General features: G+C 70.8%; 35 protein-coding genes and 1 pseudogene (1 of these 36 cut by a window edge). 15 read left to right on the top strand and 21 right to left on the bottom strand.

Going from position 1 to position 41,747, the window contains the following annotated elements; translation table 11 throughout:
* Positions 1-457: pseudogene (locus tag N1032_RS11305) on the top strand (hypothetical protein); the annotation flags it as partial.
* A gap of 238 nt (positions 458-695) precedes the next feature.
* On the opposite strand, the gene N1032_RS11300 reads toward N1032_RS11305, so the two are convergent.
* From N1032_RS11300 to N1032_RS11255, 10 genes are all read right to left on the bottom strand, one after another.
* On the bottom strand, positions 696-1,652 hold the full coding sequence (locus tag N1032_RS11300) for a formylglycine-generating enzyme family protein (protein WP_259539195.1): 957 nt from the start codon (positions 1,650-1,652) through the stop codon (positions 696-698).
* A 511-nt stretch (positions 1,653-2,163) separates the two neighbouring features.
* Positions 2,164-2,787, bottom strand: coding sequence for a pentapeptide repeat-containing protein (locus tag N1032_RS11295; protein WP_259539164.1), 624 nt, complete (start codon positions 2,785-2,787; stop codon positions 2,164-2,166).
* 94 nt (positions 2,788-2,881) lie between these two features.
* Positions 2,882-3,523 carry a pyridoxine/pyridoxamine 5'-phosphate oxidase gene (locus N1032_RS11290; RefSeq protein WP_259539163.1) on the bottom strand — a complete coding sequence of 214 codons (642 nt, stop codon included), beginning with the start codon at positions 3,521-3,523 and terminating at the stop codon, positions 2,882-2,884.
* The gene (locus N1032_RS11285; RefSeq protein ID WP_259539161.1) at positions 3,520-4,443 is read right to left on the bottom strand and encodes a creatininase family protein; all 924 of its coding nucleotides are present in this window, start codon (positions 4,441-4,443) and stop codon (positions 3,520-3,522) included. The genes N1032_RS11290 and N1032_RS11285 overlap by 4 nt, the downstream gene beginning before the upstream one ends.
* On the bottom strand, positions 4,440-5,789 hold the full coding sequence (locus tag N1032_RS11280; RefSeq protein WP_259539160.1) for an FAD-binding oxidoreductase: 1,350 nt from the start codon (positions 5,787-5,789) through the stop codon (positions 4,440-4,442). Before N1032_RS11280 ends, N1032_RS11285 begins: the two co-directional genes overlap by 4 nt.
* A 67-nt stretch (positions 5,790-5,856) precedes the next feature.
* Entirely contained in the window at positions 5,857-6,630 is a 774-nt protein-coding gene (locus N1032_RS11275) for an SDR family NAD(P)-dependent oxidoreductase (protein WP_259539159.1), read from the bottom strand.
* 101 nt (positions 6,631-6,731) lie between these two features.
* On the bottom strand, positions 6,732-7,904 hold the full coding sequence (locus tag N1032_RS11270; RefSeq protein ID WP_259539158.1) for an ABC transporter substrate-binding protein: 1,173 nt from the start codon (positions 7,902-7,904) through the stop codon (positions 6,732-6,734).
* 97 nt (positions 7,905-8,001) lie between these two features.
* Positions 8,002-8,850 (bottom strand): ABC transporter permease, encoded by an 849-nt coding sequence (locus N1032_RS11265; protein ID WP_259539157.1) that lies wholly within the window; start codon positions 8,848-8,850, stop codon positions 8,002-8,004.
* Complete coding sequence (locus N1032_RS11260) at positions 8,850-9,620, bottom strand: ABC transporter ATP-binding protein (RefSeq protein WP_259539156.1); 771 nt, start codon at positions 9,618-9,620, stop codon at positions 8,850-8,852. The genes N1032_RS11265 and N1032_RS11260 overlap by 1 nt, the downstream gene beginning before the upstream one ends.
* 8 nt (positions 9,621-9,628) lie before the next feature.
* Positions 9,629-10,936: an amidohydrolase family protein gene (locus N1032_RS11255; protein WP_259539154.1), complete on the bottom strand. Its 1,308-nt coding sequence runs from the start codon at positions 10,934-10,936 to the stop codon at positions 9,629-9,631.
* 192 nt (positions 10,937-11,128) lie between these two features.
* On the opposite strand from N1032_RS11255, the gene N1032_RS11250 reads away from it, so the two are divergent.
* Both N1032_RS11250 and N1032_RS11245 read left to right on the top strand, forming a co-directional pair.
* Positions 11,129-11,815 carry a helix-turn-helix domain-containing protein gene (locus N1032_RS11250; RefSeq protein WP_259539153.1) on the top strand — a complete coding sequence of 229 codons (687 nt, stop codon included), beginning with the start codon at positions 11,129-11,131 and terminating at the stop codon, positions 11,813-11,815.
* On the top strand, positions 11,812-12,903 hold the full coding sequence (locus N1032_RS11245) for a PDR/VanB family oxidoreductase (protein ID WP_259539152.1): 1,092 nt from the start codon (positions 11,812-11,814) through the stop codon (positions 12,901-12,903). The genes N1032_RS11250 and N1032_RS11245 overlap by 4 nt, the downstream gene beginning before the upstream one ends.
* A 1,145-nt stretch (positions 12,904-14,048) precedes the next feature.
* Here the strand turns inward: N1032_RS11245 and N1032_RS11240 are convergent.
* Positions 14,049-15,431, bottom strand: coding sequence for an amidohydrolase family protein (locus tag N1032_RS11240; protein ID WP_259539151.1), 1,383 nt, complete (start codon positions 15,429-15,431; stop codon positions 14,049-14,051).
* 91 nt (positions 15,432-15,522) lie between these two features.
* Between N1032_RS11240 and N1032_RS11235 the strand changes: the two genes are divergently transcribed.
* From N1032_RS11235 to N1032_RS11225, 3 genes are all read left to right on the top strand, one after another.
* Positions 15,523-16,914, top strand: a complete 1,392-nt coding sequence (locus N1032_RS11235) for an XdhC family protein (RefSeq protein ID WP_259539150.1) — start codon at positions 15,523-15,525, stop codon at positions 16,912-16,914.
* A gap of 2 nt (positions 16,915-16,916) precedes the next feature.
* On the top strand, positions 16,917-18,383 hold the full coding sequence (locus tag N1032_RS11230; protein WP_259539149.1) for an 8-oxoguanine deaminase: 1,467 nt from the start codon (positions 16,917-16,919) through the stop codon (positions 18,381-18,383).
* A gap of 94 nt (positions 18,384-18,477) precedes the next feature.
* Positions 18,478-18,834 carry a hypothetical protein gene (locus N1032_RS11225; protein ID WP_259539147.1) on the top strand — a complete coding sequence of 119 codons (357 nt, stop codon included), beginning with the start codon at positions 18,478-18,480 and terminating at the stop codon, positions 18,832-18,834.
* An 89-nt stretch (positions 18,835-18,923) separates the two neighbouring features.
* Here the strand turns inward: N1032_RS11225 and N1032_RS11220 are convergent, their stop codons facing one another.
* The gene (locus N1032_RS11220; RefSeq protein WP_259539145.1) at positions 18,924-19,559 is read right to left on the bottom strand and encodes a LysE/ArgO family amino acid transporter; all 636 of its coding nucleotides are present in this window, start codon (positions 19,557-19,559) and stop codon (positions 18,924-18,926) included.
* A 69-nt stretch (positions 19,560-19,628) separates the two neighbouring features.
* Between N1032_RS11220 and N1032_RS11215 the strand changes: the two genes are divergently transcribed.
* A complete protein-coding gene (locus tag N1032_RS11215) occupies positions 19,629-20,717 on the top strand; it encodes a LysR family transcriptional regulator ArgP (protein ID WP_259539144.1) in 1,089 nt (362 codons plus the stop codon).
* Between the two features lie 26 nt (positions 20,718-20,743).
* Here the strand turns inward: N1032_RS11215 and N1032_RS11210 are convergent, their stop codons facing one another.
* The 7 genes from N1032_RS11210 to N1032_RS11180 all read right to left on the bottom strand — a co-directional run bounded on the left by N1032_RS11210 (position 20,744) and on the right by N1032_RS11180 (position 28,007).
* Entirely contained in the window at positions 20,744-23,710 is a 2,967-nt protein-coding gene (locus tag N1032_RS11210) for a molybdopterin-dependent oxidoreductase (protein ID WP_259539142.1), read from the bottom strand.
* The gene (locus N1032_RS11205; RefSeq protein WP_259539141.1) at positions 23,707-24,618 is read right to left on the bottom strand and encodes an FAD binding domain-containing protein; all 912 of its coding nucleotides are present in this window, start codon (positions 24,616-24,618) and stop codon (positions 23,707-23,709) included. The genes N1032_RS11210 and N1032_RS11205 overlap by 4 nt, the downstream gene beginning before the upstream one ends.
* Before the next feature lie 139 nt (positions 24,619-24,757).
* Positions 24,758-25,216, bottom strand: a complete 459-nt coding sequence (locus tag N1032_RS11200) for a molybdenum cofactor biosynthesis protein MoaE (RefSeq protein ID WP_259539140.1) — start codon at positions 25,214-25,216, stop codon at positions 24,758-24,760.
* On the bottom strand, positions 25,200-25,682 hold the full coding sequence (locus tag N1032_RS11195) for a MogA/MoaB family molybdenum cofactor biosynthesis protein (protein WP_259539139.1): 483 nt from the start codon (positions 25,680-25,682) through the stop codon (positions 25,200-25,202). Before N1032_RS11195 ends, N1032_RS11200 begins: the two co-directional genes overlap by 17 nt.
* Positions 25,679-26,158 carry a cyclic pyranopterin monophosphate synthase MoaC gene (moaC, locus tag N1032_RS11190; RefSeq protein WP_259539138.1) on the bottom strand — a complete coding sequence of 160 codons (480 nt, stop codon included), beginning with the start codon at positions 26,156-26,158 and terminating at the stop codon, positions 25,679-25,681. Before moaC ends, N1032_RS11195 begins: the two co-directional genes overlap by 4 nt.
* Positions 26,151-27,467, bottom strand: a complete 1,317-nt coding sequence (locus N1032_RS11185) for a molybdopterin molybdotransferase MoeA (RefSeq protein ID WP_259539137.1) — start codon at positions 27,465-27,467, stop codon at positions 26,151-26,153. The genes moaC and N1032_RS11185 overlap by 8 nt, the downstream gene beginning before the upstream one ends.
* 12 nt (positions 27,468-27,479) lie before the next feature.
* Positions 27,480-28,007, bottom strand: a complete 528-nt coding sequence (locus tag N1032_RS11180; protein ID WP_259539136.1) for a hypothetical protein — start codon at positions 28,005-28,007, stop codon at positions 27,480-27,482.
* Between the two features lie 229 nt (positions 28,008-28,236).
* Here N1032_RS11180 and moaA point away from each other — a divergent pair, with 229 nt between their 5' ends.
* Entirely contained in the window at positions 28,237-29,400 is a 1,164-nt protein-coding gene (gene moaA / locus N1032_RS11175) for a GTP 3',8-cyclase MoaA (protein ID WP_407933028.1), read from the top strand.
* Complete coding sequence (locus N1032_RS11170) at positions 29,400-29,681, top strand: MoaD/ThiS family protein (protein WP_259539135.1); 282 nt, start codon at positions 29,400-29,402, stop codon at positions 29,679-29,681. Before moaA ends, N1032_RS11170 begins: the two co-directional genes overlap by 1 nt.
* Before the next feature lie 79 nt (positions 29,682-29,760).
* On the opposite strand, the gene moeB is transcribed toward N1032_RS11170, so the two are convergent.
* Positions 29,761-30,972, bottom strand: a complete 1,212-nt coding sequence (moeB, locus tag N1032_RS11165) for a molybdopterin-synthase adenylyltransferase MoeB (RefSeq protein ID WP_259539134.1) — start codon at positions 30,970-30,972, stop codon at positions 29,761-29,763.
* A 56-nt stretch (positions 30,973-31,028) separates the two neighbouring features.
* On the opposite strand from moeB, the gene N1032_RS11160 reads away from it, so the two are divergent.
* The 3 genes from N1032_RS11160 (at position 31,029) to N1032_RS11150 (ending at position 36,484) form a co-directional block, all read left to right on the top strand.
* Positions 31,029-31,415, top strand: a complete 387-nt coding sequence (locus tag N1032_RS11160) for a VOC family protein (RefSeq protein ID WP_259539133.1) — start codon at positions 31,029-31,031, stop codon at positions 31,413-31,415.
* A 131-nt stretch (positions 31,416-31,546) separates the two neighbouring features.
* Positions 31,547-35,218, top strand: a complete 3,672-nt coding sequence (gene smc / locus N1032_RS11155; protein ID WP_259539132.1) for a chromosome segregation protein SMC — start codon at positions 31,547-31,549, stop codon at positions 35,216-35,218.
* Between the two features lie 243 nt (positions 35,219-35,461).
* Complete coding sequence (locus N1032_RS11150; RefSeq protein ID WP_259539131.1) at positions 35,462-36,484, top strand: serine hydrolase domain-containing protein; 1,023 nt, start codon at positions 35,462-35,464, stop codon at positions 36,482-36,484.
* A 101-nt stretch (positions 36,485-36,585) separates the two neighbouring features.
* Here N1032_RS11150 and gndA read toward each other — a convergent pair whose 3' ends face one another.
* Positions 36,586-38,043: an NADP-dependent phosphogluconate dehydrogenase gene (gndA, locus tag N1032_RS11145; protein ID WP_259539130.1), complete on the bottom strand. Its 1,458-nt coding sequence runs from the start codon at positions 38,041-38,043 to the stop codon at positions 36,586-36,588.
* Between the two features lie 249 nt (positions 38,044-38,292).
* Here gndA and N1032_RS11140 point away from each other — a divergent pair, with 249 nt between their 5' ends.
* The 3 genes from N1032_RS11140 to mfd form a co-directional block, all read left to right on the top strand.
* Positions 38,293-38,904, top strand: coding sequence for a 50S ribosomal protein L25/general stress protein Ctc (locus N1032_RS11140; RefSeq protein ID WP_259539129.1), 612 nt, complete (start codon positions 38,293-38,295; stop codon positions 38,902-38,904).
* A 39-nt stretch (positions 38,905-38,943) separates the two neighbouring features.
* Entirely contained in the window at positions 38,944-39,525 is a 582-nt protein-coding gene (gene pth, locus N1032_RS11135) for an aminoacyl-tRNA hydrolase (RefSeq protein ID WP_259539128.1), read from the top strand.
* Between the two features lie 347 nt (positions 39,526-39,872).
* On the top strand, positions 39,873-41,747 hold the 5' portion of the coding sequence (mfd, locus tag N1032_RS11130) for a transcription-repair coupling factor (RefSeq protein WP_259539127.1). The gene runs 1,755 nt beyond the window's last position; 1,875 of the gene's 3,630 nt are visible here — the first part of the coding sequence; its start codon is at positions 39,873-39,875; its stop codon lies beyond the right edge, outside the window.

The raw sequence follows: 41,747 nt of genomic DNA, 5'->3' as shown, positions 1-41,747 counted from the left end.
GGACGAGCGGGGCGCGGTGGGCGTCGCGGGCACCGCCTCGGGCGCGGGCGCGGCGGACGCGGGCGCCGACGGCGCGGACGCGGCGGTGCGGCCTGCGGCGACCGCCGAGACCGGGGTGGCAGTCGACGGCGCGGACGCCACTGACGCGGGTGGAGCGAGTGTGGCTGGCGCGGACGCGGGTGCGGGGGAGCCTGGCGTCGGTGGTGGTGGCGCCGGTGGTGGTGGTGTGTCGGTCGTGGTGCTCGATGCATCCGTGGTGCAGGTGACGTCGGTGACAGTGGTGGATGCGCTGACCGACCTCGATCGGCAGCTGGCCGAGAAGGGGGCGCGGCTCGAGATGGCGGCGCTGCCCGAGGGCGCGCTCACGCTGGCGCGCAAGACCTCGTGGTGGCAGGGGCTCGAGGCGGCCGGCCGCATCCACCCGACCGTCGAGTCCGCCCTAGCCGCCCAGCGCTGAGCCACCGCTCGGGCGCGCCCACCGCGCACCTGCGCCCTCGTCCCGGCGCCCTGTGCGAATCCGAAAACTCTTCCCACTTCCGCGAGAAGTCAAAACTCGGTCTATTTCAGGGGTGATTGCAACGAAAGCTGACTTCTCGGGGGAGTGGGCTGGTGGCGAGAAGTCATTATTGGGTGTGTTGCGGGGGTGTTTGCACCGGATAGTGACTTCTCGCGGGGCGCGGGCGGGGCGGGGGGGCTCAGAGAGAGCGGGCGCAGCGGAAGCCGATGTGGGTCGTGGCGGTGTCGTCGGATTGCGGGGAGCGCGCCGCGGGGCGGTAGCGCAAGCAGTATTCGGGGGCGCAGAGGTGAGAGCCGCCCTTGAGCACGCGGCGCGGGATGGTCGAGCCGGGTTCCGCGCTCGCCGCCGCGAGGTCGTCGGTGCTGCCGGAGGCGGTCGGCGCGGGAGACCCACCGGCGGGGCCCAACAGGTCGACGCGGCCCTCGCGCGCCGGCGCGGCATCCTGGGTCGGAACGATGTGGCCGTAGGTGTAGTAGTCGCTGGTCCACTCCCAGACGTTGCCGATCATGTCGAACAGGCCGAAGTCGTCGGCCGGGAAGCTGCCGACCGGCGAGGTGCCGACCCAACCGTCGGCGCCGGTGTTGAGGTAGGGGAAGCGGCCCTGCCAGGTGTTGGCCATCAGGCGGCCGTCGCGGCGGGGTTCGTCGCCCCACGCGTAGGTGCGGCCGTCGTGGCGGCCGCGGGCGGCGCGTTCCCATTCGGCTTCGGTGGGCAGGCGCTTTCCGGCCCAGGTGGCGAAGGCGGCGGCGTCGTCGAAGGCCACTGCGACCACCGGATGCTCGAGGCGGTCATCGACGGACGACCCCGGCCCGAACGGCTCACGCCAGTGCGCTCCCGGCACCCACTGCCACCACGTCCGCCAGTCGGAGAGGTCGACCGGACCCGGTGTGGGGCGGAAGACCATCGCTCCGGGGACGAGGTCGGCGGGGTCGACGCCGGGGTAGTCCGCGGGGTCGAGGGGCAGCTCGGCGACGGTGACGTAGCCGGTGTCGGCGACGAACTCGGCGAAGTCGCGGTTGGTCACGAGGCGCTCGTCGAGCTCGAACGGCTCGACCGTGCGCCGGTGCGCGGGGAGTTCGTCGGCGTAGAATCCCGAGGCGCCCATCTCGAACTCACCGCCGTCGATGCGCCGCATGGGGCTGGTGGTCGGGCTGGTGGGTCGACTTGGGTCGGTGGGACGACGCGGCCTCGTGGGTCGACTCGTGCTCATGCGACCACCGTACTCGCGGCGGCCTCGGGGCGCGTCACCCGATCCGAGCGATGTGGGGCGCGTGGGCGCTCGCGGGGTGTGCCAGCGTGATGCCGGGCGCCGGTCGGGTGACGGGCCCTCGGAGTGTCATCCGCGCCCGGTTTGTTTCAGTGCGCCCCTCGTGAACGGTGCGCTCGAACAGAAGGGGCGCGTAGGCGCTCGCGGCGGTAGGCACGCGTGATTCCGGGCGCCGGCCGGCTGACGGGGCGTCAGGCGCTCTCTCGTTCCGCGCCTGTTTTGTTCGGGTGCGCCCTTTGTGAACGGCGCACGCGAATAGAAGGGGCGCGTAGGCGCTCGCGAGGGGCGCGAACTGTTGCGGGAGTGCGCGGGCCGGTCGGTCTGGCGGGGGAGCGCCGGTCGGGGAGGAATCTGCGCGTCCAGGCGTTGCCGGCGCGCGCTACTCGGCGCGCACGTCGAGGTGGAGGCCCTCGGCGAGGGTGATGGCCTGGTCGACGGTGATGATCGCGCCGGCCAGCTGCACCGCGAGAGGGTCGAGGCCGGTGAGGTCGCTGCCACGGAGGTCGCAGCCGGTGAAGTCGGCGCGGGTAAACGTGGCTCCGGAGAGGTCGAGGTCGCGCAGGGTGGCGCCGGCGCAGCGAGCACCGGTGAGATCGGCCTCGCGGAGCCGTGCGCCCGTGAAGACGGCCCCGCGCAGGTCGGCGCCACGCAGCTCGGTGAACGACCAGTTGCCGCCGTCGACGCGGGTGAGGTTCCACTCGCAGTCGCCGAAGACGCTGCCCACCAGCTTGCAGCGGGTGAACGATGCGTCGAAGAACGTGCAGCCCGAGAACACGCAGTTCGTGAACGCCGCATCGGAGTGTTGCGACACGTTGAACCGCACGTTGCGGAACTCGCAGCCGTCGAATGCTGCACCCTGATCGACCACCTCGGTGAAATCGCAATCGGCGAAGAGCACACGTTCGAACCGGTCGTCGGCACCCAACTCGCGCCCGTACCAGTCTTCGCCGACGACACGGCGCTCGATCGCGAGGGCATGCTCGGCACTTCTGCGCTCAGCCATGCCAGAAGCCTAGAGGTGACCGCCGACGCCGCCCCGCTGCCCCAGCCCGACCGACGACGCCCCCGCCTCGCAGACCCTGCCCACGGAGTACCGCTCAGCCCGGAAGGAGGGTGCGCGTCCAGGCGTCGTCGGCGCGACGGAACTCCGTGCGCCGGGAGGCCGTGTCGGGGTTGCCCTGCCAGAAGGTGAGGCGCACGGGGCGCACGACGAAGCCGTCCCAGGTCGAGGGTGGGGTGAGGGCGGCATCCGGATGCTGCGACCCGAACTCCGCCCAGGCCGCGAGCCGCTCGGCGAGGGGTCGCTGCGCGAACTCGACGGTGTTCAGCCAAGCCAGTTGCCGCAGGTAAGGGGAACGGTGCTCGTAAGCCCAGTCGCGCTCATCGGGCGACGCGCGCCGGGCATCGCCCTGCACCACGAGTTGCCGGCCCGGCCAGATCAGCGTCAGAGCCACCCGCGGATCGCCTGTGACATCGGCGACCTTGCGCGAGCGCGAATCGGTGTGGAAGTAGAAGCCGTCGGCGTCGAACTCCGAGAGCAGCACGGTGCGGGCGTCGGGGTAGCCGCTCGCCGACACGGTCGACAGGGTCATCAGCGGCCGAATCGGGTCGTCGTTCGACGGCAGCCACGCCGCCAGCAGCTCGGCCGGATCGTCGACGCCCGCGGGGTCGATCGAGCCGGCGTCGGCGGTGGAAGGGGTGGGGGCGGCCCCGGTGGGCGGCTCGGGGGTTTCGCTCACGCCTCGCCGACTCCGAGCTCCACGACCTCGACCGACTCGAGGTCGACCGCACCGGCCGCGACCGCGCCGGCACTCTCCGCACCCGCGCCGCCGCGCGGACCCGCCGCGTCGAAGAGCGCGATCTCGGCGAACGCCGCCACCGAATCCTCCACCGCAGCGTCGAACAGCTCGGCCCCGTAGGCCGCCGTCGCACCGGTCGGGTCGCCGAGCGTGCCGTTGGTCGAGAAGTCGTTCGAGAGCCATCCGAAGGTCACACGCTTCTTGAAGCCGATGTGCTCGTAGCCGGCCAGATGCTCCGGCACACTGCGCTCGGCGACCGAGAGATCGACCAGGTCGGGTCGCAGGTGCAGCACGAGCGAGGTCTCGGAATGCCCGGCGTGGATGCCGAGGCCGAACTCCTCCGGACCGTCGTGCGCCCCCGCCGGCACCGTGGCGCCCATCAGGAACGTCTGCAGCCCGAACCTCCGCCGCAGCTCACGGCACGCCACCTGCAGCAGCGCCAGGTTGCCCCCGTGGCCGTTGAAGAACACGAGTTTGCGGGCCGGCGTCGCGGCGATGGAGTTGCCGAGCTCGACGACGGTCTGCATGAGGGTGTCCCAGCTGATCCACATCGTGCCGGGCGCCCAGTGGTGCTCGTCGGACTTCGTGTAGGCGAGGGTCGGCAGGATCCAGACATCCTGACCCTCGGATGCCGCCCGCACGACCGACGCGTTCGCCACGCTGTCGGCGATGAGGTAGTCGGTCATGAGCGGCAGATGCGGACCGTGGTGCTCGATCGCACCGGTCGGCAGCACGATGACCGAGTCGGCCGAGAGCGCCGCGGTCGCCGCGGTGCCCGAGAGCTCGACGAGCTTGCGCGACGAGCGGGCAGAGACCGCGGAGCGCGTGGAGCCGGCGGAAGCAGCGGAGAAGCCGGTCATGCGCTCTTCGGCCCGACCCACTTGGTGCCGGTCGGCACGGTCTCGCCGGTGGGGATCTTGCCCGGGTTGAGCAGCCCGTCGGGGTCGGTGGTGGCGGCCAGTGCCTTCGTGCGCGCCACCTCGTGGTCGACGAACCACTGATGCGGGCTGTGATACCCCACCCCGATCGCGGCCAGCCGGTCGTAGCCCGCGTAGACCTCCTCGGCGCTGACGTACGGCGCAGCCAGCATGCCGATCGGGTGGTCGCGCTGCGCCTCGATGTGCAGCAGCCCGCCCGGGTAGACCTCGTGCACCTCGTCGAGCCGCTCCACCAGCGCCGCCCCCGACACCTCGACATGGAACCAGGTCTCGTCGGGCACCGACTTCTGCAGCCACTCGATCGGGTGGTTGTACGACAGCATCGAGATCTTCACCGTGGCCTGCGGGCCTTCGCGCACCTCTTCGACCCGACCGCCGGCGCCCTCCACCAGGGCCGTCGCCGCCTCGACCGTCGACGGGTCGAGGATCGCGCGCAACGACGCCCGGTCTTTCGGAATGGCGGCGTCGGCCGGCAGGGCGTTCGCGATTCTCGGCAGGTCGGCCGACACCAGCCGCGGCGTGGGCGAGAGCCAGCCGATCTCACGGATGACGGAGGTGGCGTCGTCGAAGGTCGGGAAGCTCGCATAGAACCCGACCCACTCCTGAAGGGGCTCGAGCGCGATGGTGGCGCGGGCGATGATGCCCGCGGTGCCGTAGGTGTGCACGTAGGGCTGCGCGGCCTCGCCCTCGACGTGCACGAGCTCGGCGACGGGCGACGCATAGACAACGTCGAGCGCGAGCACGTAGTCGCCGCTCATGTTCGAGCCGTGCTTGATCGACCCGGTTCCGCCCGACCCGCCCGAGAGGAACCCGCCGATCGACGACTGCGCCGTGGAGGGGTACATCAGAATCTGCTGGCCCGCCTCGCGCGCGGCCTGCTCGATGGTGACCATCGGCGTTCCCGCCTCGGCCACGAGGTAGCCGTCGCCCACCTCGACCACGGCCCGGGCCTTCGACATGTCGAGCACGAGCCCGCCCTCGAGCGGGATGGCCTGACCGTAGTTGCCGGTGCCCTTGCCACGCGGGGTCACCGAGACGCCGTGCCGCACCGCAGCGGCCACCACCTCGGCGATCTGCTCGGCGCTGGTGGGAAACGCGACGATGTCGGCGAGACCGAGCGGCAGCTGCTCGGCGAGGATGGGCGACATCTTCGCCCCGTCGACCGAGGCCTTCTCGCGGCCACGGAGTTCGGTGGTGACGCCGCGTTCGCCCAGCAGGCCGACGAGTTCTTCGGCGAGGGCGGCGATCTGTTCGGGTGACGCTGTCATTGTGGATCCTTTGGTGCGCGAGCGGGAGGGCGTGGGTGAGAAAGAAGACGAGCGGATGCCGGCACGGTCAGTGCATGATCATTCCGCCGGTGACGTTGATGGCCTGCCCGGTCATGTAGGCCGCGTCGGCCGAGGCCAGGAAGGCGGCCACGCCGGCGACATCCGCCGGGTCGGCGAGCCTGCCGAGCGGCGAGTAGCTCGACCACTCGGCCACGTCGGCCTCGGTGCGGGTGGCGGCGCCCATCTCGGTGAGCACGTAGCCCGGGCAGATGCAGTTGGCGGTGATTCCGGATGCGCCGAGTTCGAGGGCGGTCACCCGGGTGAGGGCGATGACGGCGGCCTTCGAGGCCGCGTAGTGACCCTGGCCCGCGCCGCCGGTCTTGCCGGCCATGCTGGCGAGGTTGATGACGGTGCCCCCGGTGCCGGCGGCGATCATCGAGCGCGCCGCCACCTGGGTGGTGACGAGCATCGCGGTGGTGTTGATGGCGAAGGTGCTGTTCCAGTCGTCGACCGTGATGTCGAGCAGCGGCGAGAACCGCAGGATGCCGGCGTTGTTGACCAGCACGTCGATGCCGTCGAGGGTCTCGATGGCCTGGCCGAGCGCATCCGTGGTGCTCACCTGATCGGTGAGGTCGACGGGCACGAAGTGGCAGCGCAACTCGCGGGCGAGCGCGGAGCCCTGCTCGGCGAGGCGGTCGAGAACGCTGATCTCAGCGCCCTCGACCGCGCATCGCCGGGCGATCTCGGCACCGATGCCGCGCGCGCCCCCCGTGATCACTATCCGCTTTCCGGCGAGCCTCTGACTCGTCGTGCGGCTGTCGGCCACGGTGGGGAGCGACATGGTGCGGTGCCTATCTCTCGGGTGGAGCGGGTGGTGGAGCGGTGGTGCGTGGAGCGGTGGTGGGTGGAGCAGTGGAGCAGTGGTGCGGTGCGGCTACCGGACTACTTCAGACCGATCGACGTGTCGATGTAGTCGTTCGTGTAGAGGTCGGTCGCCTCGAGGCCTTCGGCCGGCGGGGTGCCGAGCTTCTCGAAGATCGGCGTGGCCTGGGTGAAGAAGTCGGCCAGTCGGGCGTCGTCGAAGTCACCGATGGTGTCGTTGTCGCCGTTCGAGACGATGCCGAGGTCGGTCATGGTCTTGAACGAGTAGTCGGCGACACCCTGCGAGTAGACCCAGCCGGTGTCGAACTGGTCGACGAGGTCGAGAATCAGGCTGTTGGCGGTGGCAGGGTCGGCGAAGTAGTCGACCTCGGCCTGCTGCAGCACGGGCACCAGGGCCTTGAGGCAGTCGGCGTTCGTCTCGAGGTCACCCGTGCGGATGGCCATGACCGACTGGTAGTAGTCGTAACCGGTGTCGTTGATGAGCTGGAACTTGACCGGCTTCATCCACTCCGAGACCTCGTTCTCGTAGATGTAGGGCTCGGCGGTGGCGAAGCCCTGCTGGGCGGCCTTGCCCTGGTCGGCCACGAAGTTCGCCGGGGTGCCGTCGTAGGACCCGTCGGCTTGCGCCTCGGGAACGATCCCTGCCGACTTGAGGTACTCCATGTAGGCCGAGTCGGCGAAGTAGCGCACGATGGCGCCCTTCTTGGTGACGTCTTCGATGGTCTCGGCGTCGGGGTAGGTCTCCGGGTCCCACATGATCATCAGCGGGCTCTTGTCCAGCGGCGCGAAGACGGCGGTGGTGGGGAAGTCGGCCGAGTTCTGGATCTGCTCGTCGGTCGAGACGTAGCCGAGCATGATGTCGGGGTCTTGGTACATGGTCGAGGTGACGGTCTGGAAACCGATGGCCGGGCCGCCGGAGCGGATCTCGACGTCGACACCGGTGTACTCGCCGGCCGAGAACAGCGGGCCGGAGACCTTCTTGTTGGCCGCATCGATCACCGGGTCGGGGCCGAGCAGTTCGTAGAGGTGGCCGTGCTCGGCCTCGGGGTTCCAGTCGGTCTGCAGAACGATGTTCGCCGGGCAGACGCCGGACAGGTCGGTCGCGCCGATCGTCAGGTCGCTCGACGGGGTCGAGTCGTCGCTCGACGCCGAGCTGCTGCACGCGGAGAGCGTGAGTGCGGTGGTGGCGACTACGCCGGCTACGAGGATGAGCCGGGTTCGGGTGCTGCGCATGTCATCTCCTTCTAGGGGTGGTGCGGTGTGATTGTGGTGCGGGTGGGACAGATGAGGAGAAACGGATGCCGGTGGTGCGCGGCATCCGTCGCTCAGGTCAGTTCGCCGAGAAGTCGTACCAGCGGCCGACGACGCGTTTGCCGATCCAGCCGAAGATGGCGAAGATCACGACGCCGAGCAGGGCCGCGACGATGATGGCCGCGAACAGCTCGGCCGACTGCAGGCGCGAGGTGTAGGTGCTGAGCAGCGAGCCGAGGCCCGGGTCGCCGCGGCGGAAGAAGAAGTCGCCGACGATGGCGCCGACGACGGCGAGTCCGGCCGAGATGCGCATGCCGGCGAAGATCGCGGGCAGGGCCGCGGGGAACTCGAGCTTCGTGAGCACCGTCCAGCGGCCGGCGCGCTGCAGCTGGAACAGCTCGCGTTGGCCGCGGTCGACCGACTGCAGGCCGAAGAGGGTGTTCGACACCATCGGGAACAGGGCGATCATGACGCAGACGATGATGCGCGCCGGGTAGTCGAAGCCGAACCAGAAGCCGATCAGCGGCACGAGCGCGAGGATCGGGATGCACTGCAGCACCACGGCATAGGGGTAGAGCGAGCGCTCGACCCACTTCGCCTGGCTCATCGCCACCGCCCAGCCGACGCCGATCACGATCGCGATGGCGAGACCGATCAGCGCGACGAACGTGGTGCGGCTGAGGGCCAGCATGATCTCGCCGAACACCTTCGGGTCGAAGAACGCCGCGAGCACCTCGTGCGGCGGCGGAACGAGGAACCGGCGCTTCTCGTCGAGGATGAGGTAGCTCACGGCATACCAGACGAGCAGGAAGCCGACGAAGACCGCGACCGGGGGCCCCCAGGTGGCGGCGGGATTCGTGGACTTGCGCACCGTCGCCGGCCGCATGATGGTGCGGGTCTTGGGCGGGGCCGGGGGAGTGGTGGTCATCAGCTGTGGCCCTCTCGGAGTGCGTGGGAGACCTTGCCGCAGAGTTCGGCGAACTCGGCGGTGAACCGGATCTCGGGGTCTCGGGGGAACGGGAACTCGACCGGGAACTCGTCGACGATCTTTCCGGGCCGGCCCGACATGACGATGACGCGGGTGGAGAGGTAGACGGCCTCGGAGACCGAGTGGGTGATGAACAGGCCCGCGAACTGCTGCTCGGTGAAGAGCTTGATCAACTCGTCGTTGAGGCGCTCGCGCGTGATCTCGTCGAGAGCGCCGAACGGCTCGTCGAAGAGGAACAGCTCGGGGTCGAGGGTGAGCGAGCGGGCGAGGCTCGTGCGCATCTTCATGCCGCCCGAGAGCGTCTTCGGCAGGTGCTTCTCGAAACCGCTGAGCCCCACCAGGTCGATCGCGTCTTTGGCGGTGGCCGCGCGCTGCTTCTTGGGAATGCCGTTGAGCTCGGCGAGCAGCTCGACGTTCGACTGCACGTCGCGCCAGGGCAGCAGCGTGGCGTCTTGGAAGACGTAGCCGATGCGGGTGGTGTCGACCTGGGTCACGCCTTCGGTGGCGGGAGTGAGGCCCGACGCGATGCGGAGCAGGGTGGACTTTCCGCAGCCCGACGGGCCGACGACGGTGACGAACTCGCCGCGGTTCACCGTCAGCGACACGCCCGAGAGCGCCGTGGTGCCGTTCGGAAAGGTCATGGCGACGTCGTCGAAGTGGAGCAGTTGATCGGTCTTCGTCGTGGGAGCAACAGGGGTGGCGATGGACATGGAGCTTCTCACCTCGTTTCGAGAATTGGAGCGCTGACGGATGGTTCGGGGCGGGTGGGGGCGGAGAGCACGGCGATGTGGCGGGTGACCTCGCTGTGGGCGACGAGCCGGCCCTCGTGCACGACGTAGCGGTCGGCGGAGGCGTTCGCGATGACCTCGGAGAGGCTCGAACCGCGCACGGCGAGCAGCTCGGCCTTCGCGCCGACCTGCACACCGGCATCCGGAAGGCTCATCACCGAGCGGGCGCCGGAGCTCACCGCGGTGTAGGCCTCGTCGAGGGTGAGGTGCGCGGCGGTGACGAGCAGTGAGGCCGTTTCGAGGGCGTCGCTGCGGCCGACCGGGTTGAACGGGTCGCGCACGTTGTCGGCGCCGGCGCCGAGTCGCACGCCGGCGTCGAGCAGGGCGCGCACGGCCGTGAGGCCGCGGGGAGTGCTGACCGTGTGCTCCCAGCCCTGTAGGTAGAGGTTGGTGATGGGCAGGGTGACGACGCCGATGTCGCTGGCGACGATCTCGCCGATCAGCCCGTCGAGTTCGGCGGTCTGCATGGTGCCGAGGCGCACGCAGTGACCGGCGGTGGCGGGCCGGCTCGACGGCCAGTCGCGCACCACGGCGGCGAGGGTGTGCATCGTGACGGCGCCGTCGAGGCTCTCGTCGGTGTGCATGTCGACGCCGACACCACGATCGGTGGCGAGGGAGAGAAGGCGGCGTAGGTCGGCATCCGGGTCGTCGGCGAGGTGCGGTGCTCCGCCGACGAGGTCGACGCCGAGGTCGAGGGCTTCGAGCACGGCCTCGGAGGGCACGTGCGGGCCGGCGAGAGCGACGAGTTCGAGGTCGAGCAGGCCGCGCAGCTCGTCGCGCACCTGCACGAGAGCCCGCACGCCGCGCATCGGCTCGTCGCCGTGCAGCACGTCGACGTGGCACCGGATGGCGGTGGTGCCGTTGGCGAGCATGGCGAGCGCCTGTTCGCGGGCCCGGTCGGCGATGCTCTCGACGGTCATGGTGGCGGCGTAGGCCTTCCACGACTCGATGGCGAGCACGAGGTCGCCCATCGGGGGGTTGATGACATCCCACGACAGCGCCTTGTCGAGGTGGGCGTGCGGCTCGGCGGGGGCCGTGAGCAGCAGGAAGCCGTCGAGGTTGAGGGTGGTGGCGGGGTCGGTTGCGGTCGGCTCTCGGGTTGCGCCGTTCGCGGGGCCGTCCGAGCCGGCCGGCGTCACACGGGTGACGGTGTCGCCCGTGATCTCGACGTCGACTCGCGAGCCGTCGGGCAGCGTCGCATCCGTCAGTCTCGTGAGCTGAAGGGGGAGCACGTGCATCGAATCGAACTCCCCGCTCGGTGGTGGGCTGTTCGGCCCGGGTTGATGATCATCTCGACGCTGGGGTGATCGGTGCTGGATGTTGATGGGTTCAACATGGCTCACGCTACGGACGGCGCGTTTCCGGCGCGTAACGCAAAGATTTCCGAATGTAAATTGCGGCGACATCCGATTTCGCGCGTCGGGATGTTCGTGGTTACTGTCTGTGGAGACCCGTGCCGATCGGGTCGTCGACGCGCGGCGAACGCGCGTGCTCGGAGCGCTCGAAGCGGAAGGGGGTGCGCCATCACATCCGGAAGCGTCGCCCTCGACGAGCAGACCGAACGCCTCGGTGCGCGCATCCGCTCGTTCCGTCAGGCGCGGGGTCTCACGCTGGTCGAGCTGGCGCGGCTCGCGCAGTTGTCGCATCCGTTCCTCAGCCAGCTGGAACGGGGTCAGGCGCGGCCCAGCATGGTGTCGCTCGAACGCATCGCGCGGGCGCTCGGCTCGAGTCAGATCGAGCTGATCGCCGCGGCGACCGACGACCTGGTGCCGGGTGAGGGCGACTCGCGCGTGTCGCTGGTGCGGTCGATGGAAGGCCCGCAGGGGCCGTTCGGCGGCGGCGAGGCGCGCATCCTGGTGCACGGCGAGGTGTCGTTCATCCCGATGGAGTTCCGGGGTTCGAACCGGTCGCCGGGGGAGTTCTACCGGCACGACGAAGACGAGTTCTTGCACGTGGTGAGCGGCCGGGTGCTGGTCGATCTGGCCGACGACGGCGAGTTCGAGCTGATGCCGGGCGACTCGATCCACTACGCCGGTGGCACCCTGCACCGCTGGTGCTCGCTCGCCGAGGGCGATTACCACCTGTTCATCGTGAAGGAGCGGAGGTTCGGGTCATGACGGCTTCACCCCTGACCGAGATCGACGCCGTCGTCACCCTGGCCCGCCAGGTGGCCGAGGGGGTGGTGCTGCTCGAGCTGCGCGCGGTCGACGGCAGCGACCTGCCGGCGTGGACGCCCGGAGCGCACCTCGACGTGGTGGTGCAGCCCGGCGTCGAGCGGCAGTACTCGCTCTGCGGAGACCCGGCCGACCGGTCGCGCTACCAGATCGCCGTGCTGCGCGAGCCCGACGGCCGGGGCGGATCGGAGCACCTGCACGCACACGTCGGCGTCGACACCGAGCTGCGGGTGCGGGGGCCGCTGAACCACTTCGAGCTGGGGTTGCCACCTGGGGTGGGCGGGGGCGGTTTGGCGGGTGGGGGGTCGACGGGTGGTTCGTCGGCTGGTGGGGGGTCGGCTTCGGGCGGCTCGGCTGGCGGTGCGTCGGCGACGTATGCGTTCGTCGCCGGGGGGATCGGCATCACGCCGATTCTGCCGATGATCCGTGCCGTCGAGGCCGCCGGAGCCCCATGGACGCTGGCCTACGCCGGGCGCTCGCTCGAACGGATGCCGTTCGTCGACGACCTCGTCGAGCAGTACGGCTCGCGCGTGTCGGTGTACACCTCCGACGAGGGCCGGCGGTTCGACGTCGCGTCGCTCGACGCGGTGGTGTCCGGGGTCGAAGACGTGGAGGCATCCGGATCGCCCGTCGCCGTCTACGCCTGTGGGCCCGCGCGCATGCTCGCGGCCCTCGAGGCTCAGGCGCAGGAAGCCGGCTGGCCGCGGGGCACGTTGCACCTGGAGCGTTTCGAGGCGCGCGAGGTCGCCGAACCGGTGCGCCAGGAGGCGTTCGAGGTCGAGCTCGAGCTGTCGGGGCTCACGCTCGAAGTGCCGCCGGACCGGTCGATCCTCGACGTGGTCGAGGAAGCCGGGGTGCTCGTGCTGTCGTCGTGCCGCGAGGGCACCTGCGGCACCTGCGAGACCCCCGTCGTCTCGGGCGAGGTCGAGCACCGCGACTCGGTGCTCACCCCCGACGAGCAGGAATCCAACGAGGTCATGATGATCTGCGTCTCACGCGCCGCCTGCCCGCGGCTGGTGCTGGAGCTGTGAGGGTGCTGGGGCTGTAGCTGTGCTTGTTGCTGCGGGGCCGCTGCGGCGCGGCGGCTCCGCAGCCGGCGCCGCCGCCTCTGCGGCGCCGGGCGACATGTGACGGCGCGGTCGCTGGCGCGGCCACGCCGTCACCCTGGGTCGTCGAGTAGGGCCCGTCGCGTTGCGCCGCCGTGCCGTCAATGCGGCAACCGCAGTGCGCGCGTCGTGCCTGCCGTGCGCGCCGCTCGGCGCCGTGCCGCGTGCCGCGCCGCGCCGCGCCGCCGCGCCGCGCCGAGCGCCGTGCTAAGTGTCCTGCCCTCCGCGTTGCTCGTCCCCCCTCTGCCCCACCCACTCGCCGAGAAGTCACTTTTCGTTGCATCCGGCCCCGTTTTGCACCGAGTGTTGACGTCTCGCGGCCCGGGTGTCGCGTAGTGCCGGTGGCTTTGGCTCCGCATGCCCACCTCGTGCCGAGGAGTCACTTTTCGTTGCATCCGGCTAGATTTTGCGGCGAATGTTGACGTCTCGCGGGGCCGGGTGTCGCGTGGTGTCGGCGGCCTTGGCTCCGCGTGCCCCATTCCGCGCCGAGAAGTCACTTTCCGTTGCACTCGGCGGTGTTTTGCGGCGAATGTTGAGGTCTCGCGGGGCCGGGTGTCGCGCGGTGCCGGCGGGTTGGGTTCACGGCGCCCGCACCGCGCGCGGAGACACTTTTCGCGGCATCCGGGTGGGTTTTTCAACGGATTGTGACTTGTCGCGAAGGTGTCGGACGTTCGTGGGTGGGGCGGGGGCACGGGGATGTGCGTGGGGTCCGTCCGCGACGACCCGAGTCGAGCGCGTGGCCGCGTCAGCGACCGCGGACTCGGGAGTGTCTCGGGGTGCCGACGGGTTGGGGTGGGGCTGCCAACACCCCTTACCGAGAAGTCATGTTCCGTTGCATCGGGCTGGGTTTTGCAACGAATGTTGACGCTTCGGGAGGGCGAACGGTGCTTCGAGACGGGTGCGGCACGGGAGTGCACGCGACGGGCCGTACTCAACGACCCAGACTGAGCGCGTGGCCGCGCAACGACCGCGCGCTCAGGTGTCGCGGCGCGCCGCAGAGGCGGCGGCGCGCCCCGGTGCAGCCGCGCGAAGCACGGCCGCACCGGCAGCAAGCACAGCACCGAGCACAGCTAGCGCAGCAGCCCGTTCAGGGCTGCTGCCAGCTCCCGCTCGTCGTGCGACACGAGCTGGTAGTCGCGCACGACGACACGACCGGCGACGACGACGTGCTTGGGGCGTCGGCCGGGAGAGGCCCAGAGCAGGCCGGCGACGGGGTCGGCGACGCCCGCGTCGGCGACGCCGGTGACGTCCCAGATGCAGAGGTCGGCGGCGGCACCGGGGCGCAGGTGGCCGAGTTCGGAGCGGCCGAGGCCCCGCGCCGAGCCTTCCGACGCCATCGAGAGCACCGTGCGGGCGTCGATCGGCGGGCCCGCGAGCGGGGCGACCTGCATGGCGAGGCGGGCGTCGGCGAGGAGGTGGCCGGCGTCGTTGCTGCCTCCGCCGCTCGTGCCGAGCCCCACCGGGATGCCGGCAGCGAGCAGCGCGGCGACCGGAGCGATGCCCCAGCCCATCGGCAGGTCGCATCCCGGTGCGTGGGTGGCGGTGACGCCGCGGGCGGCGAGCAGCGCGATCTCGTCGGCCGTCACGGCGCAGAGATGCGCAAGGGTGACGTCGTCGGCGAGCCAGCCCCACTCGTCGAGCAGTTCGATCGGGCGGCGGCCGTGGCGCTCGAGGGCGATGGCCACGTCGACCTGCTCGTTCGCCTGCGTGCGGCGGCGCAGCCCGCGCCGGGAGGCCACCTCGCCGAGCAGTCGGAACGTCTCCTCGCTGTCGCTGTGCACGCCGGCCGGGCCGACCGCGAGCTGCAGCATGCCGTCGGCGGTGACCCCGCCCGGCGCATCCGGAACCAGGGCCTCGGCGATCGCATCGGCCGACGCGGCGGCCTGCTCGGGGTCGTCACGCGCCGACCCGCGCACGAACGCGAGCCGGCCCCCGAGTTCGCGCGCGGCCTGGGCCGTCGCACGCGCGATGCCGACGGTGTCGCTGCCGGCCGGCCAGGTGAGGTGGTGGTCGGCGACCGTCGTCACGCCGTCGAGCAAGCCCTCGGCCACGCCCACGAGGGCGGCCGCTCGTGCCAGTTCGGGATCGATGCCGACCGCGGCATACGCTTCGGCCATGGTGGGCAGCCAGACGTGCATCGGCACCCCGCGTGTGCCCGGGAGGGTGCGGAAGGCGCTCTGCAGCAGGTGGTGGTGGGCGTTGACGAGTCCAGGAGTCACGATGCATCCCGAGGCGTCGAGACGGATGACGGGGTCGCCGGGCGCGTCTGGCGAGCGGTGGGCAGCGATAGCGGCATCGCTCTCGGCACCGGGCGCCAGCACCACGTCGGTGAGCACGAGGTCGGGGGCGCCCGATGCGGCATACGTGCCGCGACCGCCCCCGTCACCGCGGGACTGGACCGTGTCGTTCTGCGCGTCGAAGACGATGTGGGCCGCGTCGTGGATGAGGAGCATGGTGAATTTCTAACACTTTCATGTGTCAGGCTGATGACAGGCGAGATCGCACGACCCGGGCGATCCGATCGGCGGAAAGCGCGGTGACGGCATGCTCGAACTGGCGGAATCGCTGCTCGCCGCGCTCGCGGGTGGGCACCGGCTCGCGGTGGCCACGGTGATCGAAGTCGATGGCAGCGCGCCCCGGGCGCTCGGCACCTCGATGGCGGTCGACGACGCCGGCCAGGTGATCGGCAGCATCTCGGGCGGATGCGTCGAAGGGGCCGTCTACGACGCGTGCACGCGGGTGCTCGACACCGGCGACGCCGAGATCTGCGAGTTCGGGTTCACCGACGACGACGCCTTCGCCGTCGGGCTCTCGTGCGGCGGCCGGTTGACGGTGTTCGTGCGCGAGCTCGGGCCGCCGGATGCGCGCAACGAGCTGCCCGCGGCCGTTCGGGGTGAGCTGGAGCGGGCCGCCACCGGGCAGGCGACCGGGATCGCGCTCCTCGTGCCGGCCGACGTCGGCGACGAGATGGTGCTGGTGGCGGCGCACGAGCGGGCCGAGGCCGCGGATTCGGGAGGCGCGGGCGAGGCGGCCGGCGTCAGTCATGACGGCGAGAGCAATGACGGCGAGGAGCTCGACAGCGATGGCGCCTCCGACCGCGAGGACATCGGCCCATCCGGGAACCCTGACCGCGAAGACATCGACATCGAGGCCAACCACGACGGCGAGCACGGCGACCGCGGTCGCGACGTCGACGAGGCTGCCGCGGCGGGCGCGCTCGCTGCCGACATCCGCTCGCGGGTCGCGACCGAGCTCACGGCCGGCATCCACGCCGGACGCTCCGTGCGACGCCGCATCGACTGCGAGGGAACGACGGTCGAGGTCGTGCTGCTCGTCAGCTCGCCGCCGCCGCGCATGATCATCTTCGGCGCCGTCGACTTCTCGGTCGCCCTCTCACGCGCCGCCGCCCTGCTCGGCTATCGCGTCACCGTGTGCGACGCGCGACCCGTTTTCGCCACCGCGACCCGCTTTCCGGGCGCCGAGGTCGTCAACCAGTGGCCCACCGACTACCTGCGGCAGACGGTTGTCGACGAGCGCACCGCCCTGTGCATCCTCACGCACGACGACAAGTTCGACGTTCCCCTCATCGAGGCGGCGCTCTCGCTCCCGGTAGCCTACGTCGGCGCGATGGGGTCGCGCGCCACCCACGACCGACGGGTGGCCAAGCTCCTCGAACGCGGTCTCGACGAAGCAGCACTCGCGTCGCTGCACTCGCCGATCGGCCTCGACCTCGGGGCGGCGTCGCCTGAAGAGACGGCGGTGTCGATCCTGGCCGAGATCCTCGCGGCCCGGAACGCCTCGAGCGGTCGGTCGTTGCGCTCCACCTCGGGCCCGATCCATCGGGCGGCGGCGGAGGCCGCAGGATCCCGCGCGGCACGACAGGCCGCGCTGACGCCGGCCCCCGGCCTCGCCAACCGCCCAGACGACCGGAGGTGACGGTGTCCGCACGCACGATCATCGAGAATGCGTATGTCGCCACGGTCGATATAGCCGGAACGGAATATGCCTCCGGCCATGTGGTCATCGACGGGGCCGAGATCGTCGCGGTCGGGCCCGGTGCCCCGCCGTCGTGGGCGGTCGAGGGTCGAACGGCCCCGGATGTCGCGGCGGCGGCATCCGCGATTCTGCTCGGCTCTCAGGCGACACAGCCGACGTCGGCGCACGAAACCCAGCCGCAGGCGGCGCCCCTCTCGGTCGAGCGGATCGACGCCACCGGCCACCTCCTCACCCCCGGACTCATCAACACCCACCACCACCTCTACCAGTGGCTCACCCGCGGCATCGCGCAAGACGCCATTCTGTTCGACTGGCTCACGGCGCTCTACCCCACCTGGTCGCGCATCACCGCCGACACGGTCGGCGCCGGGGCGCTCGGCGGCATGGCCGTCGGGGCCCTGTCGGGGTGCTCGACCATGGGCGACCACCACTACGTCTTCCCGCAGGGTGCGGGCGACATCCTGGGCAGCATCGTCGAGGCGGCCGGCACCCTCGGGGTGCGACTGCACGGCACCCGCGGCTCGATGGATCTCGGCCGGTCGCAGGGCGGCCTCCCGCCCGACTTCGCCGTCGAGACCACGGCCGACGCGTTGCAGGCCAGTGCGGATGCCGTGGCGCGCTGGCACGACCCGTCTCGCGAGGCGATGGTGCAGATCGCGATCGCCCCGTGCTCGCCGTTCTCGGTGACGGCCGGCCTGCTGCGCGAATCCGCCGTGCTGGCCCGTTCGCTCGGCGTGCGCCTGCACACCCACGGCTCGGAGACGGTGGAAGAAGACGCCTACTGCCTCGAGCGGTTCGGCCGCACGCCGACCGACTACCTCGACGACCTCGGCTGGCTCGGAGACGACGTGTGGATGGCGCACTGCGTGCACCTCGACGAGCACGCCATCGGCCGGTTCGCGGCCACCGGCACCGGGGTGGCGCACTGCCCCTCGTCGAACGCCCGGCTCGCCGCGGGGATCGCGCCCGTGCCGCAGCTCCTGGCGGCCGGCGTTGCGGTCGGGCTCGGCGTCGACGGCTCGGCGTCGAACGAATCGGGCCAACTCGGAACCGAGATCCGGATGTCGGTGCTCGTGAATCGGCTGCGCGTTGGTGCTTCGGCCATGAGCGGACGAGACGGCCTCTATCTCGCCACCATGGGCGGCGCGCGCGTGCTCGGGCGAAGCAACGAGCTGGGCTCGATCGAGGTCGGCAAGCTGGCCGATCTGGCCCTGTGGAAGGTCGACGGGGTCGAGCACGCCGGCATCGTCGATCCCGTCGCCGCGCTGACGCTCGGCGCTCAGCCGCCGCTGGCGCTTCTGCTGGTGAACGGTCGCGCGGTGGTGCGCGAGGGGTCGCTCGTGCGGGCCGACGAGCGGGATGTCGCCCGGCGGGTGTCGGCCGCGGTGGCCACCCTTCTCGACGCCTGACCCACCGCCTCGCCGCGACCTCGAGCGAGCCGGTCGGCGATGAATTCGCCGCCGGGTGTCGACTCCGGGGTGATCGCGCCCGTACTCTGATCCCGTGAAGGTGCAGCGCTGCAACGAGCAAGAGAGCGGGAGCGCGTGGGAACGCGTGGATTCGACCTTTCGCGTCTTCCTCTATCGAGGAGAGGGCCCGTTCGCGACCGAAGCGCATGACGTGTCGGATGCCACACTCACCGAGACCCTCGCGTGGGCCGAGAAGAACGCCGGCAACGAGCGCCTGTTCGCCATCGCCCTCGTGTCGGAGGATGCCTACGGCGAGACGGGGCTCACGTGGCTCGTCGGTATCGACGCCAACCGCTCGCCGCACGACACCGTGGAGCGCCGGCTCTTCAACGAGCTCTACCGGCAGACGAACGGGTCGATCGCCGAGCACGGGCGGCGCGTGCGGCAGTGAGCGCGGGCTCGCGGGCGGTCGGGCGCGAGCAGTCGTTCGGATCGGATGAGTAGTCGAGCAGCCGTTCGGCCGTTCAGTCGTCCAGTTGTTCACAGGCCGACGAGCAGCGAGATCGCGATCGCGATCATGATCACGGCGATGAGGCCGTCGAGCACCCGCCAGGCCACGGGGCGCGCGAACACGGGTCGCAGCAACCGTGCGCCGTAGCCGAGCGCGGTGAACCAGATCACGCTCGCGACGGCGGCGCCCGCCCCGAACAGCCACCGCGAGTCACCGTGGGAGTTCGCGACCGACCCGAGCAGAACGATCGTGTCGAGATAGACATGGGGGTTCAGCCAGGTCAGCGCGAGGCAGGTCGCCACCGTCGCCGCCAGACCCACGGATGCGCGGCCCGCGTCGGGCGCCAGGGTCGCCGATCGTAGAGCCCGCCTCGCCGCCAGCAGGCCGTAGATCACCAGGAAGACCGCGCCTCCGATGCGCACCACGGTCATGAGCAGCGGCAGCCCCGAAATCGCGAGGCCCACCCCGCCGATGCCGGCGGCGATCAGGGCGGCGTCGGACAATGCGCAGACTGCGACGACCGCGAGCACGTGTCGTCGGAGCAATCCCTGCCGCAGAACGAAGGCGTTCTGGGCTCCGATCGCCACGATGAGCGAGAGGCCGAAGCCGAATCCGGCGAGGGCGGCGAACGGATCGGGCGAGGCGGAGGCGAGAGCGACGGGCACATCTCGACGGTAGGGCTCGAGGCATCCGAAGCCAAGCTAATGATTCTGATGCTGCATTAGCATTGCTTCATGCAGTGGGATCTGGCGCAGCTCGCGGCCCTCAGCGCTGTCGTGTCGGAGGGCACGTTCGAAGCGGCGGCCCGGGCGCTCAACATCACCCCGTCGGCGGTGAGCCAGCGGGTGAAGGCGCTCGAGTCGAGCGTCGGGCGCGTGCTGCTGCAGCGCACGAAGCCGGTGCGGGCGACGGAATCGGGCGAGGCGGTGCTGCTGCTCGCCCGGCAGTTCGAGACGCTGTCGCACGACGCGATGGCGGGACTGGGCGTCGAGGAGGTCGACGAGGGCGCGGAGGGCGCGGAGACCCTCAACGGCACGGGCGGGAATGGCACCGGCGGGATCGGTACGGGCGGGAATGGCACCGGCGGGCTGCCACGACGACCGCTCGTGCGGATGCCGATCGCCGTGAATGCCGATTCGCTCGCCACCTGGCTGCTTCCGGCGTTGGCCGAGCTGTCGACCGTGATCGCGTTCGACTTGTTTCGCGAAGACCAGGGGCACACGACTGCGCTGCTGCGCGACGGAACCGTGATGGGTGCCGTGACCGACGTCGCTCAGGCGGTGCAAGGGTGCTCGTCGACCCCTTTGGGGGCGATGCGCTATCGGCCGATGGCGAACCGGTCGTTCGCCGCGCGGTGGTTCGGCGGGGGAGTGACGCCGGCGGCGCTGGCGGATGCCCCGGTGGTGGTGTTCGACCGGCGCGACCAGCTTCAGGACCGCTACCTGGCGGCCGCGACCGGCGGTGTCGTCTCTCCGCCGCGGCACTACGTGCCGGCGTCGGCCGACTTCGTCGAGGCGGTGCGGCTGGGATTCGGCTGGGGCATGGTTCCCGACCTGCAGAGCGGGTGGGTGGCGAACGCCGGGTTCGACGGGCAGCAGACCTATTTGAAGCGGTTCGGGAGCGGTGCCGCGGGCGACGCGGTGCGCGCTGCGGCGGGCGCTGCCTCGTGGCGGCAGGACTCCGAGCTGGTCGAGCTCGACCCTGCCGGAGCCATCGACGTGCCGTTGTACTGGCAGCAATGGCAGCTGCACACCCGCTCGCTCGAAAGGGTGGCGTCCGCCATCCGTTCGGCGGCCCACGACGTTCTCCGCCCGCTGGCGTGAACCGCGGGTAGTTCGCCTGCTGGGTATCACGCTCGGTCGCTGAGCATCCTCCAGATACGGTCGCGCGACATCGGCAGTTCGTGCGGACGCACACCAATCGCATCGCGGATGGCGTTGGCCATCGCGGCCGCCACGGGGTTGTAGGGGGCCTCGCTCATCGACTTGGCGCCGAACGGGCCGATGTCGTCGTCGGTCGCAGCGAAGTAGACCTCGGTGGCCGGGATGTCGGCCATCTGAGGCACATGGTAGCTGCGGAAGACCTGCGTGGTCACCAGCCCCTCGTCGAGGATCATCTCTTCGTAGAGCGCCGACCCGATCGCCTGAGCGACCCCGCCCTCGATCTGGCCGCGCAGCTGCTCGGGGTTCATGATGAAGCCCGGGTCGGCGGTGTGCACCGACTGCAAGATGCGCACCTCGCCCGTGGCGGAGTTGACCGCCACCCGGAACGCGTGCACGTTGAAGGCGAGCGACCGCTTCGCGCCGTCTTCGCTGCCGTGAGCGGTGATCGACCCGCCGCCCGCCGCCGCGATGTCGGTGAGGGGCACGAAGGTCGCCCCGATCTGCACGCCGCCCGGTTCGAGGTGACCCTCGCTCCACTCGCCGGCGAGCTGCGACGCCGTGCGCAGGATCTCGGTCTTCAGCTTCTCGGCCGCCGAGTAGAGCGCTTTGCCGGCGACGACGATTCCCGCGGAACCGAAGGCTCCGGTGTCGTAGCGCGCGGCATCCGTGTCGGACTGCCGGATGCGGATGCGATCGGCCGAGGTGCCCAGCACGCTCGACGCGATCTGGGTGTGCACGGTGGTGGTGCCGTTGCCGAACTCCGACGTGCCGACCCCGGCCAGATAGCCGCCGTCGCTCTCGAGGGTCATGCTCGCCTCGGAGAAGTGCCCGCGCGGCGGCATGGTGGCGATCATCGTCGACGCCATGCCGGTGCCCACCGACCACTCGCCGCCGCTCGGTGCCGCGTTCTGCTGGGCGCCGCGCTGCAGGGCGGTCTGGGTGAGGTCGAGGCACTGGTCGAGACCGTAGCTGCCGAAGACGAGGTCGTCGCCCTCGACGTGGGTGGCCACGAGCGGCTCGCCCGGCCTCACCACATTGAGGCGCCGCACCTCGAACGGATCGATGCCGAGCTGGATCGCCAGTTCGTCCATCGCGGATTCGATGCCGAACACGACCTGACCGAGGCCGTAGCCGCGGAAGGCTCCGGAGGGGATGTTGTTGGTGTAGACAACCTCGGCGTCGACCTTCTTGTTCGGCGCCGAGTAGAGGCTCACCGTCTCGCCGACGCTGTGGAACATGACGCCGGGGCCGTGGTTGCCGTAGGCCCCGGTGTCGCTCAGCACGTCGACCGCGATGGCGGTCAGCTTGCCGTCGCGGGTGGCTCCGAGCTCGACCTTCACGCGCATCGGATGCCGGCACGGCGCCATGGTGAACTCGTCGCTGCGCGTGAACTCGAACTGCACCGGACGACCGGTCTTCAGCACGGCGAGCGTCACGACGTCTTCGGTGAGGATCTCCTGCTTGCCGCCGAACCCGCCGCCCACCCGGGCGGTGAACACGCGCACGCGCTCGGGGGCGAGGTCGAAGATGTGGCTGATCTCGTCGCGCACGAGGAACGGCACCTGCGAACTGGTGCGCAGCACGAGGCGTTCGTCGTCGTCGAGCCAGCCGATCGTTCCGTGGGTCTCGAGCGCGGTGTGCGAGACACGGTGGGTCTGCCAGGTGCCCGACACCCGGGCGTCGGCGGCGGCGAGCCCCTCTTCGACCGAACCGATCTCGGTGTGCACGGCGGCGATCACGTTGCGTTCGGGTTCGGCCACTCGCGACACCGAGCTGGGCTTGTCGGCGTGCAGCAGCGGGGAACCCGGCCGGCGGGCCTGCTCGGGGTCGAAGACGGCCGGCAGCAGCTCGTATTCGACCTCGATCAGACGGCAGGCCGCCTCGGCGATCGCGATCGAATCGGCCACCACCCCCGCGACGCGCTGCCCGCGGAACCGCACCACCGTGTCGAACACCCGCGTGTCGTCGGGGTCGTCGGTGCGGAACTGGTGCCGGGCGGTGGAGAACAGGGTGGCCGGCGAGTCGGCTGCCGTGAGCACGGCGTGCACGCCCGGCAGCGCCTCGGCGGCCTTCGTATCGATCGAGAGGATGCGCGCGTGGGCGTGCGGGCTCTGCAGCAGCTTGAGGTGCGTGACGCTGGGAACGGCGACATCGAGGGTGTAGGGCTCGCGCCCGCTGACGATGCGCGGCCCGGCGGGAGCGCCGACCGACGTGCCGACGGTGAGCGGGGTGGGCTCGCTCGCCGGCGCGAGGCGGGGCACGTCTACGATCGTGGTGGCCCCGGCTGCCGGCGCGGCTGTGGGTTCGGCCGTCGCCGGTCCGGCGTCGGCGCTCGCCGTGGTCGTCGTCGACGCCTCGCCCGCCCCGGCCTTGCCTGTCCGCCGCACGGCGCCGGGGCCCGGGGCCTGCGCGTGCGCGTGCTCAGGCTCATGCTCATCGCCATCGTGCGCGCGCCCCGCGTGCCCCACGTGCCCTCCGCAGTCGTGCGCGGCACCGGCCGCCTCGCAGACGCCCTGCCGGATGGACTGCTCGACCGCACGGTAGCCCGTGCACCGGCAGAGGTTGCCCTTCATGAGCCTTGGCAGGTCGTCGAGGTCGGTCGGCTTCAGCGTGGTGGCGGTCACCACCATGCCCGCGGTGCAGAACCCGCACTGAAAGCCCGCGTTCTCGACGAAGCTGCGCTGCACCGCACTGAGGTCGCCCGGATCGCCGAGGCCGGCGACCGTGGTGACGATCTTGTCGGCCGCGCGATAGGCCGGATAGACGCAGGAGTGCACCGGCAGCCCGTCGACGATCACCGAACAGGCGCCGCAGTCACCCGAGTCGCAGCCCTTCTTGACCTCGAAGTTGCCCTGGTCGCGGATGAAGGTGCGAAGGCACTGACCGGGGCCGGGCTCCGCCTCGACCTGCGCGCCGTTCATGATGAACCTCATCGGATCTCCTCCGGCTCGATCGACGAATGCGCCCCCGACGCCGCAGCAGGCGCAGCAGGCGCAGCAGGCGCAGCAGGCGCAGCAGGCGCAGCAGGCCCGGCGGGCGCGGCGAGCTCGGTCAGCACCTCCGCCGCCAGCACCCCCGACACCGCCCGCCGCCAGTCGGCGGCGCCATGCGGGTCGGTGAACCAGGTGTCGATGGCGTCGATGTCTCTGACCAGGGTCGTCGCATCCGGTGCCGTCGCGTAGCGCAGTTGCTCCGGATGCACCGTCGCACCCGACACCGTCAGCGTGAAGCCGCCGTCGGTGTCGAGCCGCCCGATGACGACCGCACCTGAGCGGCCGAGCGGCGACAGCGCGATCTTGCGATAGGCGGTTCGAGCGTCGAGTGACGACTGCGGCACGATCAGTGCGCGGAGCACGTCGCCGGGCGCCAGCGCGTTGGTGCCGTTGCCCGTGACGAAGGAGGCGACCGGAATGGTCTCGTCGCTGCCGTCGGCGCGCCAGACCAGGGCCTCGGCGTCGAGCGCCGAGAACAGCGAGGTCATGGGCCCGGCCGGCAGTGAGGCGCAGATGTTGCCGCCGACGGTCGCCACGTTCCACACCTTGAACGAGCCGAGCAGCGCGGTGCAGCACTGGAAGAACAGCGGATGCGCCGGCCAGCCTCGGTCGTCGGGCAGGGAGGCGAGCTCGGCGAGCGTGCAGGTCGACGCCACCTCGAGCCCCGCTGCGGTGACCGTGAGCGAGGGCCAGCCGAACTCCATCAGATCGACGAGGCCGGTGAGGTGGTTCTGGGTCTCGGAGAACAACCAGGAGCCGCCGGCCAGCGGAGCGACGGTGGCGCCGAGAGCCGCCAGGTCGTCGCGGCGGCGGGCGGGCAGGATGCTCGCGATGGTGTTCAGATCCACGTGGTGCTCCGATCGAAGGGGTGCTGCACCATTAGTAGACCCCAGCAATGTGTCTGCTGTGTAACGTGGGCGATTCTGTGCGCGTTTCGCGGCCACGGCACGATTGTGGAGAACTAGTCGGGCGGGGTCGGTCAGCTGATCAGCCGATCGAGGCCACCCACTCGGTCGAACCGTCGGAGAACGCCTGTTCCTTCCAGATCGGCACCTCGGCCTTGACCGCGTCGACGAGCGCTGAGCAGGCCGCGAACGCCTCGGCGCGATGCGGCGACGACACGGCGCAGGCGAGGGCGACGTCGCCGACCACGAGATCGCCGATGCGGTGGGCCACCGCCACCGCGACATCCGGATGCTCGTCGGCGATGCGGGTGGCGACGGCGCGGATGACGTCGGGCGCGCTGGGGTGCCCGGTGTAGCTCAGTGCGTCGACCGCGCGGCCGTCGTCGTGGTCGCGCACGACACCCGCGAAGGTGACGACGGCTCCCGAGCGGGCGGAGCCGACCGCGTCGGAGCACTCCTCGACGCTGATCGGGGTGTCGGAGACGCGGGCGAAAGCCACTCGATCGCCCGCCGTTCCGCCGATGTCAGTCGGGTCTGCCATGGTCACCTCCATGAATCTGATCCACGAGATGATCGAGCAGCGGACCGAGCACGTCGAGTCCGTCACGCACTCCGCCCGACGACCCCGGGAGGTTGACGATCAACGAGCCGCCGGCCACTCCGGCGATCCCGCGCGAGAGCACCGAGAGCGGCGTGTGGGCGGTGCCGACCCGCCTGATCTGCTCGGCGATGCCCGGCAGTTCGATGTCGAGCAGCGGCCGGGTCTGTTCGGGCGTGCGATCGGTGGGCGAAACCCCGGTGCCGCCGGTCGTGATGACCACGGCCGCGCCGCTCTCGATCGCCGCGCGCAGGGCGTGGCCGACCGGGTCGCCATCGGGCACGACCGTCACGGTCGGCCGCCACCCGCGTTCGTCGAGCCAGGCGGCGATCACCGGCCCGGTGGTGTCGTCATAAACGCCCGCCGCCGCGCGGTTCGAGGCGACCACCACGTGCGCGGCGCGTGTCATTCCCGGCTCCAGTCGCCGCTCGCGCCGCCCGACTTCGACAGCACCTCGATGTCGGTCACGCGGGCCGACCGGTCGACGGCCTTGATCATGTCGTACACGGTGAGGGCGGCGACGGATGCCGCGGTGAGAGCCTCCATCTCGACTCCGGTCACCCCGGTCGTCTTCACCGTCGTCACGATGCGCACCGACGACTCGTCGGTCGTGAAATCGACCGTGACGCCCGAGACGGGCAGCGGGTGGCAGAGCGGAATGAGGGCCGACGTCTGCTTCGCCGCCATGATGCCGGCCAACCGTGCCACGGCCAGAGCCTCGCCCTTGGGTAGTTCGCCGGCCACGAGCAGGGCGATGACATCGGGGCGGGTGTGCAGCACGGCCTGGGCCGACGCGATGCGCGCGGTCACGGGCTTGTTCGACACGTCGACCATGTGGGCCGCGCCATCCGGTCGCACGTGCGTGAGGGCGTCGCTCTCAGCCATCGATCCTCCAGTAGTCGAGTTCGTCGCCGAGGGCGACGTCGGATGTGCCGATCGGCACGTGCACCAGCACGGTCGACTCCGCGTAGGAATGCAGCAGATGGCTCGAGGGGCCGCCGACGAGTTCGAGCGTTCCGTCGTCGTGCACGATGCCCCGCCGGAGCTGGTGGCTGCCGGGGGGCGACGTGAACGGATGCGCCGCGCGCCCGCGCCTCGATTCGCGCAGAGCCGGTGCGACTCCCAGTGCTGTCAGCAGGGCGGGTCGGAGGAAGGCTTCGAACGACACGAGTGCGCTCACCGGGTTGCCGGGCAGGCTCACGACAGGAAGCTCGCGGGTGGGCGAGAGCCGGGCGAGCCCGAAACCCTGGGGGCCACCGGGTTGCATGGCGACCTTCATGAAGTCGACGCCGAGAGGGCCGAACGCGTCGCGCACGACCTCGCGGGTGCCGGCGCTCACCCCGCCGACGGTCACGACGAGGTCGACGCCGGGCGCCTCACGGTCGACGATGGCGAGCAGGTCGGCGGCGTCGTCGGAGCGGCACGGCACAGCGGTCACGGCGCAGCCGATGCTCTGCAACGCGAAGGTGAGAGCGGGAGTGTTCGCGTCGTAGATCTGGCCGGGCAGCAGTTCGGTGCCGGGGTCGCGGATCTCGTGTCCGGTCGAGATCAGCAGCACGCGCGGCCGCCGCCGCACGGTGACGCTGGTCGCGCCGGTGCCCGCGATGACGCCGAGCTGGGCGGCGCCGAGTCGAGTGCCGCGACGCAGCAGCACCTGTCCGCTGCGGATGTCGCTGCCGGCGGTGCGCACGAACGTGCCCGCCTCGACGGGGTCGACGAACCCGACCGTGGGTGCGAGTTCAGGGCGCATGCCGCCCGCCGACGGCTCCGACAAGGCAGGGAGCTCTGGGAACGCCGGGAACACCGGCGGGTCGGCGCGCTCGATCGGCACCACGGCGTCGGCACCCGCCGGGATCGGGGCGCCCGTCATCACGGGCGTGGCCGTTCCCACGGCGTGCTCGGCGAACGGGTCGCCTGCGGCAACGCGTGCCGCGACGGGGAGCCGAACCGGTGCGTCCGAGGTCGCCGTCGAGAGGTCGGCGGCGAGAACGGCGTAACCGTCCATCTGCGAGTTGTCGAAGGAGGGCAGGCTCGAGGGAGCGATGATGTCTGACGCGAGCACCCGCTGCGCGAAGGCGGCCGGATCGCCGGTGAGCGCCGCCGGTGTGATCGACAACTCCTCCGAGCCGAGCGATGCCGAGATCGTGCCGACGAGGGCCGTCACGTCGCGGCGATGATCGTCGATCGTGCGCATGCTCCCAGTGTGTCAGGCCTGGGCGGGCTTGTCGCGCAGCCGGCGCACGTCGCGCAGCGGCACTGCGCCGGTGCACGGCAGGGCGATGAGGTCACCCTCGGCCAGGTCGACCGGCAGCGGCAGAAGCAGCGGTTCGTCGTCGCTCGTCACGCTGTGGCAGCGTGCAAACGTCTTGCGCGCGGTCGACGCCCGCCCCACGAGACGTGCCTCGGTGGGCTCGGCGTGGGCCCGGCACAGTTCGCCGTCGACGACCACGTCGCGCTCTCCGGATGCCGCCCCGCCACGCAGTTCGACGCTCAGCACGCGCACCACCACCACCGAGGCGTCATGCAGGGGAGACGGCCGCCCGTGCGTGCCCGGCACGACGGCTGCCGCGACGTGCACGCACGGGGTGCCGCACACGTCGACCAGACGCATCAGCGAGATGCCGGCGACCACGACATCGGTGGTGGTGGCCACCGTGTGCTCGGGCCAGCGGTCGGCGACCAGGGGGTCAGGGATGCTGCGACGCAGCGACGGGAGGATGTTCGTGAGGGTCATCGGTCACTCGTGCGGAGCGGGTCGTGAATTCGTCATGACTCAGCTCTACGCTCGGTCGCGGCGCGGGTGGCGCGCCCTAACGATTCCCTGTCGCGGCGGGCGGCGAATCCGACGAAGACCTGACGGCCCCGGCTCGGTCGGATCTGATGACGGCCACTTCCGACCCGAGACATCCGCTTCTCGACCAGCGGAGCGACCACCCCGTCGACCCACCGCGTAGGCTCTACCCATGAGCGTCGTCATCGGTATGCCGCACCTGCGCCCCGCCGCGGCGGGCGGAGCAGGCGGCACCGGGCGCGCCGACGGCACGACGGTGGCCCCAGGCGCGACGAGCGGCACCCGGCCCGTGATGGCGCTGCCGGCCGATCGGCCCGCGGCATCCGCTCTTCTCGACCGCTTCGGCCGCGAGGCGACCGACCTGCGCATCTCGCTCACCGACCGCTGCAACCTGCGCTGCACATATTGCATGCCGGCCGAGGGACTGCCGTTCCTCGCCCCGCCCGCGCTGATGTCGCTCGACGAGATCACCCGGTTCGCCCGCATCGCCGTCACCCAGTTCGGGGTGCGCCAGGTGCGCTTCACCGGCGGTGAGCCGCTGCTGCGCAAAGACCTGGTCGAGATCGTGCGTGCCGTCGCCGCCCTCGACCCTCGACCCGAGATCTCGCTCACCACGAACGCGATCGGCCTCTCCAGCCGGGCGCAGGCGCTCGCCGACGCCGGGCTCGACCGCATCAACGTGTCGCTCGATTCGATCCACCCCGAGACCTTCGCCAAGATCACCCGCCGGCCCTTCCTCGACCGCGTGCTCGGCGGCATCGACGCGGTGCGCGCGGCGGGCCTCCGCTCCACCAAGATCAACGCCGTGCTGATGCCCGGCATCAACGACCACCAGGCGGTCGAACTGCTCGAGTGGGCGCTCGCCGGCGGTCACCAACTGCGGTTCATCGAGCAGATGCCGCTCGACGCCGACCACACCTGGGAGCGCGAGTCGATGATCACGGCGGCGGGCATCCGCGAGCGGTTGGGCGTGCGTTACCTGCTCACCGCCGACGACGCTCCTCGCGACGGCGCGCCGGCAGAGCTCTTCGAGGTGCGCGAGCGCGCGCTCGGCTCCGATTCACCGGTGCTCGGCCTCGTCGGCATCATCGCCTCGGTCAGCGAGCCGTTCTGCGCCGACTGCCGCCGCACCCGGCTGACCGCCGAGGGTGCCGTGCGGAGCTGCCTCTTCTCGCACACCGAGACCGACCTGCTCGGCCCCCTGCGTGCCGGCGCCGACGACACCGAGCTCGCCGATCTCTGGCGGTCGGCGATGTGGGCCAAGCCCTCGGGCCACCAGATGAACGCGGCCGGATTCACCCAGCCCGACCGCCCGATGAGCGCGATCGGCGGCTGATGGGGGTCACGGTCCGATACTTCGCCGCGGCGAAGGCCGCCCTCGGCGTGGGCGAAGAGACGCTCGACGCCGACGGTCAGAGCATCGGTGCCCTGCTGATCCAGCGGGCGACGGATGCCGCGGCCGCAGCCGATCCCGCCGCCACGAGCCCCGGCGCCGATGTGACCGCCGTGCTCGCACGGTGCTCGTTCCTGCACAACGGCCACGCCACCACCGATCGCGCGACCGAGCTCGCCGACGGCGACACCCTCGACGTGCTGCCGCCGTTCGCGGGCGGCTGACGCGCCCGGCTGACGCGCCCGGCTCACGCCAGCAGTTGACGCGCCCGGCTCACGCCACCAATGCGCCCACGCGCCCCGCTCAGTACCGCGGCTTCTCCGGCTCCACGTCGGTCACCCAGGCGTCGATGCCGCCGCGCACGAACGTCACGTCCTCCCAGCCATTGGCCCGCAGCACCTCGGCGGCGCGTTGCGACCGGGCGTCGTGGTGGCAGTGCAGGATGACCTTCTCCTGCGGCGGGAGGATCTCGCGGGCAGGATCGGTGAGGATCTGCCCGAGCGGAACCAGCTCGGCCCCCTCGATCGACACCAACTGGTATTCGTGCGGTTCGCGCACGTCGACGAGCACGAAGTCGGCCTCGCCCTTGTCGCGCGCCTCGAGCAGGGCCTTGAGTTCGGTGGGGGAGATCGATGGGGTAGACGACACGGGCTGCCTTTCGAAGAGCTTGGTGGCGGGGCCGGATGCGTCCGCTCCCTGCTTGGTAACGCTGTAGGGCTCGCCGATATTCGACGCTCGGGCGCGCGGGGCGGCGTGGCCGAACGCCACCTCCCGCCACGAGGCGTCGAGGGCGTCGTGCACGAGCAGGCGTCCGAGTAGGGGCTGCCCGTAGCCGCCGAGCAGCTTGAGGGTCTCGGTGGCCATGACGGCCCCGATCGACGCGCACACGGGGCCGAGCACGCCCGCCACCGCGCACGACTCGCCGGGGTCGGCATCCGGTTGTTCGGGGTAGAGGTCGTCGAGAGTGCGGTCGAGCCCGTCGGGTGCCGTGGCCCAGAACACGGTCACCTGGCCGTCGAACCGCAGCACCGATCCCCAGACGAGGGGCTTGCCGACGAGGGCGCAGGCGGCGTCGACGACGTACTGCACCTCGAAGTTGTCGGTGCCGTCGACGATGACGTCGTATTCCGACACGAGCTCGAGCACGGTCGAGGTGGTCACCTCGGCGTCGTGCTCGATCACCTCGACGAGCGGGTTGAGGGCGCGCACCGCGGCCGCAGCCGACGCCGTCTTGCGCTGACCGACGTTCGCGGCGGGGTGGATGGTCTGGCGCTGCAGATTCGACACCTCGACCATGTCGTGATCGGCGATGCCGATGGTGCCGACGCCCGCCGCCGCGAGGTACTGCAGCACCGGTGAACCGAGCCCGCCGGCGCCGAGCACGAGCACGCGCGACTCCTTCAACCGCCGCTGCCCCTCGAGCCCGACGTGGGGCAGCGAGATCTGGCGGGCGTAGCGGATGAGCTCTGCGCGGGTCAGCTCCGGGCCGGGCGAGACGAGGGCGGCGATGGGCACCCCTCCAGCGTAAGCGCCCTCGCGCGGCCCGGGGCACCAGGAGTACGGTGTCAGCCATGTCACTCCGCTGGGAACAAGTCGTCGTCGACAGCCGCGATCCGCTCGCCCTCGCCACGTGGTGGAGCGAGGCGCTGAACTGGCCCATCACCTACCAGAGCGAGCCGGGCGACGCCGACGAGCCGGGCGGTGACGTCGAGATCGAGATCGAGATCGCTCCGGATGCCGCCACCCACCCGAGTCTGCTGTTCATCGCCGTTCCCGAGCAGAAGTCGGTCAAGAACCGCCTGCACCTCGACTTCATCCCCGACGATCAGGCGGCCGAGGTCGAGCGACTGCTCGCGATGGGTGCGAGCCGCGCCGACGTCGGTCAGGGCGACGACGTCACCTGGGTCGTGCTGACCGACCCCGAGGGCAACGAGTTCTGCGTGCTGCGCGCACGCTGAAACCCGAGCGCCGCCTAGGCCTGACCACTGCAACCCAACCCCCGTTCCGGCCCGTCTGGCCCGTCATTGCGGGCATCCGCGCGCGGATTGGGTACCGTAGACCCACACCGGTGAACGGAGGAAGGCGGCCCGTGTATCTGAAGAGCTTGACCCTCAAGGGATTCAAGAGCTTCGCCAACCCCACCACCTTCGCCTTCGAGACCGGCGTCACCTGCGTGGTGGGCCCCAACGGCTCCGGCAAGAGCAACGTCGTCGACGCTCTCGCCTGGGTGATGGGCGAGCAGGGCGCCAAGACCCTGCGCGGCGGCAAGATGGAAGACGTCATCTTCGCCGGCACCTCCACCAAGGGCCCGCTCGGCCGGGCCGAGGTCACCCTCACCATCGACAATGCCGACGGCGCCCTGCCGATCGAGTACTCCGAGGTCACGATCAGCCGCACGCTGTTCCGCAACGGCGGCAGCGAATACGCCATCAACGGCGACAGCTGCCGACTGCTCGACGTGCAAGAACTGCTCTCCGACTCCGGACTCGGCCGCGAGATGCACGTCATCGTGGGCCAGGGGCAGCTCGACGCCGTGCTGCACGCGACGCCCGAAGGCCGCCGCGGCTTCATCGAAGAGGCAGCCGGCATCCTGAAGCACCGTCGTCGCAAAGAGAAGACGCAGCGCAAGCTCGAGGCCATGCAGGCCAACCTCACCCGGCTGAGCGACCTGGCGGGCGAGATCCGGCGGCAGCTCAAGCCGCTCGGGCGGCAGGCCGAGATCGCCAAGGAGGCCCAGTCGATCGCCGCCATCGTGCGCGACGCGAAGGCCCGCCTGCTCGCCGACGAGATCGTCGGGCTGCGCACCGCGCTCGACGCGCATTCGCGCAGCGAGAGCGAGCGTCACACCGAGCGCATCGTGCTGCAGGAGCGTCTCGAGCAGAACCAGCTGCGGGTCGCCCGCATCGAGCAGGCGCAGGTCGGCGACGCGGTCGACCTGGCCCGCCGCACGAGCTTCGGCCTCGAGCAGGTGCAGGAGCGCCTGCGCAACCTCTTCAACCTGGCGAACCAGCGGCTCGCGCTGCTCGGTGGCGAGGAGAGCGTTCCGGATGCCGGGCCGAGCGTCACCCCGTCGATGGTCGCCGATTCCCGCGACGAAGTGGTGCGCCTGCAGGGCGAGGTGGCCGCGGCCCAGGCGGCGTGGGATGCCGCGAAGCTCGCCACCACGAAGGCGCGCGGTTCTCTCGACGCGCTCGACGAGCAGATCGCCTTCCAGTCGGCGCTCGTGTCGAAGCACGACCTGGAGCTCTCGAAGCTCACCGGCCAGCTCGACGCCGCGAACACCCGGCTGGCCACGGTGCGCGGCGAGGTGCTGCGTCAGCAGAACGCGCTCGACGCGGCGAACGCCCGCCGCGAGACCGCCCAAGCCGAGTTCGCCCGCGCCGAGGCCGAGGCGGCCACCGGCGACATCGACGAGACCGATCTCGACGAGGCCTACGAGTTCGCACAGTCGGCCGTGTTCGAGGCCGAGTCCGAGATCGAGCGCCTGCGCGAAGAGCTGCACACCCACGAGCGCGAACGCGACGCCCTCGCGGCCCGCACGAGCGCGCTGACGATGGCGCTCGACCAGAAAGACGGCTCGGCCGACCTGGTGGCCGCGCGCCTCGACGGCATCCGCGGGCTCGTCGCCGAGCACGTCAAGGTGACGCCCGGCTTCGAGGCGGCGATCGCCGCCGCCCTCGGAACCCTCGCCGACGCCGTGCTCGCCGACGACGTCGGAGCCGCCATCGCCGCCGCGAACGCTGCCGCGTCGGCCGACATGGGCCGGGTCGAACTCGTCATCGCGAACCCGTCCGCCCCGCCCGCGCCGACGGATGCCGCCGTGCAGGCACTAGCGGGCACCCCGGGTGTCGTCGCCGCCGACTCGGTGGTCACCGCCCCGGGCGGTGTGCTCGGCGTGCTGCGGTCGGTGGTCGTGGCCGACGATCTCGACACGGCCCGTCGCGCCTGGGACGCGCTCGACGACGAGGCCGGCGCCGGGGTCACCGTCGTCACGACGTCGGGCGAGGTGCTCACCCGCTACGTGCTGCGCGGCGGATCGGGCGCCACGAGATCGCGCATCGAGCTCGTCGCCGAGCGCGACACGGCGGCGGTGTCGCTCGACGAGGAGAATTCGATCATCGAGCGCGCCCGTTTCGCGCTCGCCGAGCAACGCGGCATCTCGCAGGTGGCGAAGGAGCAGTCGCAGGCGGCGCTCACCGCCCTGCGCGAATACGACGCGAAACTGGCCGCGCGCACCGAGCGGCTCAGCCGCATGAAGGCGCAGGTCGAGGCGAGCGTGGGCGAGCTCGAGCGGCTGCAGAAGGCGCTCCAGCTGGCCCAGGACGCCGTCGCGCAGGCCGAGCAGACCGCCGAGAAAGCCCGAGGTGAGCTCGAGGCCGTGCGCGAGCGACCGCGCCCGATCCTCGACGTGAGCTCACGCGACGCGCTGCTCGCCGAGCTCGAGGGCGCCCGCGACGGCGAGGTCGAAGCGCGGCTCGGCGTCGAGACGGTGCGGGAGCGCGTGCGAGCCGAGCAGGCCCGCACCGTGGCACTCGAACGCCAGCTCGAGGCCGACCGGGCAGCGGCCGAGGCGGCGGCCCGGCGGGCGGTCATCCGTCGCCGGCAGATCGCGGCGGCCTCGGACGTCGTCGACTCGCTGCCCCCCGTGCTCGAGTCGGTCGACCGCTCGGTCGCCGAGGCCAGGATCGCCCTCGCGCAGCGCGAGGCCGAGCGCGCCGAACAGAACGAGGAGCTGCTGGCCCTCCGCCGCGACGAGGCGGGGCTGCGCGAGCGCCTGCAGTCGATCACCGAGAACATGCACGGCCTCGAGCTGCAGATCTACGAGAAGAAGCTGCACCTGTCGTCGTTGCTCGAACGGGCCGGCTCCGAGCTGGGGCTCGTCGAAGACGTGCTGGTGGCCGAATACGGGCCCGACCAGCTCATTCCCGACGACAGCGAGGTGCCGATCATCGACACCAGCGCCGCCGCGATCGAGGAGGCCACGGCCCGGCTCGAGGCCGACGACCAGGATGCGGAGGACGCCGGCGCCACCGCCGACGCGGCCGCGGCCGCCGCCGACGAAGACGACGACGGCGCAGCTCCCGCCGCCCGCACTGGCCGCCCGTTCTCGCGCACCGAGCAACAGCAGCGGCTCGCCAAGGCCGAGCGCAAGCTCGCCGAGCTCGGCCGCGTGAACCCGCTCGCGCTCGAGGAGTTCGACGCGCTCGAGCAGCGGCACAAGTTCCTCACCGAACAGCTCACCGACCTCACCAACACCCGCAAAGACCTGCTCACGATCATCGACGAGATCGACGACCGCATGCAGACCATCTTCGAGAGCGCCTTCGCCGACACGCAGGAAGCGTTCACGAAGGTGTTCCCGGTGCTCTTCCCCGGCGGAACCGGGTCGATCCACCTCACCAACCCCGACGACCTGCTCACCACCGGCATCGAGGTGTCGGTGAAACCCGCCGGCAAGAAGATCGAGCGGCTCTCGCTGCTGTCGGGCGGCGAACGCTCGCTCGCGGCGGTCGCGTTGCTGATCGCCATCTTCAAGGCCCGCCCCAGCCCGTTCTACATCATGGACGAGGTCGAGGCCGCCCTCGACGACGCCAACCTCGGCCGCCTGCTCACCATCTTCGAAGACCTCCGGCAGACCAGCCAGCTGATCGTCATCACCCACCAGAAGCGCACCATGGAGATCGCGGACGCCCTCTACGGCGTCTCGATGCGGCAAGACGGGGTGTCGGCGGTGGTGGGGCAGAGGGTGGGGGCTGGCTGAGCTGGCTGCCGCTGCGGCCGTGCTTCGCGCGGATGCAGCGGGGCGCGCCGCCGCCTCTGCGGCGCGCCGCGATGTGTTCGGGCGCCGTCGCTGCGCGGCGACGCTCGAACCTTGGGTCGTCGATAAGGGCCTGTTGCGTTGCGATTCGGCCCGGCAGTGGCCGAACATGCGGTTCTCAGGTGCTCGTTTCGTTGGCGGATGCCGATATTTCGCCTAGTGAGGGGCCATAGGGGGTCGGTCCTCGTGAAAACCGTATTCGCTAACCGCGGTGGTGTCGACGACCCGATCGACGAGTGGCTGCCCGAGTTCGCGTCTCCGCGCGTGCTCGTGACGCCCGACGCCGAACTCGACGCCACCGTCGCCGCACACCGGTCGATCACCGTGCGCGACCTGCTCACCATGACCGCGGGGTTCGCGTTCCCCTGGCCCGAGACGCCGCTCACCCGCGCGATGCAGCAGGCAGGCGTCGCGACCGGTCCGGTGCCCGCCCAGCTCACTCCCGACGAGTTCGCGACCCGGCTCGGCGCCTTGCCCCTGGCGCGGCAACCGGGCGACCGATTCGCCTACGACACCGCCGCCGACGTGCTGTCGATCCTGCTCACCCGAGCGACCGGCGGCTCGCTGGGTGACCTGGTGCACTCGCGCATCGCCGAGCCGCTCGGCCTGGCCAGCACGGCGTTCTACGTTCCCGGCCTCCTGCCAACGCCCTACCGAGTGCGCGAGGATGCTCCGCCCCAGGAGGCCGCGGATCAGCCTGGCGCCGCTCGCGCCGGGATGCCGGCCGATCTCGAGATCGCCACCGATGTCATGACGGCGTTCGAGCGTCCGCCGCTCCTGGAATCGTTGCGAGGCGGACTCGTCTCGACCGTGCCCGAGTTCGTGCGCTTTCTCGCGGCCGTCGACGACGACGTGCTGCTCACGAGCGACCAGCGCATCCGCATGACGACCGACCACCTCACCGACGCGCAGCGGCCCGGTCTGGAAGACCTGGGCGGCCCGGGTTACGGCTGGGGCTGGCAGACCGGCGTCGACCTGCTGCCGCCGCCTGGCGCCAGTCTCGACGCCGACGCCTTCCGCGCCGTGGCCCTGGCCGGGGAGCCCTGGCGCTCACCCGGCCGCTGGGGCTGGGCCGGCGGCACCGGCACGAGCGCCTACGTCGACCCCGACCGCGACCTCGTGGCCGCCGTCTTCACCCAGCACCAGCTGGGCGCCCCCACCGACGACTTCGCCTTCTTCTGGGGCCCACTGACGCAGCTCGGACTCTGAAGAGCGCCGAAAAAAGCTGCAAATAACGATGACCGGCGGCCTATACGGCCCCGGTCATCGTTATTTGCAGCTTTATTCGTGCGTCACTCGCACGACGAGTGTCAGTGCGTGCTCGGCGCGCTCTCGATCTCGGTGCGGTCGCCCGACCAGAGGGTGTGGAACGTGCCCTCCTTTTCGATGCGCTTGTAGGTGTGCGCACCGAAGAAGTCGCGCTGCCCCTGCACGAGGGCGGCCGGCAGACGCTTCACCGACAGAGCGTCGTAGTACGACAGCGCCGCGCCGAACCCGGGAACCGGCACGCCCGAAAGCGCCGCGGTCGACACCACGCGACGCCACGCGGCCTCGCCGTCGGCCACGGCCGAGGCGAAGTAGGGGTCCTCGAGCAGGGTCGTGATGTCGGGGTTCTTCTCGTAGGCCTCGACGATGCGGTTGAGGAACTGCGCGCGGATGATGCAGCCCGCCCGCCAGATCTTCGCCACGGCGCCCTTGTCGATGTTCCAGCCGTACTGCGCGGCTCCGGCGACGATCTCGTCGAAGCCCTGCGCGTAGGCCACCACCTTCGAGGCGTAGAGAGCGGCGCGGATGTCGTCGGCGAACGTGTCGACGTCGACCTCCACCACGTCGGGGCGCGAGCTGATCGTCGCCTGCACGGCCTCCCGCTGCTCGGGGTGCGACGACAGCGACCGCGCGAAAACGGCCTCGGCGATGCCGCCCACGGGTACGCCGAGGTCGAGCGCGTTCTGCACGGTCCACGATCCGGTGCCCTTGGCGCCGGCCTGGTCGAGCACGATGTCGACGAACGGCTTGCCCGTCTCGGCGTCGACCTGCTTGAGGATCTCGGCCGTGATCTCGATCAGGTACGACTCGAGGTCGCCCGAGTTCCACGCCGTGAACACCTCGGCCAGTTCGGCCGGCTCACGCTTGGTGATGGTGCGCAGCAGGTCGTAGGCCTCGGCGATGAGCTGCATGTCGGCGTATTCGATGCCGTTGTGCACCATCTTCACGAAGTGGCCGGCGCCGTCGGTGCCGATGTGGGTGACGCACGGCTCGCCCTCGGCGACCGCGGCGATCGACGCGAGGATCGGACCGAGCGTCTTGTAGGCCTCCGCGGTTCCGCCGGGCATGATCGACGGGCCCTTGAGCGCGCCCTCCTCGCCGCCCGAGATGCCGGTGCCGACGAAGTGGATGCCGCTGGCCGAGACGTCTTTCTCACGGCGGATGGTGTCGTGGAAGTTCGCGTTGCCGCCGTCGACGATGATGTCGCCGGGCTCGAAGCGCTCCGCGAGCTCGGAGATCACCGCGTCGGTGCCGGCGCCCGCCTGCACCATGATGATGGCGGTGCGCGGCTTCGCGAGCGACGCGACGAAGTCGTCGACCGACTCCGAGGCCACGAACCCGGCTTCCGGATGCTCCGACACGAGTTTGCGGGTGCGCTCGGGCGAGCGGTTGTAGACGGCCACGGTGTTGCCTTCACGGCTGGCGAGGTTGCGGGCCAGGTTGGAGCCCATCACCGCCATTCCGACTACTCCGATGTTGGCGGTTCCCGACGCTTCTGCCATGCGTGATGCTCCTTGTAGACGTGGATGTGTCCCAGCGTAGTAGAGCCTCCGCGAGCGGGAGCCACATGCGCTAGGCTTGACCACTGAACTTCGGCGAGGGATGCGAACGCAACCGCGAGCATCCGTTATCGACGCGGTGGACTGGGCCTTAAACCGTCTTTCCTCTCGCTTCACGCGGTCGAGTTGAAACACCACATCCGAGGCGGGCCCAGCGGCTCGCACTGAACTGATCAGAATGAGAGCATCACCATGGCTGACGACACCAAGGTCTCCGCAGAGATCCGCACCACCTTCGGCAAGGGAGCGGCCCGCCGCATCCGTGCCGCCAAGAAGATCCCCGCCGTGATCTACGGCCACGGCACCGAGCCGCAGCACATCACGCTGCCCGGCCACCAGACCGCGCTCATCCTGCGCAAGGCCAACCAGGTGCTCGAGCTCGACATCGAGGGCACCCCGGCGCTCGCGCTCGTCAAAGACGTGCAGAAAGACCCCGTGCTGCAGATCATCGAGCACATCGACCTGATCGTCGTGCGCAAGGGTGAGAAGGTGCAGGTCGAGGTTCCCGTGCACCTCGAGGGCGAGAGCTACCCCGGCACCATCGCCACGCAGGACACCAACACCGTGCTGCTCGAGGTCGAGGCGACCAACATCCCCGAGAGCGTCGTCGTGTCGATCGAGGGCTTCGAAGACGGCACCCTCGTGCACGCCAAAGACATCAGCCTGCCGGCCGGTGCGGTGCTCATCACCGACGAGGAGACCGTCATCGTCGGCATCACCTTCCCGGCGGCGTCGGTCGACGACGAGCCCGCCGAGGGCGAGGGTCAGGCCGAGTCGACGACTCCGGCTCCCGACGCCGAGTAACAGCCCAGCGGCTGGCAGAAGAGACGACGGTCTGATCGAGTGAACCCCGATCTGTGGCTCGTAGTCGGGCTCGGCAACCCCGGGCCCGGCTACGCCGCCAACCGTCACAACGTGGGGCAGATGGTGGTGGCCGAACTGGCGAACCGCATGCGTGCCACCTTCAAATCGCACAAGGGCAACGCGATGGTGGCCGAGGGGCGCGTCGTTCCCGGCGGCCCGCGGTTCATCGTGGCGAAGCCCAACACCTACATGAACGTGTCGGGCGGGCCCGTCAACGCGTTGCTGAAGGCCTACGGCATCCCGCCCGAGCACCTGATCGTGGTGCACGACGAGCTCGACATCCCGTTCGACACCCTCAAGCTCAAGCAGGGCGGTGGGCACGGCGGCCACAACGGCCTGCGCGACATCATCGCCGCCACCGGCAGCGCCGACTTCGTGCGCGTGCGCGTCGGCATCGGCCGCCCGCCCGGTCGCCAGCAGGCCGCCGACTTCGTGCTGCAGAACTTCTCGAGCACCGAACGCGAGACGCTGCCCAACCTGATCGTCGACGCCGCGGATGCCGTGGAGCTGATCGCGGGGTCGGGGCTGGCGGCGGCGCAGTTGAAGGTGCATACGGGCTAGTTGCCGCGGGCTGGCTGGCGCCGCGGCCGTGCTGCGCGCGGCTGCGGCGGGCGTCGCCGGTCCCTGCCCGGCGCCGCGCGGCATGTGAGCGCGCGGTCGCTGGCGCGGCCACACGCTCACCCTGGGTCGTCGAGAAAGGCCCGTTGCGTTTCACTCCCACGCTCCGCTCTCGCGTCGCGCTCGCGTCGCCCCCGCGCTTCCCGTTTCTTCGCGAGTGGTCACTTTTGGCGGCATGGGTGGGGGTTTGGGGCGGGAAGTGACCACTCGGCAGGTGTGCCAGGTGGCGAGTGGGGCGGGGATGCGGGGGCTGTGCCCTGGGTCGGCGTGGGCACCGTAAACTTGGACGAGTGATGCTTCAGGGGCTTGTCGATGCGCTCTCGCGCGCTTCCACGTTCGAGAAGGCCCTGGTGAACGCGGGGCGCGACAGCGATTTCTCGTTGCCTGAAGGGCTGCGCGCGCCGTTGCTCGCGGCGATGATGGAGCGCCGCGTCGAGCGCGGGCTGCCGGCCGCCATGCTCGTGGTCACCGCCACCGGGCGCGAGTCCGAGAAGCTGCGCGAGACGCTCGCGAGCTTTCTGCCCGAAGCCCAGATCATCGAGTTCCCCGCCTGGGAGACCCTGCCGCACGAGCGCCTCAGCCCGAGCGCCGAGATCGTCGGCAAGCGCATCGACGCCCTGCGCCGCCTCGTCGACTGGCAGCGAGCGACGGATGCCGCGGCAGCCGCCCCGGGCACGACCGCAGCCCCGGCACCCATCGTGGTCGTCGCATCCGTTCGCGCCGCCCTGCAGCCCATCGCCTCGAACCTCACCGACCTCGAACCCATCGTGCTCGCCCGGGGCGGCCGCGGCTTCGACCTGTCGGCCCTCTCGTTGCAGCTCGTCGAGCTCGCCTACTCCCGGGTCGACATGGTCACCCGGCGGGGGGAGTACGCGGTGCGCGGCGGCATCCTCGACGTCTTCCCGCCCGTCGCCGAGCACCCCTACCGGGTCGACTTCTTCGGCGACGAGGTCGACGAGATCCGCGCGTTCTCGGTGGCCGACCAGCGGTCGCTGCCCGACGCCGTCGACACCGTCAGCCTGCCGCCGAGCCGCGAACTGCTGCTCAGCGAGGCCGTGCGGCAGCGCGCCCGCGAGATGCAGCACGAGTTCCCGAGCCTCGCCGGCCTGCTCGAGAAGATCTCGGCCGGCATCCCGGTCGAGGGCATGGAGTCGCTCGCCCCCGCGCTGCTCGACGAGCTCGTGACGGTGGCGCACTACCTGCCGGCGGATGCCGCGATCGCGGTGGTCTCGCCCGAGCGCGTCGCGACGCGAGCCGTGAACCTGTCGGAGACGAATCGCGAGTTCCTCGCCGCCGCCTGGACGGCGGCCACCGCGGGCGCCGAGGCGCCGATCGACCTCGAGTCGGGCGAGTTCATCACCCTCAACGAGCTGCGTCACGCCGCGGGAACCGGGCGGCCGTGGTGGACGCTGAGCGAGTTCCAGCAAGGCCCCTCCGACGACGACATCCTGCCCGAGCACCGCGAGCTCGAAGAGCACCTCACCATCCGCATCGCGGCCGACACGGTGCCGAGTTTTCAGGGCAACGCCGACGGCGCCATCGAGCACGTGGCCGCGAGGCTCGGCGACGACTGGTCGATCGTCGTGGTCGCGAAGGGCCAAGGTCTCGTCGAGCGCGCCGCCGACGTGCTCGCCGAGCGCGAGCTGCCCGCCCGCGTCGTCGACGACCTGCCGGCCGAGCTCGAACCCCGCCTGATCTACATCGTGCGCGCCGCGGTGGAGCACGGCTTCGAGCTGCCCGAACTCAAGATCGCGCTGATCGGCGAGACCGAGTTCTACGGCCGCACCGCGGGCTACGAGTCGCGCCAGGTGAAGAAACTCGCGAGCCGCCGCAAGAACGTGGTCGACCCGCTGCAGCTGAAGGCCGGCGACTTCGTGGTGCACCAGACCCACGGCATCGGCAAGTTCCTCGAGCTCACCCAGCGCGAGGTGTCGTCGGGCGGCCGCAACGCCATCAAGACCACCCGCGAATACCTCGTGATCGAATACGCCCCCTCGAAACGCGGCTACCCGGGCGACAAGCTCTACGTGCCCACCGACCAGCTCGACCTCATCTCGCGCTACGTCGGAGGCGAGGCCCCCGCGCTCAGCAAGATGGGCGGCAGCGACTGGTCGGCGGCCAAGGGCAAGGCGCGCAAGGCCGTGCGCGACATCGCGGTCGAGCTG

Origin of the sequence: Herbiconiux daphne (genome assembly GCF_024979295.1) — a bacterium.
In the GTDB taxonomy this organism is placed as follows: Bacteria; Actinomycetota; Actinomycetes; order Actinomycetales; family Microbacteriaceae; genus Herbiconiux; species Herbiconiux daphnes.
Note: the sequence above shows the minus strand (reverse complement) of the source record. Positions and strands in the feature narration are given on the sequence as shown.

What these genes read in the sequence shown, in the direction of transcription:
- N1032_RS11300 (WP_259539195.1), bottom strand. Translation starts at nt 1,652, where the DNA reads ATGCGGCGCATCGACGGCGGTGAGTTCGAGATGGGCGCCTCGGGATTC.
- N1032_RS11295 (WP_259539164.1), bottom strand. Translation starts at nt 2,787, where the DNA reads ATGGCTGAGCGCAGAAGTGCCGAGCATGCCCTCGCGATCGAGCGCCGT.
- N1032_RS11285 (WP_259539161.1), bottom strand. Translation starts at nt 4,443, where the DNA reads ATGACCGGCTTCTCCGCTGCTTCCGCCGGCTCCACGCGCTCCGCGGTC.
- N1032_RS11280 (WP_259539160.1), bottom strand. Translation starts at nt 5,789, where the DNA reads ATGACAGCGTCACCCGAACAGATCGCCGCCCTCGCCGAAGAACTCGTC.
- N1032_RS11275 (WP_259539159.1), bottom strand. Translation starts at nt 6,630, where the DNA reads ATGTCGCTCCCCACCGTGGCCGACAGCCGCACGACGAGTCAGAGGCTC.
- N1032_RS11270 (WP_259539158.1), bottom strand. Translation starts at nt 7,904, where the DNA reads ATGCGCAGCACCCGAACCCGGCTCATCCTCGTAGCCGGCGTAGTCGCC.
- N1032_RS11265 (WP_259539157.1), bottom strand. Translation starts at nt 8,850, where the DNA reads ATGACCACCACTCCCCCGGCCCCGCCCAAGACCCGCACCATCATGCGG.
- N1032_RS11260 (WP_259539156.1), bottom strand. Translation starts at nt 9,620, where the DNA reads ATGTCCATCGCCACCCCTGTTGCTCCCACGACGAAGACCGATCAACTG.
- N1032_RS11255 (WP_259539154.1), bottom strand. Translation starts at nt 10,936, where the DNA reads ATGCACGTGCTCCCCCTTCAGCTCACGAGACTGACGGATGCGACGCTG.
- N1032_RS11245 (WP_259539152.1), top strand. Translation starts at nt 11,812, where the DNA reads ATGACGGCTTCACCCCTGACCGAGATCGACGCCGTCGTCACCCTGGCC.
- N1032_RS11240 (WP_259539151.1), bottom strand. Translation starts at nt 15,431, where the DNA reads ATGCTCCTCATCCACGACGCGGCCCACATCGTCTTCGACGCGCAGAAC.
- N1032_RS11235 (WP_259539150.1), top strand. Translation starts at nt 15,523, where the DNA reads ATGCTCGAACTGGCGGAATCGCTGCTCGCCGCGCTCGCGGGTGGGCAC.
- N1032_RS11215 (WP_259539144.1), top strand. Translation starts at nt 19,629, where the DNA reads ATGCAGTGGGATCTGGCGCAGCTCGCGGCCCTCAGCGCTGTCGTGTCG.
- N1032_RS11210 (WP_259539142.1), bottom strand. Translation starts at nt 23,710, where the DNA reads ATGAGGTTCATCATGAACGGCGCGCAGGTCGAGGCGGAGCCCGGCCCC.
- N1032_RS11200 (WP_259539140.1), bottom strand. Translation starts at nt 25,216, where the DNA reads ATGGCAGACCCGACTGACATCGGCGGAACGGCGGGCGATCGAGTGGCT.
- N1032_RS11195 (WP_259539139.1), bottom strand. Translation starts at nt 25,682, where the DNA reads ATGACACGCGCCGCGCACGTGGTGGTCGCCTCGAACCGCGCGGCGGCG.
- moaC (WP_259539138.1), bottom strand. Translation starts at nt 26,158, where the DNA reads ATGGCTGAGAGCGACGCCCTCACGCACGTGCGACCGGATGGCGCGGCC.
- N1032_RS11185 (WP_259539137.1), bottom strand. Translation starts at nt 27,467, where the DNA reads ATGCGCACGATCGACGATCATCGCCGCGACGTGACGGCCCTCGTCGGC.
- N1032_RS11180 (WP_259539136.1), bottom strand. Translation starts at nt 28,007, where the DNA reads ATGACCCTCACGAACATCCTCCCGTCGCTGCGTCGCAGCATCCCTGAC.
- moaA (WP_407933028.1), top strand. Translation starts at nt 28,237, where the DNA reads ATGAGCGTCGTCATCGGTATGCCGCACCTGCGCCCCGCCGCGGCGGGC.
- N1032_RS11170 (WP_259539135.1), top strand. Translation starts at nt 29,400, where the DNA reads ATGGGGGTCACGGTCCGATACTTCGCCGCGGCGAAGGCCGCCCTCGGC.
- N1032_RS11160 (WP_259539133.1), top strand. Translation starts at nt 31,029, where the DNA reads ATGTCACTCCGCTGGGAACAAGTCGTCGTCGACAGCCGCGATCCGCTC.
- gndA (WP_259539130.1), bottom strand. Translation starts at nt 38,043, where the DNA reads ATGGCAGAAGCGTCGGGAACCGCCAACATCGGAGTAGTCGGAATGGCG.
- N1032_RS11140 (WP_259539129.1), top strand. Translation starts at nt 38,293, where the DNA reads ATGGCTGACGACACCAAGGTCTCCGCAGAGATCCGCACCACCTTCGGC.